The following is a 54,160-nucleotide window of genomic DNA, read 5'->3' on the forward strand; positions in this document are numbered from 1 at the left end:
CCCCCCCCCCCCCCCCCCCCCCCCCCCCCCCCCCCCCCCCCCCCCCCCCCCCCCCCCCCCCCCCCCCCCCCCCCCTCTCCTCATGTCCGGCCGCGCCCGCGCAGCGGCCGTCACGCGGGCTCGGGCGCTCCGGACGACGCGATGATCCGCTGCACGAGCTGCGCGTCGAGCAGCGCGACCTCGTCCCCGTCGCCCTCCGCGTGCGCTCGGACGACGACCGAGGTGACCCCGCCCTCCGGATGCACGTCGACTACGAGGAAGCCGGACCCGCGCACGATGCGCTCGGTGCCCGGCTCCGCCGCCACGTCGGTCTCGTTCGCGACGCCCGGGGCCACCAGCACGGGCACGCCCGCCAGCGCGCCGACGACGTGGTGGTGGTAGTGGCCCGAGAGGATGACCCGCACGTCGCTCCCCCGCACGATGTCCGCGAGGACGTCCGGCCGCTGCAGCGCGAGCGACTCGTGCAGCGCGGTCGGCGCGGGCAGCGGCGGGTGGTGCAGCACGAGGACCGTGCCGTGCTCGGACGGGGTCGCGAGCAGCTCCCGCAGCGCGTCGAGCTGCTGCGCGCGGAGGGCGCCGTAGCCCTTGCCGGGCACCGAGGTGTCGAGGGTCGCGACGCGCCAGCCGTCCACGACGGTGACGCCGTCGACGGGCGGGATCGCGGCCGGGTCGCGGCCGTCGTCCGTGCCGGGGCCGCCGTGCCCGTCGCCGAGCACCAGGCGGAACCCGGACCGCACGTCGTGGTTGCCGGGGGCGAGCACGACGGCGGCGCCGCGGCGCGCGGCCCACGGGTCCAGCCGCTCGCGCAGCAGCGCGTACGACTCCGACGTGCCGTCCTCGGAGAGGTCGCCGGAGCCGACCAGGAGCCGCACGTGGGGGATGCGGTCGGCCTCGACGAGCACGCGGTCGAGGGCGGCGACCGTGTCGACGAGGCCCTGGTGGAGCCCGCCGTCGCGGAGCAGGTGGGTGTCGCTGAGGTGGACGAGGCGCAGGGATCCGGTCGGCAGTGCGTGCATGCGCCGACCCTACGGCGGCGCGCCGACACCGGGGAGCGCCGTCCGATCGGGCGCGCGCCTCGGCCCGTCGCGACCCGGCGGGCGTCCACCCGGCGGCAGTAGCCTCGTCAGCACGACGAGAGGGAACCCCATGGCGACGCGCGACGAGATGGACTGCTGGCTCACCGACATGGACGGCGTCCTGGTGCACGAGAACCAGGCGCTCCCGGGCGCGGCGGCGCTGATCCAGCAGTGGCAGGACCAGGGGAAGCCCTTCCTCGTGCTCACCAACAACAGCATCTTCACGCCGCGGGACCTCTCGGCGCGGCTCCGCGCATCCGGCCTGCACGTGCCCGAGTCGGCGATCTGGACGAGCGCGCTCGCGACCGCCGCGTTCCTCGAGCAGCAGATGCCCGGCGGTTCCGCGTTCGTCATCGGCGAGGCCGGGCTCACGACGGCGCTGCACGAGGCGGGCTTCATCATGACCGACACGCAGCCCGACTTCGTGGTCATCGGCGAGACCCGCAACTACTCGTTCGAGGCGATCACGCGCGCGATCCGCCTCATCAACGGCGGTGCGCGCTACATCGCGACCAACCCCGACGCGACGGGCCCGAGCGCCGAGGGCGTGCTGCCGGCCACCGGCGCGGTGCTCGCCCTCATCAGCAAGGCCACCGGCAAGGAGCCCTACATCGTCGGCAAGCCGAACCCGATGATGTTCCGCTCCGCCCTCAACAAGATCGGGGCGCACTCCGAGAGCACCGGCATGATCGGCGACCGCATGGACACCGACATCATCGCGGGCATCGAGGCGGGCCTCCACACCGTGCTCGTGCTCACGGGCATCAGCGACCGCGCCGAGATCGAGCGCTACCCGTTCCGTCCCGACGAGGTGCTGTCGGGCGTCACGGAGCTGCTGGATCCGGAGCCGGTCGAGTCCGAGCTCTGACGCGCTGCGTCCTCGCGGCGCCGGTGCGCGACGCGCGGACGGTGCGCGGCACGCCGCCCGCGCTCCGCTAGGGGACGACGGGCGGCTGCGGGACGCCGATGGTGCCGGTGAACGTGCCGCCGCCGGCACGCGAGACGAAGCAGTAGACGTCGCGGTCGCCCGCCGTCCACTCGTCCTGGCTGATCGGGTACGCCGACTGGTACTGCACGTCGTCGTAGGCGCGCGCCGCGGCGTAGTCGATCACCGTGTCGGCGATGCAGAGCTCGTCGGCGGAGTCGCGCACGGCGTCCTCGCCGGGGAACTCGTCGCCCTCCTGCGGCAGGGCGACGCGGGCGACCATCTGCGCGTGGTGCTCGGATCCGCAGTCGACGACCGTGAACTCCTCCTCCCACGGCGTCGCGTACGGCTCGATGCACTCCCCGCCGAGCAGCGCGTCCCACGCCTGGACGCCCGCCGCCGCAGGCCCCTGGACGGGATCCGTCGGCGTCGGGGTGGGAGTCGGCGTCGCCTCGGCGGTCTCGGTCGCGACGGGCTCCGCGTCCGGGGCGGCGGCGGATCCGAGGCGCTGGCCCAGGTAGAACAGGCCGATGAGGAGGAGCACGAGCAGGATGGCGCCGCCGACCCAGAGGGCCGTCCGGCGGGGACCCCGCGGCGGGGATGCGGGAGGCGGGGTGGGTGCGGCCGACGCGGCCGGTGCGGCCGGGCGGATCGGGCCGCCGGCGGGCGGGTAGGGCAGGGGCGGCACCGCAGGGGGCGGCGGGACCGGCGCAGGGCGCGCAGCGGCGTACGGGTGGGGTGCGGCGGCGGGGACGGCGGTCGTGGGGGCGTCGCGGTCGGGGCCAGGGGCGGCGGCGGCGGGCGTCGACGCCGCGGCGGCACCGGCCGCCGTGGCTGCCGCGCCCGGCAGCACGCGCGTGCGGTCGTCCTCATCCGCGTCGGCGTCGGCGTCGGCGGGATGCCCAGCGTCAGCGTCGCGGCTGGGATCCGACTCGACGGCGGCGTCGCCGAAGAGGAGGGCCAGCGCGTCCACCGGCTCGCCGCGGTCGTCGCGGTCGCCGCGGTCATCGCCCTCGGCGTCGGCGTCGGGAGACCGGTGCCCGGCGTCCTCGGGAGCCGGCGACCGGTCCCCCGCGTCGGCGGGTGCGGACTCCCGGTCCTCGGAGGTGGCGCGGTCGGCGGCGTCCGGGCCGTCGTGCGCGTCCGCGGCGAGCGGATGCGTCGTGGCAGCGTCGGGGACCTCGTCCCGGCGAGCCTCGCGGTCGGGCGCCGGCGCGGCAGGCGCCTCCGGGCGCGCCTCACCGGGCTCGTCCGGGGAGGACGCGGGTTCGTCGGCGCCACGGCCCGTGACCACCGGAGCGGCAGGAGCGGCGGCCGGGGCCGGGCTGGCGGCGAGCGGAGCGGATCCGGATGCCCAGGCCATGGCCGCGGCGCGCGCCGCGGCGGCCGCCGGCGCGAGCGGGGCGGGAGCCGGCTCGTCCGCGTCGTCCTCGTCCGCGTCGCCCTCGTCCGCGTCAGCGGCCGCGGCACCATCGGCGGCGGGCCCGTCGGAGAGGTCGCCATCGCCGTCGGCGGCGGCGGCGGGGGCGGCGTCGACGCCGAGGAGCGGCACCGCGGCGTCGTGGTGCCGGACCGCCTGGTCGGCGGGATCGTCGACCACGTCGGCGTCCTCGTCGGCGGGAGCGTCGCGGAGCGGCGTCAGCTCGACCGTCCCGTCGGCGTCCTCGTCCGGGACGGCGGCCGGGGCGGGCTCGTCCACGATCTCCGCGTCGACCACGAGCGCGTCGTCGGACTCGCCTGCCGGGACCGCGTCGCGGTCCTCGTCGTCGAGCGGTCGCAGCACGAGCTCGGCCGGCTCCTCGACCGAGGGCTCGGCGGGTGCGGCATCCGCGTCGACCTCTCCGGTCAGCACCTCGGCCGGCTCGCCGTGCTCGATCGGCCGGCCGTGCTCGACGGACCCGCCGTCCTCGGACGCCGGGGCGCGCCCGGATCCGGGCTCGTCGGGGAGGTCGAGGCCGCCCGCGTCGAACGGGGCGTCCGCGATGTCGGGCTCGGGTGCGGGCGCGTCGACGGGAGCGTCGGCGTCGTGGGTGCCGGAGGACGGATCCACCTGGTCGAGCGGGGCGATGCGGCCGTCGTCCTCGGCCGGGTCGAGCGGCACGATGCCGGCGAGGATGTCCCCGTCGGCGGTCGGCGGCAGGTCCGCGGGGGCGGGATCCACGCCCGCGTCGCGCAGGTCGGGCTCGCGGGCGTCGGCGCCCGGAGCGTCCGCATCGTCAGCGTCAGCGTCAGCGTCAGCGTCGACGGCGTCGTCACCGGCGCCGTCGCGTCCCGCGGGCACCGGCTCGCGGTCCGCGGTGCGGCCCCAGCCGATCGGCGCCAGCGGCTGGACCGGGCGCTCCCGGTCGGCGTCGGTCGCGGGACGGACCGCGAACGGGTCGTCGTCGTCGCGGCCGTTCCCCGACCCGCCGCCGGGAGGCGCCTGCCCGGCCACTACGCGAGCCCCAGGTCCTCGAGGCCGATCGCGTACAGGTACCGGTGGCCGGCGGCCTCGATCACCTCGCGGGCGTCGGTGGAGCGGTCGACGACCACGGCCACCGCGGCGATCTCCGCGCCCACCCTCTCGAGCGCCTCGATGGCCTTCAGCGGGGAGCCGCCGGTGGTCGAGGTGTCCTCGACGACGATGACGCGCTTGCCGGCGAGGTCCGGTCCCTCGACCTGGCGGCCGCGGCCGTGGTCCTTCGGCTCCTTGCGCACGACGAACGCGTCGTACCCGCGGCCGACCGCGGCGCCCTGGTGCAGGATCGCGGCGGCGATGGGATCCGCGCCCATGGTGAGCCCGCCGACGGCGGCGACGTCGGGCACGTCGGCGATGAGGTCGAGCATGACCCGGCCGATGAGCGGCGCGACGCGGTGGTCGAGGCTCACACGACGGAGGTCGACGTAGTAGGTGGCCTTCTTGCCGCTCGTCAGGGTGAAGTCGCCGTGGAACACGGCGTCCCTCGTGATGTGGTCGATGAGCTGCTGGCGCGCGTCGGTGGTCGTCACGGAGCCGATCCTACGGGCGGGGACCCGCCCGGCCCGGCGCGACGGGCGGGCGGGGCGCCGACCCGGTCAGCGGTCGGCGGACGTCGGCAGGCCGAAGACGGTGCCGACGGCGGCCACGTCGTCGCCGCCGTGCCCGGCCGCGGACGCCTCCGCGTACGTCTCGCGGAGCGCCTCGAGCATGGCGGTGTCGAAGTCGTGCGCGTCGGCGCCGTCGAGCGCGGCGAGCATCAGCGTCACGTCCTTCAGGAGGCCGTCGAGCGCGAAGGAGGGCGCCAGCTCGCCGGCGAGCATCGCGCCGCCCTTGAGGTGCGCGTACGGGGTGTCGGACGCGCCGCCCGCGATCGCGTCGAGGAAGAGGCGCGGCTCGACGCCCAGCAGGCGGGCGAGGCCGAGCGACTGGCCGGTGGCGGCGGTGATGGAGGCGATCCAGGCGTTGCACGCGAGCTTGAGCGCGGATCCGGCGCCCGGCTCGGACCCGGCGACCACCGTGCGCGAGCCGGTCGCCTCGAGGACGGGCCGGGCGACGGCGAGGTCGTCCTCGGATCCGGACACGAGGTGCACGAGGAGGCCCTGCTCGGCGGGGCCGCGCGTGCCGAGGACGGGGGCGTCCACGAGGCGGACGCCGTGCTCGGCGGCGAGCGCGGCGATCCGCCGGGTGCCCTCGACGCCGACGGTGCTGGACTGGAGGACGACGGCGCCGGCGGGGAGGGCCGGCGCGATCCCGGCGAGGACCTCGAGCACGGCGTCCGCGTCGAAGAGCATCACCACCACCACGTCCGCCTCGCGCACGGCGTCGGCCGCCCCGTCGGCGACGGTCGCGCCGTCCTCCGCGAGGGGCGCGGCCTTCTCGGCGCTGCGGTTCCACACGGTGAGCGGCAGCCCGGCGCGGAGGATCGAGCGGCTCATGCCGGAGCCCATGACGCCGGTGCCGAGGAGCGCCACGCGGGGCGACCCGCCGGTCGAGGGGGCGGATGCGGGCACGGCAGCGGTGTCGTCGGTCATCCCCCGACGGTACGCCCGCGGGATGGGAGCTCCACGGACGCGACACGGCGCGACGGGCCGCCGGTCGCGCGACCGGCGGCCCGTCGTCACGAGGTGGAGCGGATCAGACGGCGGGCACCGCGGCCTCGTCGTCGGAGTCCTCGCCCGGCAGCACGATGTCGGCGACCGTGACGTCGACGCGCGCGACAGGACGTCCGACGAGCTCGCGGACGGCCTCGGAGATGGCGGCGCGCACCTCGGCGGCGACGTCCTGGAGGGGCACGCCGTACTCGGCGACGAGGGTCACCTGGAAGGCCACGCCCGCATCCTGCACGTCGACGGCGATGCCCTGCGTGAGGTCGGTCTGGCCGATGCGGTCGCGGAGCTGGCCGATGACGCGGGCCGCGCCGCCGCCGAGCGCGTGGACGCCGGGGATGTCGCGGACGGCGAGCCCGGCGACCTTGGCGATGACGCCGTCGGTGACCGTGGTGTCGCCCTCGGCGAGGACGGTGCCGGTCGCGATCCCCGTGGTCGCGGGGGCGACGCGGGTGACGTCGGCGGGAGTGCTGGTGTTCGTGTCGCTCATGCGGTTCCTCCTCGTGGGTGCCCGTCGGACGGGCGCTGCTGTGGTAATCATGGATGCGACGCAGGGCCGCGGCCGTTCGTCACGGACCGGTCCCGGATCCCCCGGTTCTCCCAGCGCACACGGAGGTACGGCATGGCCCTCTCCTCCTCGCTGCAGGACGCGGGCGACGGCATCCTCGCCGAGCGCGCCGCCGACGGGGACGCGCGGGCGTTCGAGGTGCTGGTGCGCCGGCACGTCCCCTACATGCGCGCGTTCGCGATCCGCTTGACGGGCTCCCGGGCCGACGCGGACGACGCCGTGCAGGAGGCGCTCATCACCGCGTGGGACCGCCTGCCGACCCTGGAGAAGCCCGACCGCGTGAAGAGCTGGCTGCTGCAGATCGTGAGCCGCAAGTCCATCGACCGGATCCGCGCCCGCCGACCCGTGGACGACATCGACGACCACGAGATCGCCGACCGGCTCACGTCGCCGGAGCGCGACGCGGAGACGTCGTCCCAGATGCGCGCGCTGGCGGGTGTCCTGGATGCGCTGCCGGGCGAGCAGCGGGAGGTGTGGATGCTGCGCGAGGTGGGAGGCTTCTCGTACGAGGAGATCGCGGAGCGCCTGGGCACGACGCCCTCGACCGTGCGCGGCCGGCTCTCCCGGGCGCGCACCGCGGTGATGACGAGCATGGAGGCGTGGCGATGACAGGCACCGGACCGGGCGATCCCGGGGAGCGCCTGCCCGCGGGCCCCGCCGAGCCGGTGCAGCCCGGCGTGCCCCGCACGCCGCCCGCCGACCCGACGCCGTCGGCGGCTCCCGCTCCCACCGCCTCCGCCGAGCCGGTGCTGCCGGCCCCCGACGCGGATCCCGCGCACGACCCCGAGGGCGCGCCCCTCGACATGGCCGCGCTCGCCGACTACCTCGACGGCGGCCGCTCCCCGCGCATCGCCGCCTACGAGGACGACCCCGAGGCCCGCAACGCGCTCCGCGCCCTCGAGCACATGCGCGACCTCGGCCGCGAGCTCGTGCAGGTCGAGGCCGACGAGGCGGAGGCGCCCGGCGACGACTTCTTCCGCGGCGTGCTCTCCCACATCAGCCGGGAGTCCCGCGCCGGCCGCGACATCCCCCTCTCCCACCCGGACCCCTCGGTGAGCCTCGCGCTGACGGAGGGCGCCGTCCGCACCCTCGTCCGCCAGGCCGGCGACGAGGTCCCCGGCGTCCTCATCGGGCGCTGCACCCTCGACGGCGACGTCACCGTGCCCGGGGCGCCCGTGCGGGTCGCGCTCACCATGAGCGTCGTGTGGGGGGATCCGCTCCCCGAGCTGGCGCAGCGCGTGCGCGAGCGGGTGAACGCGGCGCTGCTGCGGCACACCGAGCTGCGCGTCGAGGGCATCGACGTGACCGTGGTCGACGTGCAGGCGCGACCGGCGCCGGGCGGGGAGGCGGGACGATGAGCCTCGACGACGTGACGGCGACCCCGGCCGACGTGCCCGCCGCAGGGCCCGCGCCCGTGCCGGTCGTCGCCGCGACGCCCGCGCCCGCGCCGGTCCCGCTCCCCGCGCCGGGCGACCTGTCCCGCGACCTCACGGCCGCGCTCCGCGGCGTCGCGGGCGTCTCCGACGTGTACGCCCCGCGCTCGCCCGTGCTGCTCGTGGCGCAGCACGTGGTGGAGGGCGCGATGGGCGGCGGATCCGACGTCGCCGAGCGTCTCGTCACCGTGGAGACGGGTGAGGGCACCGTGCTCGTGCAGGCCTCCATCGCGGTGGACGCAGACGCCCGGGCCAGCGACACCGCCCGCGCCGCCGTCGACGCGATCCGCGCCCGCCTGGTCGAGTCCGTCGGCGCGGAGGCCGCGGCGGTCGCGACCGTGACGATCCGCGTCGGCAGCATCGGCTGACGGCCCGCACCGCCTGCGGGACGCCCGCCCGCGGACGGCCCCGCCGCCGGCTCCCGGTACCGTGGACGCATGCGCGTCGCCACCTGGAACGTCAACTCCATCCGCACCCGCGTGGGCCGCGTCGTCGACTGGCTCGGCCGCGAGGACGTCGACGTGCTCGCCATGCAGGAGATCAAGTGCAAGCCGGAGCAGTTCCCGACGGCGGCGTTCGAGGAGGCGGGCTACGAGGTCGCCGTCCACGGGCTCAGCCAGTGGAACGGCGTCGCGATCGCGAGCCGCCTGCCGCTGGAGGACGTGACCACGACGTTCGAGGGGATGCCGCGCTTCGGCAAGCCCGACGCGTCCGGCCTCCCGCCGCTCGAGGCGCGCGCCATGGGCGCGACCGTCGAGGGGGTGCGGCTCTGGAGCCTCTACGTTCCCAACGGCCGCTCGCTCGAGGACCCGCACTACTCGTACAAGCTGGAGTGGCTCGCCGCGCTCGCCGCCGACACGCGCGCCTGGCTCGCCGCGGATCCCGACACCCCGCTCGCGCTCATGGGCGACTGGAACGTGGCCCCGCTCGACACCGACGTCTGGGACCCGCGGCTGTTCGAGGGCAAGACGCACACCTCGGAGCCGGAGCGGGCCGCCTTCGCCGCGTTCCTGGAGGCCGGCCTCGCCGACGTCGTGCGGCCCTCCATCCCCGAGGGCTACACCTACTGGGACTACCAGCAGCTGCGCTTCCCGCGGGACGAGGGCATGCGGATCGACTTCATCCTCGGGTCCGACCGGTTCCAGGAGCTCGTGAGCGCGCCGCGGATCCACCGCGACGAGCGCAAGGGCGACGGCCCGAGCGACCACGTGCCCGTGGCCGTGGACCTCGACGTCGAGACCGAGCTCGACGACGACCGCCCCATGATCTTCTGATCCCCGCGGTCGATGACGGCCGCACAGGGCACGCCCCGTAGTCTCGAGCCGTGACCCCCGACGACGACGCGACCCCGCAGCGCGGCCGCCGCGCCGCCCGGGGACGCCGCTCCGCCGCCCCGGCGGCCCGCACCCGGCGCCTGCTGGAGCTGCCCCGGGTCGCGCTGCCGTCCCTCCCCCGGCGTCCCGCACGCGACCGGTCCGGCGACGGGGTCGACGGCCCGGACGACGACGGCCGCCGCGCGGACCGGGGCGACCGTGCCCGCGACGGTGCCGACCGCGCCCGGGACCGCGCCGACCACGAGGAGGACCCGGCCGGACCCGACTGGGTGCCCCGCTGGGTCCGACGGCTCGATCGCCGGGTCCTCGTCACCACGCTCGTCGCGATGCTCGTCGCCGCCGTCGTCGGCGGGTCCATCGCCGCGCTCGGCCTCGGGCTGATCTTCGTCACCGACGCGTGCGACGTGGACGCCTACGTCTGCGACGACTCCCTCTTCACCGTCGGCTACGCGCTCTCCGTCGCGGGACCGCTGATGCTCACGGGCATCGCCCTGATCGTGGCCCTCGTCGGGCTGCTGCGCGGGCGCACCCGGCCGTGGCTGGTGCTCGCCATCGGCCTGGGCGCGTCGCTGGCGGCCTACGTCCTCGGCGCCGTGATCGTGCTCGTCGCCGTGCCCGGCTCCTCGCCCCTGACCTGATCCCGGGCGTCCGCCCCGCCCCCGTCCGTCGCGGCGGCGCGACCCCGTCGTTCCGCTAGCGTGGGATCTCCGGCGCGCCTGTCGCGGATCCGGGGGGACGGCCGCGCGTGCGGCATGCGAGGGGGCGGTAGTGGACAGCGGACGTGTGGCTCTGGTCATCGAGGACGACGGCGACATCCGCCAGCTGCTCGAGGTGGTCCTGCGCCAGGGCGGCTTCGCCGTGCACTCCGCGGGCACCGCGACGGAGGGCGTGCGGCTGGCCGAGGAGGTCGCGCCGGACGTCATCACGCTCGACGTGGGCCTGCCGGACTTCGACGGCTTCGAGGCCGCCCGCCGCATCCGGCTGGTGAGCGACGCCTACATCGTGATGCTCACCGCGCAGGGCGAGGAGGTCGACACCCTGCTCGGCCTCGAGGCCGGCGCCGACGACTACATCGTGAAGCCCTTCCGCCCGCGCGAGCTCCGCGCCCGCATCTCGGCCATGATGCGGCGGCCGCGCGGCGGCGGCGAGGCCCCGGCAGGCGCACCCGCCGGCGGCACCGCGGCACCGGCGCCTGCGCATCCGTCGACGCCGGCGTCGGCGCCGGACGCCTCGGAGAGCGCATCCGCGCCCGAGGCCGAGGAGCCCGTGCAGCCGGCCGCGTTCGCCACGACGACCATGGTGTCGCCGGCCCTGCCCACGGAGACCGCGCCCGAGGACGACGCGGACGTCCTGCGCCACAACGGCCTGGAGCTCGACGAGGGGACCCGCCAGGTCACGGTCGACGGCGAGCCCGTCGACCTCACGCGCACCGAGTTCGACCTGCTCGCGTCGATCCTCGCGAGCGGCGGGCGCGTGCGCACCAAGGGCGACCTCGTGCGCGACATCCGCAGCGGCTCGTACGCCGTCGCCTCGTCGACCGAGCCCGAGGAGCGCGCCGTCGAGGTGCACCTCGGCAACCTGCGGCGGAAGCTGCACGACGACCCGCGCCAGGCGCGGTGGATCCAGACGGTCCGCGGCGTGGGCTACCGGCTCGCGCCGGCGCGCGACTAGCGCGTCACCCGAGCGCGGGCTGCCGCGGGGCCGGGCGGTCCCGCGGCAGCTGCGCCGTGGATCGGGGTCCCTTCGGGTGGGATCCCGCTCCCGTGATCCGTCCGGCCTGTCGTGGGGGCCGGGCGGGCGTGCGCGTCGCCCGTCGGGTCGGCCGCGCGCACGGGTCTAGTCGGGTGGGTTCCCCGCCTCCGCGCGGAGCCAGGAGCGCATCGCATCCATGCTGCGCTCGCCCACCTCGGCGAGCTCGGGGAGGAGCGCGCGGGATCCGGCCTGGTCGGCCGCGCGGATGGCGCGCTCGAGCTGGCCGGCCAGTCCGCTGAGGCGGAGGGCGCCCACCATCGCGGCGGAGCTCTTGACGCTCAGGCACGCGTCGAGCGCGGCCTGGCGGTCGCCGGAGCGCACCGCGCCGTCCAGGCGCTCCCACCGGGTCGGCCAGAGGTCGACGAAGAAGCGGAGGAAGTCGACGCAGGCGTGCTGCCCGTCGGTGAGCCCGGCCGGGCGGGCGGCCTCGGCGCGGGGAGCGGGTGGGGCGCCGACCGGACGGGGGGATCCGGCCGGCGCCTGCCCACGACCGGGTGCGGGGGCACCACGGGTCGCGAGGCGGTCGTCCGGACGGGGGGATCCGGACGACGGGTTCCCGCGGCGCGGCTCGGGGTGGCCGCGCGGCGGGGTCACGCCCTCCGGTGCGGGAACACCGGGAGGCGGAGCGGGGGCGTCCGTCGCGGGGACGACGGACAGGCGGACGGGGGCGGGCTCGTCCGACAGCTCGACCAGCAGCTGCTCCAGGACGCGGACGTCGAGGAGCGGGGGGATCTGCGGGGCGCGCGCGACCTGGGCGTTCATGCCCGGCCGCCGACGAGACGATCGGAAGGACCGGGGAGGCTGCCGTCGGGTACCGGCCGCGCATCCGTGGACCCGGTACGGCACCCGGTGCGCGCGGCTCGGGTGCCGCTCGCGGGGTGGTCGTGGGAGGTCATCCGGTCCTTCGATCGCTCGTGTCGGACGGGGATCTCCCCGTCATCGAGTGAGCCTGGCAGCGACGCATGCGGGATCCGATCAAGGTGGTCACAAGATCGGCTCAAGTCCTCCGCGGCATGGGGGCGCGGCGGCGCGGGGCCTGTGCCTTCGGAGCTACCGGGCGTCCGGGACGACCCGCAGCGGCAGCCGCACGCGCATGGTGGTGCCGACGCCGACGGCGCTCTCCACCTCGATCGTGCCGTCGTGCGCGTCCACGATCGAGCGCGTGATGCTGAGGCCGAGCCCCACGCCCGCGACCGTGCTCGCGCGCGCCGAGCTGGTGCGGAAGAAGCGCGTGAACAGCTGCGCCGTGTCCTCCGCCGACATGCCGACGCCGTCGTCGGAGACGCAGAGCCGGAGGTGCTCCCCGTCCACGTCGAGCTCGGTGGTGACGGTGCCGCCCTCGGGCGTGTACTTCACGGCGTTGCTGAGCAGGTTGTCGAGGACCTGGCCGATCCGCACGGCGTCGACCTCGGCGACGAGCTCCTGGTAGTCCGGCTCGACCAGCGCGACGCCGTTCGCCTGGGCGTGCGGGCGGATCACGTCGAGGGCGTTCTCGACGATCTCGCCCACGTCGACGAGGTTGCGGTTGACGGCGAGGCGGTGCTGCGCCGCCGTGAGCAGGTCGCCGATGAGGCCGAGGAGGCGCTGGGCGTTCCGCTCCACGATCGCGAGGCGGGCGGCGGTGATGCGGTCGTCGACGTCGTCCTCGACGAGGTCGTCGGCGATGAGCTCCACGTACCCGAGGATCGACGTGAGCGGCGTCTTCAGCTCGTGCGAGACGCTCGCCACGAAGTCCTCCCGCTCGGAGACCGCGAGCGCGAGCGCCGTCACGTCGGTGCTGACCATGACGGTGCCGAACGGGCGGCCGTCGGGGTCCACGAGCGGGGACAGGGAGGCGAGCACGGCCTTCTGGGCCCCGCCGTCGCCGACCCAGTAGACCTCTCGGGCAACGACCTCGCCGGCGCGGGCGCGGGCCACGAGCTGGCGCTCGGGCGGGACGACCGTGGTGCGGTCCTCCTCGTAGACGAACCGGCCGAGGCTCGGGTCCTCCCGGTCCACCGGGTCGGCGAGCGCCATGAGCTCGCGGGCGGCGCGGTTGCGCTGCGTGATGCGCCCCTCGGCGTCGAGGACGACCACCGTGTCGTCGATCGCCTCGAGCACGCCGTCGATTACGGAGTTGCGCTCCCGCAGGTCGACGAGCGTGTCCGTGAGCGCCGCCTGCATCTCCCCGAGGCGGGCGTGCTGCCGGAACAGCTGCTGGGCGAGGAGGTTCACCGCCACGGCGACGAGGAGCATCACGACGGGCAGCACCACGATGTGCGACCAGCCGGTCGTGCCCTCCGGGAGCTCCCCCGAGCGGACGATGGGCAGCGCGAGCACCGCGGCCGTGCCGATGGCGCCCAGCCACAGCACGTGCAGTGCGAAGGCGTAGGCGAGCCAGATGACGGGGAAGACGATGAGGAACGCGGTCGAGGGCACCTGGACGCCGATCGCGTCGTTGCAGAGCGCGAGCGCCGCGAAGTCGAGCATGGGGAGGACGGCCACCCACTCGGACGCGATGCGCTCCCAGGGCAGGACGGCCGCGACGATGGTCACGAGCGCCGCGACGATCGTGCCCGCCACGAAGCCGGGGTCCGCGACGGCGGCGAGGTCGCCCGCGCCCGCGACGACGCCGACCACGGCGAGGCTCAGGATGAAGGGCAGCTGCGCGTGCAGCGGCTTGGAGAAGGTCATGCTGCGCAACGCCGACTGCGCGCGCGCCAGAGGGCCGCGCCGCACGACGGTGGGAGCCTGCTCGCCCACGTGACCCCCTGATGCGGCGTCCCCGTGCCGCTCGTCGATACTAACCGCGCGTGGACGATCCGCCCGGGGCCGGCGTACCCCGTGATATGGGGATCCGCGTACGATTCCCTGATGAGCGACCTCCCGCACGAGCACCGGGTGGAGATCGCGCATCTCGTCGCGTCCCCCGTGCACCGCCTGGAGGGGCGCCCGGCCGACGGGCCCCGGGACGAGCCGGGCGAGCCGCCCTCCCGCAGGTCCGTGCGGATCCGCGCCGGGCTCGGCATCGTCGGCGACCGCTACTTCGGCCAGCGGGCGCACCGCACGGCGGCCGTCACGGTGATGGCGGTCGAGTCGGTGGAGCGCGTCGCCCGCGAGCTCGGCGTCGAGGCGGGCCTGGATCCCGTCGACACCCGCCGCAACGTCCTCCTCCGCGGAGTGGACGCCGACCGGCTGCGGGGCATGCGCTTCAGCCTCGACTCGGGCGACGGGCCCGTGGAGTTCCAGGGCCACCGGCCGGCGAACCCGTGCGCGTGGATGGACGTGATGCTCGCGCCCGGGGCGTTCCGCGCGCTGCGGGGGCGCGGCGGGGTGCGCTGCGAGCCGCTCGGCGACGGGATCCTCACGGTCGGCCCCGCCGTGCTGCGCACCGAGCGCCCGCTCGAGGACCCGCGTCCGGACGCCGACGCGGGCGCGACGCGCCTGTTCTGACGCACCCGCCCGCGCCGTCCCCTGCACGACCGCGGCCGGCGACCGCGGCACACGCGACCGGTCAGTGGACGGGCGTGCCGCCCGTGACCGCGATGGTCTCGCCGCTCGTGAAGCTCGACTCCTGGCTGGCGAGGAACACGTACGTCGCCGCGATCTCCGCCGGCTGGCCGGGACGTCCGTAGACCGACTGGGACCCGAACTCCTCCACGTCCTCCGCGGACTGGCCGACGGGCTGCAGCACGGTCCAGAACGGGCCGGGCGCGACCGAGTTGACGCGGATCCCCTTCGGCGCGAGCTGCTGCGCGAGCCCCTGCGTGAAGTTGCGGATGGCGCCCTTGGAGACCGCGTAGTCGATCTTGTCCGCACTCGGCTGGTACGCCTGGGACGAGCTGGTCGTGATGATGCTCCCGCCCTTCGGCAGGTGCGGCAGCACGGCCTTGCTCAGCCAGAACAGCGAGTACACGTTGGTCTTCAGCGTGCGGTCGAGCTGCGCGGTCTCGAGGTCGAGGATGTCGTCCTCGTTGCGCTGGTAGCCCGCCACCATCACGAGGCAGTCGAGGCCGCCGAGGCCCTCGACGGCGGCCTGGACGAGGTCCTGGCAGGTGGTCTCGTCGGAGATGTCGCCGGGCACGAGCACGGCCTTCCGGCCGTCCGCCTCGATCGTGGACGCGGTGTCGCGCGCGTCCTCGAGCTCCTCGTCGAGGAAGTTGAGGGCGATGTCGGCGCCCTCGCGCGCGAACGCGATGGCGACGGCCTTGCCGATGCCGGAGTCGGCGCCCGTGATGAGCACCTTGCGGCCCGTCAGCCGGCCGAAGCCGACGTAGCTGTCCTGGCCGTGGTCGGGCGTCGGCTCGAAGCGCTTCTCGTCGCCCGCGCCGGTCTGCTCCTGCTGGGGGAACGGCGGGGAGGGGTACTGCGCGATCGGGTCCTGGATCTCGTACTGGTTGCCGCCGTTGCGGATCTCGCTCATGCGCTGCGCCTTCCTGGAGGGGATCGGGGGTCGCCTTCCACCCTGGCCCGGACGGCCGCGAGCGTCCCGAGGCTCGGAGGGGGTTGACGGGTCGCGGCCCGCGCGGCAGTCGGGCGCCGAGGATCCGGAGGCGCCCCCCGCCGTGGCCGGTGCGTGTCCGATGCCGCCGTGACGGCGCCGGGATCGGCCGGGTGCGCGGCCCGCGCGTGCGTCGCGACCACGGGATCCGCACGGTCCGTGGCCATCGGGTGAACGGCCGGTGGCATCGGCGGACCCGGCCGTAGCCTCGGGGCATGGCAGGCTTCCCCGCCGGCAGGCGCCCGGCCCCCGGCCCCCGGAGGGACCTCGTCGGCGGCGTCGCGCTCCCCCTGGTGACCGCGCTCGCGACCGCCGCCCTGCTCGCCCCGCTGACCGAGGCGCCCGCGGCGCCGGCGGGGGCGGTGGCGTTCCCCGAGCGGATCGCGTCGTACTCGTGGTGGACGCCGCATCTCGCGCCGGCGCAGATCGAGGCCGCGACGATGCTGTACCAGAACGGCTTCGGCGTCGAGCTCGGCGACCTCCCGCAGTCGGTCGTGCTGGGCGCCGACGCGGCGACCTACCGGCGCCTGGCCGCGGCCGAGGACCGCGGCATCCCCGCCGACCAGGGCGACCCCGCGCAGTCCCTCCTCTCCGCGGACGGCACGTTCGTCGTCGTCGGCGGGCAGGGCCGGGACGGCAGCGTCGACGTCGTCGACCTCGGCAGCCTCGACACCACGAGCGTGGCGGTGGGCGCCGGGCGCAGCGCCGTCCCCCTCAGCATCGACGCGTCCGGACGGCGGGTGCTGCTGCTGACGAGCGGCGAGGAGCTCAGCCGGTACGCGGATCCCGCATTCGAGCTGCGCGGGGAGCTCGCCCTCCTCGACCTCACGACCTCCCGCCTCACCCCGTACGAGCTGCCCGGACCCGTCACCTCGGCCGCCATCTCGCCCGACGGGGCGCTCGTCGCGGTCGACACCGAGGACGCCATGGTGGTCCTCGACGCCGAGGACGGCCGCATCCGCCACGAGCGGGAGCGGCTGGCCGGCCCGCTCGGGGACGACGCCTGGTCGCCGTCGGGGACGTCGATCGCCGTGGTCGGGCAGGAGCGCGCGCTGCAGGTCGTCTCCGTGTCCGACGGCGCGGTCGGCGCGCGCGAGGTCGCGCTCGACGGCCCCTCCTCGTCCGTGATCGGCTGGCGCGACGACGAGCACGTCCTCGTGCACTCGACCCAGGAGGATGAGGACGACGGCTCCCGCATCGACGTCGTCGACGTGCGTCCCGGCGCCGAGGAGCCGGTCGCGCGGACCGTCGCCGCCTACGCGCAGGACCCGCTGACCGGGGCGGCCCTGGGCTCCGTGGACCTCGCCCGCGACCTCGCGGGCCGGTGGGCGACGAGCGGCCCGGCGGGCGCGGCGCCGCTCGCGCCGCTCCAGGTGGCGCTGCTGGCGGGGATCGCGGCGCTCGTGGTCCGCCTCCTGGCCCGGCGCCCCCGGCCCGCGGGTCGCGGCGCTCCTACGATCGGTCCATGACGACGACGCCCGACCCCGCGCTCCCCCTCGTGGAGTACGCCTTCCCCGGGCCGCTGCGCGACCGCCTCGTGGCGGCGATCGCGTCGGGCGCGAAGACCTCGACCAGCTCGCTGCTGGTGCAGTACGCGGCCGACGACGAGGAGCTGCCCGTCGTCGGATCCCGCGGCACGGTGATCGACTCCGACGGGCTCCCCGTGCTCGTGGTCGAGACGACGGACGTGGCGATCGCGCGACTCGCCGACGTGCCGCTCGCCCACGCCGTCGACGAGGGCGAGGGCTTCACGACCGTGGCCGAGTGGCGCGCCGGGCACGAGGCGTTCTGGACCTCGGCCGAGTTCGTGGCGGGGCTCCCCGACGGGTTCGCGCTCGACGACGGCATCGAGGTGGTGCTGGAGCGCTTCCGCGTGGTCGGCCGAGCGGGGACCGGCGCCTAGGGTCGCATCATGCGCCGCCGTCCGACCGTCCTCCTGACGGCTGCGGCCCTGGCCGTCGCCCTCGCGGGCTGCTCGTCGGCGGGCACGGCCGCCGACGTCGCCCCGTCGCACGTCGACGCCCGCCCGTCCGACGTCGCCCGCCCATCCGGCGTCGCCCTGCCGCCCGTCGACGCCGCGTTCGACTACCAGCTCGGCGGCTCCTCCCCCGTCCCCGACGGCGCGGGGATCGTGGTCCGCGACAGCACCGAGGGACCCGCCGCCGGGACGTACGGCATCTGCTACGTCAACGCCTTCCAGACCCAGCCGGGCGCGAGCTGGCCCGACGACCTCCTGCTGCAGGGCGACGACGGGCCGCTCGTCGATCCCGGCTGGCCCGACGAGCACCTCCTCGACGCCTCGACCCCCGCGAAGCGCGCCGCCGTCGCGGCCCGGCAGGCGACGACGATCGACCGGTGCGCCGCCGCCGGCCACCGGGCGGTGGAGCTGGACAACCTCGACTCGTGGACGCGCTCCGCGGGCGCCCTCGACGCGGACGACGCGCTGGCGCTCGCCGCCCTCCTCGTGGACCACGCGCACGGCCGGGGCCTCGCGGTCGCGCAGAAGAACGCCGCGGACCTCGGGACGCGGGGCCGCGACGAGGCCGGCTTCGACCTCGCCATCGCCGAGGAGTGCGACCGCTGGGACGAGTGCACCGCGTTCACGGACGTCTACGGCCCGCACGTGCTCGACGTCGAGTACGTGGACGACCTGCGCGACACCGCCGAGGGGGCGTGCGCGCGGACCCGGGCGCTGGATCCCGCGCCCCGGGCCGTCGTGCGCGACCGCGACCTCGTGCCCGCGGGCGAGGACGGGTACGACCGCGCCGCCTGCTGATCGGAGCGGGCCGTCCACGGCCGGCGGCGTCGCGGAGCCCGGCCCGGCGTGACACCATGCGGCATGGACGACGACCGGCGCGCCGAGATCGCCGAGCTGCGGCGCCGCGTGTTCGGGCCGGGCCGCGACACCGTGGACGCGGCCGCGCTCGAGCGCCTGCGCGAGCTCGAGGGGCGGGACGCGAGCGAAGCGCCCAGGCGCGGCGCGCATGAGCCGTCCCACGCGCCCGATGCGACTCCCGTGCCCGACACGCCCATCCGCTCGGACGAGCCCCGCGCACGCACCCGCCCGCGGACCCGCACCCGCACCTCCACGCGCTGGGGCATCGCGCTCCCGTGGGCCGCGTCCGTGGTCGTGGCCGCCGTGCTCGCCACGGGGATCACGGCGTGGGCCCTCGACGACGACCGCGCCACGGTCGCCGTCCTCGACCTCGAGCTGCTCCCGGAGCCCGACGGCGCGACCTACCTCTCCGTCGACACCGGCTCGGTGATCCCCGGCACGGCCGTCGCGGGCTTCCACGGGCTGACGGTGGCCCGCGTGCCGGTGGATCCCGGCGACGCCGCCGATCCGGCCGCGTGGACGGTCCCCGCGCCGGCCGAGCCCGACGCCGCGTGCCTCACGGTCGGCGCGTCGGCCCCGGACGGCTCGGTCGAGGGTCCGTCGGCGTGCGGGACCGGATCCGTCGCCGCGCGCGTCGCGGTCGTGGTCGCGGACGACGCGTCCGCGGAGCTGCGGGCCGCGTACCCGGTGGGCACCACGCTCCTGTTCGAGGACGAGGGCGGCCCCGTCCGCGTCCGGGTCGCCGCACGCTGACGCCTCCCCTCCCCGGTGGCGCCGGAGCAGGCGATCCCCGGACCTGCGATCCCGGCGCCGACGCCCAGCCGGATCCGCTACGGTGATGCCCGTTCGGGGAGCGCGCCTATCGGGGCGCCTCGTCTGGTTCGATTTCCGGAGCTCTCCACCACCGCCGCCCCCGCGGCCTCATGCCCGCCTGCCGGGAGCCCGCCGCCGCCGCGGGTGGGCCCCCGCCTGCCGCCAGCGCGTCCCCGTCAGCCGGCTGCCGCGCCCCTCACTTGTCCCACACGCGGACGGGCGGGAGGCCGCGGTCGGCGCGCTCGGCGTTCACGATCTCCTCCACGAGCGCCTGCTTCCCGGCGGTGTAGGCGCGACCGTCGGCCGCCGTCGCCGCGAGCTCCGCCTTGCGCGCGTCGTAGCGGCGCCGGGCGTCCGCGTCGCGCAGAAGCCGGTCGCGGAACAGGCGCTGCGGGCAGGTCTCCCAGGACTCGGCGTCGAACACGTGGAGGATGTGCGTCCGCACGCCGTCCGCCGACCGGACGTGCACGTCGTGGTTCCTCGGGCCGGTACGGTGCCGCGCGTACCCGAGCAGGCGCAACGGCGCGTCGAGCACCCGCGGGTCGAGGCCGGGTGCCGCCCGCGCGGCGAGGTCGAGGACCGGCTTGGCGCGGAGTCCCGGCACGGCGGTGCTGCCGATGTGCTCGACGGCGGTGAGGGATGCTCCTGCCGCCGGGAGGACCCGGGCCGCCTCGGCGCGGAACGCCGCCGCCCACTCCGGGCGGTGCTCCTCGAGGCGGATCATCGGCGCCACCCTACCGAGCGCGCCGCAGCTGCGCCCGCGCCTAGGCTCGACGACCATGTCCTCCTCCGCGCGGCGCGCCCTCGTCCTCGGCGGCACCGGGGCCATGGGCGGGGCCACCGCCGCGCACCTGGCTCGCGCCGGCTGGTCCGTCGACGTCACCGGCCGGGATCCGCGCGGCATGCCCGCCGAGCTCGCGGACCTCGGCGTGCGGTTCCACGCGATCGACCGCCACGACGTCCGCGGCGTCGAGCGCGTGGTCGGCGACGGCGTGGACCTGCTCGTCGACCTCGTGGCCTTCACCGCAGCCGACGTGCAGGCGCTCCTCCCGGCGATGCGGGCGGCCGGATCCGTGGTGGTCGCGTCGTCCCGCGCGGTCTACGTCGACGCGGAGGGCCGGCACGTCAACGGCGACGCCCCGCCGCGCCTGCCCGTCCCGGTGCCCGAGTCGAACCCCACCCTGCCGCCCGCGGATCCGGGGGTCGACCCCGCGACCCGCGAGGGCTACGCGCCCGCCAAGGCGGCCGTGGAGCGTGCCGCGCTCGACAGCGGCCTGCCGGTCACCGTGATCCGCCCGTCGAAGGTGCACGGCCGGTGGGCGCGCGACGCCCGCACGCGCGGCATCGTCGAGCGGATGACGGCGGGTGCGGCGACCCTCGACCTCGCCGACCGCGGCGCGTCCGTCGACCACCTCACCGCGGCGGCGAACGCGGCGGCCCTCATCGCCCGGGTGGCCGACGTGCCCGGCGCGCGGATCCTCAACGCGGCCGACCCGGATCCGCTCACCGCCCGGGAGATCGTCGCGGTCATCGCCGACGAGCTCGGCTGGCGGGGCCGCGTGCGCCTGCTCGAGCCCGGCGCGGAGGGCGGCGGGCACCCGTGGCGGGCCAGCCACCCGTTCGTCCTCGACATGCGCGCCGCGCTCGCCCTCGGATACGCCCCCGCGGGCACGGGCGCCCGGCTGCTGCGGGACGAGGTCGCCTGGATCCGCGACGGATCGCGCCGCGCGTCCGGCACCATCGGATCATGACCGGCCCGCTCCGCATCGTCGCCCTCGTCTTCCCGCACGTGACCCAGCTCGACCTCACCGGTCCGCTGCAGGTGCTCTCCCGGCTGCCCGGGGCCGTGGTGGACGTCGCGTGGCACCGGATCGAGCCCGTGCCGACGGACAGCGGGTTCTCCCTCCTGCCCACGACGACGCTCGCGGACGCCCCGCCGGCCGACGTGCTGCTCGTGCCGGGCGGACGCGGCGCGTTCGAGGCGATGGAGGATCCCGAGGTCGTGGCGTTCGTCGCGCGGCAGGCGGCCGCGGCGCGCCACGTGCTCGGCGTGTGCACGGGGGCGTTCGTCCTCGGGGCCGCCGGGCTCCTCCGCGGTCGCCGCGCGACGACCCACTGGGCCTCGCATCCGCTGCTGGAGCTGCTGGGCGCGACGCCCGTGGCGGAGCGCGTCGTGCGCGACGGGACCCTGATCACGGGCGGCGGCGTGACGAGCGGCATCGACGCGGCGCTCGTGCTGGCCGCGGAGATCGCGGGCGACGCCGAGGCACGGTCCATCCAGCTGACGCTCGAGTACGACCCGCAGCCGCCCTTCGACGCGGGCCACCCGTCCCGGCCCGGCGCCGACCCGGCGCAGGTGGAGCGCGCCTCGGCCGACGCGCGGCGCGACCGCGGCCCGGCCGTGGAGCGCGCGGCCGGGCGGCGGGGCGACGTCGGCTGAGCGCCCGCCGGCGAGCCGGGCGACGGGGGAGGCGGGCGACGGGGGACGACCGCCTGGCCGTTCCCCGCCGGATCCCGCCCCGGCCCGGTCGTCCGGGCGCGGACCTGGCAGGGTCGAGGAGCGGGGATCCACCGGTCCGCGCAGATCCCCCGAGGAGCACCATGCCGCTGATCCGCTTCCTGTTCGTCGCCGTCCCCGTCATCCGCCGCTTCCTGCGCAGCCGGCAGGGCAAGGCCGCCATGGCCAAGGGCAAGGCGCAGCTCGCCAAGCGCTCGCAGAAGCGCGCCGCCCAGCGCGCCGCGGCGACCCGCCGCCGCTAGCGCACGCGGCTCCCGTCCGGTCCCGGAGGTCGCGCGCGCCCGCACTGCCTCAGGTGCCGGGCGCGAGCAGCGCCGCGATCACCAGCAGCACCGGGATCGACGCGACCGTGGTGATGAGCACGGTGTCGCGGGCGAGCACCACGCCGCGGTCGTAGCGCGACGCGAAGTTGAAGATGTTCTGCGCCGTCGGCAGGCCCGCGATCACGGTCGCCGCGAACGTCTGCTCCGCGTCGAGGTGGAAGGCGAACCGCGCGAGCAGGAACGCCGCCAGCGGCATGACGACCGTCTTGATCGCCGAGGCGACCACGATCTCGCGGCGCCCCGATCCGGGCGCGAGCGGCTTCCGCCCGACGAGCGACATGCCGAACGCCATCAGCACGATGGGGATCGCGGCGCCGCCGATGAGGCGGAACGGCTCGTAGACCGCGTCCGGGATCTCGAGCCCGGTGATCGCGATGAGGATGCCGAGCATCGACGCGATGATCATGGGGTTCCGCAGCGGCTGGGTGAGGATCCCGACCACCGAGGCGGATCCGCGGCTGGAGATGTCGAGGATGGTGAGCGTCGTCGGCGCCAGCACCAGCAGCTGCAGGAGCAGCACGGGCGCGACGAGCTGGGCGTCGCCGAGCACGTAGATCGCGACCGGCAGGCCGATGTTGTTCGCGTTGACGTAGCTCGCGGACGCCGCGCCGATGGTGGTCTCCGCGACCGGCCGGTGGAACAGGATCCGCGCGATCACGAGGTACAGGAGCGCCGAGACCGCGACCGCGCTGGCCGACGCGAGCAGGAACGCGGAGAACACGACGTGCAGGTCGGCCTCGGCGAGGACGGTGAACAGCAGCGCGGGCGTCGCGACGAAGAACGCGACCCGGTTGAGCGAGTGCTGGGCACCCGGCCCAGCGATGCCGGAGCGGCCGACGGCGTAGCCCACGGCGATGATGAAGCCGATGATGGCGAACCCGGTCAGCACCCCGATCATCCGGTCTCCCCTCGCCCGCGTCCTGCCAGCCTACGGGCGGGCGGCCCGCTGCCGACGCCGGGCGGGACCCCTGCCGTTCGACGCGGGGACGGCACCCGGTCACCGTCGCGTCATCCCGCCCGCCTAGCGTCGGCCGCGTCGCGCCCGCGACCCACCGTCCCCGCCGGGTCCCACCGGCGCCCTCCCGCCAGGACCACATGCGACTCCCCACCCGCCGCCGCCCGCACTCGCGCATCGTCCTCGCGCTCGCCCTCGCGAGCGCCGTCGGCGGATCCGTCCTGCCGGCGGTCCCCGCGTTCGGCGCGACGGCGTCCGCGGCCACCGCGTCCGCCGCGTCCGCCGCCGAGGCTCCCGCACCGGGCGCGGATGCCGCGGCCGGCACCGCGCTCGGCATGTCCGCCGAGGAGCTGCCCTTCCCGACCCTGCTCGCGATCGCGCTGGCGGCGGCGGGCATCACCGCGGTCGGGATGGTGCGGCGCCCGCGCCGCGACTGACCCGGCCGGACGGGCCGCGACGGACGGCACGCGCCCGCCGCGGCGCTCGTCAGCCCCGGGTCACCACGGTGAAGCCGCCGGGCCGCACGTTCGCGGTGGTGCCGCCCGCCTGCGTGGTCGACGCGACGAGCCGGCCGTCGGACCCGAACACGTCGACGCGCACGCGCTCGCCCGCCGTGCCGACCACGGCGGTCTCGCGGATCCGGGATCCGGAGACGAGCAGCTCGCTCGCGCCGGCGGTGCCGTCGAGCGCCAGCCGCGACACCACCGGCCGGACGAGCACGCCGTCCAGTCGGGTGACGCCCGCGGAGCCCGTCACGCGCACGGTCGTCGCTCCCGCGGGCGCGGACGCGGCGAGCTGCTGCGGCAGCAGGGTGCCCGTCCCGGCGCTCACGCCCTCGGGTGCGGCGCGACCGGTCAGGGCACCGAGGGGCGAGGATCCGGCCTTCCACACCGAGATCGGCGCCTCTCCGGCGTCCCGCAGGGTCACCGGCTCGACGATGCGCGCCCGGTCGGAGGAGCCGATGTCGAGCACGGCCGCCTGGCCCTTGGCGAGCGCGAGCAGGGATCCGCTGATCGAGGCCTCCCCCGTCCACGACGACTCCGGCGTGATGACCGTGCCCGTGGTCGACGCGGCCGTCTCGGCCTCGACCATCCGGAGCCCGTCGCGGGCGACGACCTCCGCGGAGCCGAGCGCCTGCGCGCGCACCTCCGGGTGGGCGTCGAGGGCGAGCATCGCGAGGAGGCCGTGGATGGTGCTCTCGGCGCCGCTGTTGCGGTTGACGGTCCCGTCCGGCTGGACGCCGTCGTAGGTCACGCCCGTCGCCGGGTCGTAGACGGGCTCGCCGGACGCGTTGGCGCCGAAGAACCACGCGGCCGTCATGCCCGCGAGCGGGAGGAGCCCGGGTCGGTCGCCGACGTCCGCGACGGCGAGCAGCGACTGGAGCCGGCTGTCGGCGCCGTAGGCGATCTGCACGCGGTCCGTGGGCGTGGGGATCCAGCCGTTGTCGGGGCCGTTCGAGGTGAGCAGCACCGGGGTGAACCCGGCGGTGTCGGCGACCGCCGGTGCCAGGAGGTCGGCGCGGCCGAGCGCGTCGGAGGCGCGGGCGAGCGACGCGGGCATCTGCGACGCCCACGCGTGCCAGTTCGAGCGGCTGAGCGACCACGGCAGCACGGCGCCGTACGGCCAGGCCGTCGCGGAGCCAGCGCCCATGACGGCCACGCCCTCGGCGAGCTTCCCGAGGGCGTCCTCCACGCCGGTGTCGTCCGGGGCGGCCTCGAGGTAGGCGGAGAGGCCGAGCACGGCCTCGCTCGTGGCGTCGGCGCCGTCGGCGATGAGCCACAGCGGGACGCGCTTCCCGTCCGCGGTGCCGTATCGCGGGTACTCCGCGAGCGACTGCCGGTCGACCGCGGCGACGCCCAGCTGCAGGCGGTCCTGGAGGAACGCGGCGAACGCCGGGTCCTCGTCCGCGAAGGCGGCGTAGCCCTCCCCGAACGCCCACAGGCTGCGTGCCAGCCAGTAGCTGTCGCCGGAGTCCGACGGGTCGGGCAGCTCCACCGGCTCGGGGCTCTCGTTGAAGTCGCCGTCGGGCTGCATCCAGAGGATCACGTTGCCGGCGTCGTCGCCGGTGGTGGTCTGGAAGTAGGCGAGGGCGCGGAGGAGCTCGTAGGCGCGCTCCCGGCTCGCGGTGTCGCCCGTCTGCTGCCAGTGGCGCACGTAGACCACCGCGGCGCGGGAGATGTCGTCCGTGTTGTACGCGCCCTGGCCCCAGTCGCCCGTGACGGGATCCAGCGGCCCGCCGCCCACGCGCGCGAAGGCGCCGCCGGGCCGGGCGTCGGCGTAGGTCCACGGCATGGTGAGCGCGGGCTCCTCGGCCAGACGGTAGGTCGTGTGGCCGGCGACGGGGCTCGGCGTGGCCTGGTCGAGCAGGAAGTCGAGGTGCGCCGTGCTCGTGAGCGGTGCGCCGTCGGCGGGGGCCGCGTGCGCTCGGGGCGCCGCGGCGGCGCCGGCGGCCGTGAGGCCCCCGGCGGCGAGGGCGACGGCCGCGAGCGCGGCCGCCGTCCGGGTGATGGTGATGCGCGTCATCGGGCTCTCCATGGGTCGGTCGTGCGGGTCGTGCGTGGTGATCCGAGTGGATCAGGCGGTGCGGTCCAGGCGGGCCACCCCGATGGCGCTGTCGGCCATCCCGTAGAACACGTAGTCGACGCCGTCGATCCGCTCGATGGTCGTCGGGAAGACCACGTTGGCGACGATGCCGTCGGTCTCGTCCGCGGTCTCCGGGGAGAGCAGCGGCTCGCTGGTGCGCCGGAGGACCCGCGAGGGGTCGTCGGCGTCGAGGATCATCGCGCCCGCCGAGTAGAAGACGTCCTTCTGCTGCGCCACCCGGAACTCGAGCGTGCCGACGACGCCGTGGTGGATGAGGAGCCACCCCTCGGGCACGCGCAGGGGCACCGGTCCGCCGCCGATCTTCAGCTCCTCGAAGGCGTGCTCGCTGAGGGCCACCTGCCGGTGCCACCTCCACCGCACGAGGTTCGCGACGTCGCGCTCCACCTCCTCGACGGGCACGTAGCTGATCCAGATGCCCGCGCGCCGGTCGGTGACCTGCGCCGGGGGCTCCGCCTCGATGCCCTCGGCGATGCCGAGCTCCCAGGTCGGCCGGTGCAGGGCGGCGTAGCAGGGCGTCCCGTCGGGGCCGGGGACGGCCTCGGGGAAGAACAGCGTGTCCTTGTTCGGGAACAGCGACAGGTCCACGCCGAGGTCGTCGTCGTAGGCGAAGTGCACGGGGCCGAGCCGCCGCCACTCGCGCAGGTCGGAGGAGACGGCGATCGCGCTGCGGGGGCCGACCGGCCCGTAGGCCACGTAGGTCATCACGTGGAGCCCGAGCGCGTCGATGAAGGTGATCCGCGGATCCTCCACCCCCGCGTTCTCGAGCCCCCGCTCGAAGGGCCGGTCGGGCGCGAGCACCACGCCCTGCCGCTCGACGCCGACGGGCACGCCGTCCTCCACGAGGATGCGCGCGATGCCGATGCGGCTCACGTTGCCGGCGGCGACGAGCCGCGGGAGGAGGTACAGCTCGCCGTCGGGGCCGCGCCCGCTGGCCGGGTTCAGCACCCCCTCGGCCTCGAAGGGGTCGTCCGGGTCGGGCGTCATCACGACGCCCACGCGGGTGAGCGCGTAGGGGAACGCGGTCGTGGGGGAGGTGGTCGAGGTCATGGTCAGCCTTTCACGCCGGAGCCGATGTCGGTGGAGATGAAGTACCGCTGGAACACGATGAACAGCAGCACGGCCGGGGCGGCCAGCACGCACGCGCCCGCGAGGACCGCGCCGAACGGGTTGGCCGCGGTCGCCGCCACGTTGCTGATGTAGTTGGCGAGCGAGACCGCCAGCGGCTGCAGCGTCGCGTCCTTGGTGATGAGGAAGGGCCACAGGAACTCGTTCCAGGGTCCGATGAAGGTGAGCAGCATCACGGTCACGAGCGCCGGTCGCACGAGCGGCAGCGCGATCCGGCGGAGCACGGCGAGCTCGCCGGCGCCGTCGATGCGCGCCGCGTCGAACAGCTCGCGCGGCACCTGCAGGAAGTACTGCCGGAAGATGATGACCGCCGTCGAGTTGATGGCGAACGGCAGGATCATGCCGAGGTGCGAGTCCGCGAGGCCGTAGTCCCGCGCGATGAGCACGTACAGCGGGATCATCAGCAGCTGGAACGGCACCACCTGGACGAGCAGCGCCAGCGCGAAGGTGATGCCGCGCCCCCGCCACTCGAGCTGCGCGAGCGCGTAGCCCACGAGCACCCCGAACACGACCGTGCAGAGGATCACCCCTCCGGTGAAGATGCCGGAGTTGACGAGCCCCGACACGAGGTCGATGCGTCCGTCGATGTCCGTGTAGTTCGCCCCGGTGATGTTGCCGAGGGAGGGGAACGCGCCCGCGGGCGACGGGTCGGGCGACTCCTGGAGGGAGCCGACGACCATGTAGTAGAACGGGAACAGGAACACGAGCGCGCCGATGGCGAGGACGACCGCGCGCAGGGCCTTCTGCCCCCGCGTCATGCGGTCGCTCACCGGTCCCGCTCCCCGGCGAAGCGGTTCTGCAGGAGCGCGATGACGAGCACCAGCACCACGAGGACCACGCCGATGGCGGCGGCCACCCCGGGCTTCCCCTGCTGGATCCCCTCCTGGTACATCAGCAGCACCGGGGAGGTCGACGCGCCGTTCGGCCCGCCGCCCCCGGTGAGCAGGTACGGCTCGGTGAAGAGGTTCGCGCCGGTCACCGTCGCGAGCAGCAGGACGAGGACCGTCGCGGGGCGGACCCCGGGGATCGTCACGGAGAAGAAGGTCCGGACGCGCCCGGCGCCGTCCGTGGCCGCCGACTCGTACAGCTCCCTCGGCACGTTCTGCAGCGCCGCGAGGTACAGCAGGATGTAGAACCCGAGCTGCTTCCACGTCACGAACAGCGCGATGGTCGGCATCGCCCACGCCGAGTTGATGAGCCAGGAGGGCGTCGGTGCGAGCGGCCCGAGGACGGAGTTCACCAGCCCGTCGCCGGAGAACAGGAACAGCCACACCCCGACGACCGCGACGCTCGCGGTCACGTAGGGCACGTAGTAGGCGACCCGCAGGAACGTGCGGAACCGCACCACCTTGTCGAGGGCGGTGGCCAGCACGAGCGAGAGCACCACGGTGAGCGGCACGTTGATGAGGAGGAACACGCCCACGTTGCCGAACGAGCGGATCACGGCGGGGTCGCCGAGCACGGTCCGGAAGTTGTCGAGGCCCACGAAGGGACGGTCGACGACCGCGCCGGGGGCGGCGAAGAAGTAGTCGTGGAACGCCATGTAGATGGCGAAGCCCAGCGGATACGCGAACACCGCGAGGACGAACACCAGGTACGGCGCGCTGAACAGGAGCCCCAGCGGGTGGCGCCCGAGGATCCGGTGCAGCGGCCCCCGGCGCTCCGCGGCGGAGGGCGAGGGCCGCGGGGCGCCGGGCGGGCGCCCGGCGCGCCGGGGCGCGGAGGTGACGGACACGGCGGTGCCTAGCCCTGCGCGGCGAGCTCGTCGATCTGCGCGGCGGCCTCGTCGAGCGCGTCGTGGACGTCGCCCTCGCCGAAGATCACGGCCTTGGACCACGCGTCGCGGAACGCCTGCAGCATCTCCACCGTGGTGGGCCCGCCGGGCACCTCGACCGTGCGCGCCGCCTGGTCGCCGAACTGCGTGTAGGCGGGGTTGGCGGTGAAGTAGTCGGCGTAGGTGCCCTGCAGGTCGGTGCGCAGCGGCATCTGGCCGGTCAGCTCGAGGAGCTGCCCGTCCTGCTCCTCGCTGGTCGCGAACTTGAGGACCTCCCAGGCGGTCGCCTGGTTCTCGCACGCCGAGTACAGGCCGACGTTCTTCGCGTCGCTGAACGTGTAGACCTCGTCCGCGGGCTTCCCGTCGGCGGTGGGGACGGGGACGGATCCCCAGTCGACCTTGTCCTGGTAGACGGACACGGCCCACGGGCCGACGATGGACATGGCCGCCTGCCCGTCGGCGAACGAGTCGCCCGTGTAGGCCTCCTGGCCGGCGAGGCCCTCGGAGTAGAGGCTCGCCCAGAAGTCGGCGGCCGCGTATCCGGCCTCGTCCGCGAAGGTCGCCTTCCCGTCCTCGACGAGCTGCGCGCCGTCGGACTGCGCCGCGTAGAGCGGGTAGAAGTCGAACTGGGTCTGGAAGAACTCGCTCGTCGGAGCCGGGAGGATCGCGTTGGGCGCGACCCCGGCGTCCACGAGGGTCTTCGACGTCGCGAGGAAGTCGTCGTAGGTCGACAGCGCCGGGGCCTCGGGGTCGAGCCCGGCCTGCCGGAACAGGTCCTTGTTGTAGAAGATCATCACGGGGTTCGACTTCCACGGCATCTGGTAGTAGCCGCCGTCCTCGCCCTGGTACTGCTCCGCGGAGTCGCCGCTGCGCTCCTCGATGTAGGAGGCGCCGTCCGGGAACGACGACAGGTCGACGAGGCCGCCCTGCTTCTGGAACTGGCCGACGGCGCTCGGCGCGGTGTTGAAGATGAGGCACGGCGCGTTGCCGGCGGTGATGGCGGCGCCGATGACCTCCTCGCTGCTCTTGCCCGCGGGGATCTCCTGCCCGGTGATCTGCTCGTCGGGGTGGTCGGCGTTCCAGGCCTCCACCATCTGCTTGCCCCACGCCACCTCCTGCTCGTTGTTCGAGTACCAGATGGTGATGTCGCCGGTGGCCTCGAGCTTGGCGGAGGCGTCGCCCCCGCCTGCCGAGCTGCAGGCGGTGAGGGCCGCGAGGGCGATCGCGGAGGATGCGGCCACCGCGAGGCGGCGGCGGGATCGTGACGGCGTGCGGGACATCGGTGTCTCCTGTCTCTCCCGGCTCCATCGCCGGGTGCGGTGCTGCGGATCGTGCGGTGCTGCGGTCGTGCGGTCGTGCGGTGGTCCGGTGCGGCGGCGCGGTGCCGTCGCGGCGGGGTCAGGGGCGGACGGGGGTCCGGTCGTCGGCGGGTGCCGGGCCGGTGGATCCGCGCACCACGAGGCGCGCGGGGTCGAGCTCGACGCTCGGGACGGATTCCGCGTCGACGCGGGCGAGGAGCGTGCGGGCCGCGGCGGCCCCCCACGCGAAGGGGTCGCTCGCCACGGTGGTGAGCGGCGGGTAGACGTGCTGGGCGATGTCCGTGCCGTCGAACCCGGTGATCGAGAGGTCGTCGGGGACCCGGAGGCCGGACCGCTGCGCGACGCCGAGCCCGGCGATCGCCATGGGGTCGTTCGCGTAGACGATCGCGGTCGGCCGGTCGGGCCGGTCGAGGAGCGCGCGGGTCGCACGCGCCCCGTCGGAGGCGGAGAAGTCCGTCTCGACCACGGTCGCGTCCGCCGCCCCGAGCTCCGTCGCCGCCGCGAGGAAGGCGTCGCGTCGCCGGCTGCCGTGCAGCATCCCCGACGGCCCGGCCACGTGCGCGATGCGCCGGTGCCCGAGGTCGACCAGATGGGCGACGGTCGCGCGCACGCCCGCGGCGTCGTCGAGCACGACCGCCGGCAGGTCGCTGGGGCACGCGGGGCGCCCGAGGGTCACGGCGGGCAGCCCGAGCGACGCCACGAGGGCGATCCGCGCGTCGTCGTGCCGCAGGTCGGTGAGCAGCACGCCGTCGACGCGCCGGTCCCGGGCGAAGGAGCGGTAGGCGTCGAGCTCCGCGTCCTCCCCCTCGACGACGCTCAGCACGAGCGCCCGGCGGAGGGGCGCGAGGACGCTCTCGACGCCCGCGATCAGACCCGGGAAGAACGGGTCGACGCCGATGACCTTCGGGTCGCGCGCGATGACGAGGCCGACCGCGTAGGACGTGCGGGTCGACAGCGAGCGGGCCGGGAGGCTGGGGCGCCACCCCAGGTCGTCGGCCGCGCGCAGGATGCGGGCGCGGGAGTCGGAGCTGACGCCCGGCCGGTCGTTGAGGGCCGCGGACACGAGCGCCTTGCTGACGCCGGCGCGCTGGGCGACGTCGAGGATCGTGGGTGCGCCCGCGGCCATGGCCCCTCCTCGTCGAGTGCCGGCGGGCCCCGTGGATGCGCGACCTGAACCGGTTCAGATGACGCTACGCCCCGACCGCCGTCGAGCGCAAGGGCCGGATCGAGACCGGGTGCGAGGGCCTGGTCGCCCAGGTCCGGCGGGCTTACGCCTCCGGCGCGACCAGCCCCTCCATCACGTCGAAGAACGAGCTCCAGCCCTGGATGGTCATGGCGCGCTGCTCGGGCGTGAAGTCGCCCGCGACCTGCGTGAACGTCATGCGCGTGGCCCCGCCCGCGACCTCCTCGAGCTCGATCCGCAGCGGCTCGCCCGCGGGCTCGTCCGGCCGGTCGGTCATCGTCATGCGGAGGCGTCCCGGGCGGTCGAGCTCGACGTACCCGCCGGCCCAGTCGATCGCGTTCCCGTCGGGGAGGCGCATCACGGCGGTCCAGGCGCCGCCCTCGCGCACGTCCATCCGCAGGGTGTCGTGCGGGACCTCGATGTCCGCGCCGCCGAACCAGGCGGAGAAGTCGGCCGGGGTGGTCCACGCGTCGTAGACGCGCTCCCGCGGGGCGGCGAACGTGCGGGTGATGACGATGGGCTCGCTCATGGCGACCTCCGATGCTGCAGGACGGACGGGCCCCGGGCCGGACGCCGGCATGGGGAGGGCCGCCGCCCCTGAGGAGGCGGCGGCCCTGCCGCGAGTCGACCAGCCGAGGACGGCCGTGTCAACGGGGTGCACCCGGGGAGCGCTCAGTCCCCGTCCCGGCCGTCGCGCGCGTCGCTCGACGGGACCGCGACGCGCGACGCCGCGTCGGCCGCGTCGGGTCCGGTCGCCGCCGACCGCCCACCCCGCCCGCCGGTGCGCGCCGCGGCGCGCTGCTCCGCCTCGAGCCGCTCGGCCTCCTCGCCGCCCACCGCCTCGCCGCGGGCGACGAGCCCGGCGACGTCCGACAGCGGGATCTGCTTCAGCAGCAGCGAGAGCACGAACGCGATCGCGATGAACGGCACGAGGTACCAGAACACGGGTGCCAGCGCGTCGGCGTACGCGTCGACGATGCCGTCGCGCACCGGGCCCGGCAGGGTGCTCAGCGTCTGCGGGTCGATGCTGCTGGCCGACGCCGCCGCATCCCCCGGGGCCGCGCCCGCGCCGGCGAACACGCTCGTGAGGTTCTCGGTGAGGCGCGTGGTGAACAGCGTGCCGAACACGGCCGTGCCGAGCGCGGCGCCCACCTCGCGGAAGTAGTTGTTCGTGCTGGTCGCGGTGCCGATCTGCGCGGCGGGCACCGCGTTCTGCACCACGAGCACGACCACCTGCATGATGAGCCCCAGGCCCAGGCCGAAGACGAAGAGGAACACGCAGATGAGCCACACGGGCGTCTGGGCCGTGAGCGAGGTCATCAGCACGAGCGCCAGCATGGTGAGGAGCGTGCCGACGATGGGGAAGATCCGGTAGCGCCCGGTGCGCGTGATGAGGATGCCCGAGAGGATCGACATCCCGATGAGGCCCACCATCATGGGCAGGAGCAGGAGCCCCGACACCGCCGCCGAGGTGCCCGTGGACATCTGCAGGAACGTGGGCACGAAGCCGATCGCGGCGAACATGCCGATGCCGAGCGCGAGGCCGATGGCGGTGGCGTTCACGAACACGGGGTTCCGGAACAGGCTCAGCGGGATGATCGGGTCCTCGGCGCGCGACTCGGTGAACACGAACAGCGACGCCGCGACCACGAGTCCGAGGCCGAAGGCCCACGTGACGAGCGATCCCCAGCCGTACGCCGTGTCGCCGCCGAAGTCGGTGAAGAAGATGAGGCACGTCGTGGCGATGGACAGGAGCAGCACCCCGGCCACGTCGATCCGCTTCGTGGCCTTCTTGCTGGGCAGCGTCAGCGTGATGAAGGCGACGACGAACGCCGCGATCCCGATGGGGATGTTGATGTAGAACGCCCACTGCCAGGTGAGGTGGTCGACGAAGAAGCCGCCGAGGAGCGGGCCGCCGACCGCCGAGAGGCCGAAGATGCCGCCGAGCGGGCCGAGGTACTTGCCGCGCTGGTTGGCCGGCACGATGTCGGCGATGATCGACTGCGACAGGATCATGAGCCCGCCGCCGCCGAGGCCCTGGGCCGCGCGGAAGACGACGAACGACCAGAAGTCGCCCGCGAACGCGCAGCCGACCGAGGCGAGCGTGAAGATCGCGATGGCCGCGAGGAACAGGTTCCGGCGTCCGAGCACGTCGCCGAACTTGCCGTAGACGGGCATGACGATGGTGGTGGCGAGCAGGTAGGCCGTGGTGATCCAGACCTGGTGGTCGACGCCACCGAGCTCGCCGACGATGGTCGGCATCGCGGTGGAGACGATGGTCTGGTCGAGGCTCGACAGGAGCATGCCGGCGATGAGCGCCGAGAAGATGATCCAGATGCGCCGCTGCGTGAGCAGCAGGGGCGCGGGGGCGGTGGCGGTCATGGGGTCCGTTCGGGCTGGCGGGTGGATGCGGGTGCGGGGTGGACGACCTCCCGCGCGGCGGCGAGGCGCCGGCGGAGGATCAGGTCGATGGGGTCGGCGTTGCCGGGCGCGAGGTACTCGCGTCCGCTCGCGCGGCCGAGGGACGTGACGATCTGCACCACGACGGCCGCGCGCAGGTCGCCGCGCTCCAGGCCCTCGCGGCGCTCGACGAGGAGCGTGTCGCTGTCCTCGTCCTCCACGGACGCCTCGATCGCCCGGATGAGGAGCCCGGGCTCGCGGCGCATGGCGGCGTGCATGTCCTGCATGGACGTGCCGTCGATGTCGAGCCGCGACCATCGGGCGAGGCACAGGTCGGCGAGGTCGTCGAGCAGCGTGGGCGACAGCTCCGGTTCCCGGGGATCGCCCGCGGCGACGAACGCGTCCTCGAGGTCGGCGGTGTCGAGGCGCGTGGAGCGCCCGAACAGGGCGTCCTCCTTGGAGGCGAAGTAGTTGAAGAAGGTGCGGCGCGAGACGCCCGCCCGGTCGCACACCTCCTCGACCGTGAAGCCGGCGAGGCCGTGCTCCGCGGTGAGCCGGCGGGTGAGGGTGGTCAGGCGCGCCGACGTCTCCACCCGCCGTCGCTCGCGGAGCCCGGTTGCACCATCTGTCATGGAGTGCATGTTTGCACTTCGCGGCCGTGAGTGCAAGCGAGCGCGCACGATCGGAGGCGGCGCTACTCCCCCGGCTTCGCGCGCAGGCCGAGGTCGACCATGTCGATGAGCCAGTCGAAGCTCGCGTCCGTCGCCGTCCCCCACTGGAAGCCGCCGTCGGCCTCGATGGTGGCGAAGCCGTGGAATACGCTGCGGAGCGCGCGCAGCGCGTGAGTGGCATCGGCCTGCGGGAGGTCGTACCCGCGGAGCACCGCGACGAAGGGCTCGAGCCCGCGCGCCGACGCGACGGCGATGGGATCGTCCGGGCCCGTGACCTCGACGCCGACGGTAGCGGCGTACCGGCCGGGGTGGGCCAGGATGAACCCGCGGAGCGCGTGGGCGGCGGCCCGCAGGGCGTCGCGTCCCGCGCGCCCCTGGATGGCGGCGCCGATCGCGTCCGCCGCCTCGTCGAGGGCGCGCGCGGCGATGCGGCGGGTCAGGTCGTCCTGGCCGGCGACGTGCTTGTAGAGCGAGGGCGTGCGCACTCCGACGCGTTCCGCCAGCCGGCCCATGGTCAGCTCGGCGAAGCCGATCTCGTCGGCGAGGTCGGCGCCGGCGGCGACGACCGCAGCGGTGTCGAGGCCGGCCCTAGGCATGCGCGCTCGCCAGGAAGGCCGTCATCGCGGTCGCCACCTCGGCGGGGTGCTGCGCGTGCGGGTAGTGCCCGGCGCCGTCGATCACGACGAGGCGACCGAGGCCCGCGGGCCGAGGGCGGCGACGATCGCCTCGCCCTCGGCCCGGGGGTCGGCCCAGTCGCAGTCGGCCCCGCCCTGCACCACGAGGACCGGGCATCGCACGCTCCCGAGCTGCGCGCCGGCGTCCGCCGGGGTGCCGGAGCCCATGGCCCGGAGCGCCTGCATCCGGCCGGGCTCGGCGAGCATCGCGTGGATCCGCTCCAGGCGGGCGGCGTGGTCGGCGGGCCGGATGCCGGGGTACGCGACGTCGAGGTAGCGCAGCCACTCCCGCGAGCTGCGCAGCAGGGTCGTGCCCAGGAGGTGGCGCATGCCCCGGCGGAAGGCGGGGTTCCGGAGGTCGGAGAGGGAGAGCGACTGCTTCCGGGTGAACGGCGCCAGCTCGACCACGGCGGTGACGAGGTGCGGGGCCGTCGCCGCGGCGATGGTGACGGCACCGCCGGAGATGGAGTGGCCGACGAGGACCGCGGGGCCGCCCAGGTGCTCGACGAGCCGGATGAGGTCGCCGGCGATGTCGGTGCGGGAGTGCCCGGCCCATCCGACGCTCGACTCCCCGTGCCCGCGGAGGTCCACTGCGGCGACCCGGTAGCCGGCCTCGACCAGGAGGGGAGCGAGGAAGCGGTACGCCTCCCGGCTGTCGCCCATGCCGTGGGCGAGCACGAGGAGCGGACCGGTGCTGCCGCTCAGCTCGTAGGCGAGCGTGCCGCCGTCGATGGTCAGGTGCTCGGTCATGCCCGCCTCCGGATGGGATCCACACGATGGCTTACCGCGTTAGCCAAAAGCTAGCACTATTAGCCACGCGTGGTCCACCCCCTCCCGGGATGATGGGACGGCGGGCGACGAGGCCCGCACGACCCGAGGAGCGACGTGATCACCGAGCTGCACCCCTCCGCCGACCTGAGCCCCGAGGACCGCGCCGCGACCGGCGCCCTCACCGACGCGGCGTTCACCCTGCCGCCGGACGACCCGGCGAGCCTCATGCGCTGGGCCGACCCCGACGAGACCGCCATCGCCCGGGATCCCGACGGCGGCGTCGCCGCGATGGTCGTGGTCGTGCACCGCGACGGCCTCCTGGACGGGGAGCCCGTGCGCCTCGCCGGGATCGGCGGCGTCGCCACATTGCCCGCCCTCCGCCGCCGCGGCTACGCCCGCGCGGCCCTCGAGCGGGCGCTCGCCGCGATCGACGCGCAGGGCCCCGACATGACGATGCTCATCTGCGCCCCGGCGCGCGTGCCGTTCTACGCGAGCGTCGGCTTCGTGCCGTTCTCCGGCACCACCTGGATGGAGCAGGACGGCGAGCGCGTCGTGCTCGACTACGAGCCGACCATGATCCGCCCGGGCCGGCTGCCCGCCCCCGCCGACGGCGACCTCGACCTGTGCGGACCGCCGTGGTGACGGCCGCGCCGCGGATCGCGCTCGTCCGGGTGGACGCGGAGGCGGAGGCGGACGCCCTCCGCGCGTTCCTCACCACCAACGCGTTCCCGTTCCACATGACGCCCGAGCCGAGCGCCCGGGACGTCGACCGGCGCATCGCCGAGGGCGCGTTCCGCGCCCCGGACCACGAGGCGCTGTGGGTGGAGGTCGCGGGGTCCGGGCGCGTGGGCCTCGCGGTGCTCGACGACCTCGAGGATCCCGGCGTCATGCTCGACCTCCGCCTCGCGGAGCGGTGGCGGGGCCGGGGGCTCGGCGCGCCCATCGTGCGGGCGCTCACCGACCACGTGTTCCGCACGTACCCGCACGTGCTCCGGTTCGAGGCGCAGACGCGCGACGACAACCGGGCGATGCGCCGCGTGCTCGTACGCGCCGGCTTCGCGAAGGAGGCGCACTACCGCGACGGCTGGCCGGTCGCGGGAGGCGCCGCCCGGGCCTCGGTGGCCTACGGCGTGATCCGCCGCGACCACGAGGCGGGCACCACGACGCCCGTCCCGTGGGACGACGAGGCGTAGCCGCGCCCTACCACGCACGGATGCTGCGCGGCCGCGCGGAACCACGCGCGGAACCGGCTCGACGGACACGATCTGGCGCCGAACCCGCCGTTACGGTGGAGTCACCGCACGCCACCCGCACGATCGGAGGTCGAACCATGTCCCACGCCGCCCCCACCGCCGCAGCCGTCATCGGCGAGCCCGAGGTCGTCGAGGACGTGGCCGCCGTCGCCTCCTTCCCCGCCTGGCTCGACCTCAAGGCCGCCGCCGTCGCCCTCCAGCCGCTGCAGGCGAAGGACGGCTCCGTGCCGGACGCGGCGCACCACGCGGAGGCCGCGCGCCTCGTCGGCGCCATCCGCGAGTCCGTCCGGGCGCTCGCCCCGCTGTTCCCGCACGACGCCGCCTACCTCGCCGCCCTCGACGTCGACTTCGCGCGCTGGGTCGACGACGGGCTCGGCGTCCCCGACTTCCTCGACTCGCTCACCGCGTTCCAGCCGCAGCGGGACCGGATCGACGGGATCCGCCACCTCGTCGTCTTCCCGATGACGACGCAGAACGGCAGCGCCAGCCGCCTCGTCGAGGCCGTGCTGATCGAGGTCGTCTGGCCGGAGTTCGTGGCGGAGCTGGAGGCGGGCGACTACGGCAACGCCCTGTTCGTCCCCATCCGGTTCCTCGACTTCACGCCCGGCTACGACACGAACTCGGCGGTGCTGTTCCCCGAGACCGTCGCCATGCGCGAGATCCCGACGTTCACCTGGGGCGCGATCTTCGCCGACCGCGAGGCCGCCCGCTTCCGCCGCGTCGTGCGCCACGCCGCCGAGGTCACGAAGCTCGAGCTGCCGGAGGACGCGCGCCGCCTGCTGGAGGACCAGCGCCTCGCGGAGGAGACCTTCGTGATGTGGGACCTCATCCACGACCGCACGCACATGCGCGGCGACCTGCCGTTCGACCCGTTCATGATCAAGCAGCGGATGCCGTTCTTCCTCTACTCGATCGAGGAGCTGCGCTGCGACCTCACCGCGTTCCGCGAGGCCGTCGCCATCCAGCGCCGCCTCGCCGCGGTGGACCCCGTCGAGCGCAGCGCCGCCGACGACGCCCTCCTGGAGCGCGCCGGCATGGTGCAGCACGCGGTCATCTTCGATCGGATCTTCCGCTTCGCCATCACCGGGTCGCGCGTGCGCAACTACGACGGCCTCGGCGGCCAGCTCCTGTTCGCGTGGCTGCACCAGCACCACGTGCTGCACTGGACCGACACGCGCCTCACGATCGACTGGGACGAGGTCGCCGACGTGGTCGTCGCGCTCGCCGACCGGGTCAACGACCTCTACTGGCGCTCCATCGACCGGCCGAAGACCGCGCACTGGCTGGCCGCCTACGCGATGGTCACCGAGACGGTCACGCCGCACCCGGCGTCGGTCTGGGCGAAGGGCCCCGACGCCCTGCCTCTCGACGGCCCGCCGAAGGGGCTGACGGACCTCGTGCTCGACGACGAGTTCCCGCTCAGCATGTTCTTCGAGGCGCTGGAGAGGAAGATGCGCGACGTCATCGGATCCACCGCCGGGATCACGGGGCAGGCGGCATGAGCGTCGACGGCCGCGTGGTGGTGGTGGCGGGCGCGTCGAGCGCCGCGGGTCGCGCGGTCTCCGCCGCCCTGACGGCGGCCGGTGCGCGCGTCGTCGCGGTGGGCACGGACGCGGGTCGCCTCGCGGGCGTCGACGCGGCCCGCCGTGAGGTGTGCGACCTCGCCGACCACGCGGCCGTCGTGGAGCTGGCCGACCGGATCCGCGACGGCCTCGGCGGCGTCGACGGGCTGATCCACCTGGTCGGCGGCTGGCGCGGCGGCAACGGCCTCGAGGGCCAGACCGACGACGACTGGGACTTCCTGCACGAGCGGCTCGTCACCACGCTGCGCAACACCACGCGCGCGTTCGACGCCGACCTGCAGGCGTCGGACGCGGGCCGCCTCGCCATCGTGTCCTCCACCGCGGTGCAGCGCCCGTATCCCGGCGGCGCCAACTACTCGACCGCCAAGATCGCCGCGGAGACGTGGGTGCGCGCCGTGGACCGCGGCTTCTCGAAGGCCGGATCCCCGGCGCGCACCACGATCTTCGTGGTCAAGGCGCTCGGCGGCCTCGAGCAGGCGCTCGCCCGCCGGGTCGTGGCGCTCTGGACCGCCGTGCCGCCCGAGCGGGAGCTGATCGAGGGCTGACCCGGAGGCGCGGCGTCACCTCGGCGGCGCATGACGTGCCGCCGCGAGGAGCGGCGCACCCCGGGGTTCCGCGCGACGCGCGGTATACGGTCGCGAGGTGACCCCGCACACCAGGACAGCCGAGCACGACGCCTTCGGCCCGTGGATCGACACGGTCCGCACGACCGAGGAGATCCCCCGCCTCTTCCGCCCGCACGGGGTGGACCCGTTCGCCGCGCGACTGGTGCTCAAGGTCCCGCGCGACATCCCCCGGCGCGACACCGACCCCTCCATGGACCTGTACGAGCACCTCCTCGTCCTGGGCGACGACGCGCTGGAGGTGCTGTCGCGCGACGGGTCCGGGTACGCGGTGCGCCGCATCCCCTTCGCGGAGGTCGTGGCCATCCGCGACAGCGTGGACCTGCTCGACGGCCTGCTCACGGTGCACGCGGCCGACGGCGGCGCGCTGCGGATCCCGTTCAACGGCGCGTCCGTCGACGTCGTCCTCGAGCTCACCGAGCTGCTGGTCGCGCTCGCGAGCGGGGCCGCCGGCGTCGGCGTCGCCTCTCCCGCGCGTCCGTCGCGGGCGACGCCGCGCGTCGACGTGGGCCAGGACGAGGCCGGCGTCGCGTCGGCCTACGGCGACCTGGCGGCGCGGGACCCGGAGCTGCGCCGGCTGTCGTCCCGCCCGCGCACCCCGCTGATCCCCACGGCGACCGGGCTCCGGGGCGTCCTGCAGCGCCTCCGCCCGATGAGCGCCGCCGGCGCCGTGGCCGCGTGCACCCCGCGCGAGCTGCTCCTCGTCACCCGCCGCGAGCCCGTGCTGCGCCGGCGCACCGCCACGCTGTCGCTCGACCGCCTGCGGATCCTCCGGCACGCCATCACGTCGACCGCGACGGCGCCGCACCCCCGGTGGGCCGGCACGTCGACCGTCACCATCCGCGCCGGCGCGGCCGCCTTCGAGCTCGTCGCGGCCACCGGGAGCGACATCGAGCGCGACCTGCTCGCCGGCGGCGGCTGAGCGCACCCGGCTCGGACGGGGGGCGCGGCGCTCGGCATCAGGCGGAGCGCACGTCCGTAGCGTGGTGCGCATGGAACCGCCCCTCGTCATCCTGGTCGTCCTCGTCGTCGTGGCGCTCACCGTCGCCCGGACCCTCGTGCGCCGCCGGGCCCGTGAGAAGGCGGACCGCGAGCCGCAGGTGCCCACCATGACGAGGGTCGTCGCCGCGGCCGTGCTGGGCGCGGTCCTCCTCGCCGTCGTCGTCGACGATGACGCGCCCCGCCAGGGCCGGCCGTGACCGACGCGGTCCTCCTCACCGGCACCGTCGGCGCGGGCAAGACCACCACGATGCACGCGCTCGGCGACCTCCTCGGCGAGCGCGGCGTGCCCCACGCCCTCGTCGACTCCGACGCCGTGCGCCTGCTCCGTCCGGCGCCGGACGACGACCCATTCCAGCAGCGGGTCGAGCTCCTCAACCTGCGCGACCTCGCCCGCAACTACCGCGCGGCGGGCGCGCGCGTCGTGGTCGCCGCCGCGGTGGTCGAGCGCGCCGACGGCCTCCCGGCCTACGCGGAGGCGCTCGGCGCGCGCGACCTGCTGGTCGTCCGGCTCACGGTCGACGCCGACGCCGTGCAGGCCCGCCTCGGCGCCCGCCACCTCGACGACGCGGACGCCCTCGCCTGGCACCGCGCCCGCGCCCCCGAGCTCGCCGCGATCATCGACGCGGCCGGGCTCGGCGGGCTGATCGTCGAGACGACGCACCGGGATCCCGCCACGGTGGCGGCGCTCGTCGCCGAGCGCGCCGGCTGGTGACTGCGCCCTAGGGTCGAGGGATGAGCGACGACCTCCCCCTCGACTTCACGGCCCCGCTCGAGGTGTGGGAGGCGCGGCGCGAGTTCATGACCAGCGTGACCGTGCCCGTCGAGCTCGGCGGGATGCTGCAGGAGCTGGGCGAGGCGGGACGCCGCGGGTTCGGGTCGGTGCCGGTGCGCGTCCAGGTGGGGCTGACGACCTGGCGCACCTCCGTGTTCCCGAAGGGCGACGGCACGTGGATGCTGCCGGTCAAGCGCGCCGTCCGTGACGCCCAGGGGCTCGAGGTCGGCGCGCCCGTGCACGTCCACCTCGAGCCGCTCGGCTGAGCGCCTAGCCCGCGACGGGCGGGGAGTACAGCTGCAGGTCGTTGCCCTCGCTGTCCTGGAAGGGGAGGATGCGGCCCCACGCGTGCTCGCTCACCTCGCCCGTGATCTCGGCGCCTCGGCCGCGGAGGCGCTCGAGCTCGTCCTCGAGGGAGCCCTCCGGCATGAACGAGACGACCGCGCCGCCGCTCGACGACCCGCCCGCCTCCTCGCGCGCGTTGAGCCCGATCGTGAGCCCGCCCGCGTCCACCTCGCTCCAGTCCTCGTCCTCGCTCGTGACCGTGAGCCCGAGCGTGTCGCGGTAGAACGCCACCGCGCGCGTCATGTCCTGCACGGGCAGCCAGACCGTCGCCACCGAATCGACCATGGGAGTCCTCCTCGTCTCGAGGCCGGTCGGTCGACCGGCACTCCCCTCCGGTCTACTCCGACCGCGGCGGCGCTCTGCGGGAGCGCAGCGGATCCTCGGCAGGAGATAGTTGACAGGTGTCCACCACCGGCATATGGTTGCTGGTAGTCAACTACCCGGAGGAACATGTCCCAGCACCACCCGGCCACCGCCTCACCCGCGAAGGCCCCTCGCCGCACCGTCTCGGCCGACGGATCCATGTCGAAGCGCCAGGTCCTCGAGTCCCTCTCGGGCCTCCTCCTCGGCATGTTCGTGTCGATCCTCGCCGGCACCGTCGTCTCGACCTCGCTGCCGATCATCATCAGCGACCTGAAGGGCGACCAGTCCGGGTACACCTGGGTCGTCACCGCCACGCTGCTCGCCACCACCGTGAGCACGCCGCTCTGGGGCAAGTTCGCGGACCTGTTCAACCGCAAGCTGCTCATCCAGCTCGCGCTCGCGACCTTCGTGCTCGGCTCCGCCCTCGCCGGCTTCTCGCAGAACACCGAGACGCTCATCGCCTTCCGGGTGCTCCAGGGCCTCGGCGCCGGCGGCCTCGCGGCGCTCAGCCAGATCATCATGGCCGACATCATCAGCCCGCGTGACCGCGGCCGCTACGCCGGCCTCTTCGGCGCCGTCATGGCCGTCGGCACCGTCGGCGGCCCGCTCCTCGGCGGCGTCGTGACGGACGCGTTCGGCTGGCGCTGGAACTTCTTCATCGCGCTGCCCATCGCGATCATCGCGATCATCCTGCTGCAGGTCACCCTCCACCTGCCCGCCCACCCGAAGCGCAAGGTGCACGTCGACTACCTCGGCGCGGTCTTCATCGCGAGCGGCGTCTCGCTGCTGCTCATCTGGGTCTCGCAGGCCGGCAAGCAGTTCGAGTGGGCCTCGGGCACCTCGTACCTCATGGCCGCCGGCGCGGTCGTGCTGCTGATCGCCGCGGTGGTCACGGAGCTCAAGGTCGCCGAGCCGATCATCCCGCTCACCATGTTCCGCAACCGCACCTTCACCCTGTCGGTGCTCGCGAGCCTCGCGGTCGGCATCTCGCTGTTCGGCACCTCGGTGTTCCTCGCGCAGTACATGCAGCTCTCCCGGGGCGCCACGCCCACCCAGTCGGGCCTGCTGACCATCCCGCTCATGGCGGGCCTGCTCATCTCCTCCACCGTGTTCGGCAACCTGATCAGCCGCCGCGGCAAGTGGAAGGCGATCATGATCACGGGCGCCGTCCTCATCGTCGCCGGCACGGGGCTGCTCTCCACGCTCCGCTACGACACCGACTTCGTGCTCGTCGGCATCTACATGTTCGTGCTCGGCGCGGGCCTCGGCATGCTGATGCAGAACCTCGTCCTCGTCGTGCAGAACGCCATCGAGGTCAAGAACCTCGGCGTCGCCACCAGCGCGGTCACGTTCTTCCGCAGCCTCGGCGGCACGGTAGGCGTCTCGGTGCTCGGCTCGATCCTCGGCACGATCATCGCGTCGGAGATCACCGCGGGCATCACCAGGCTCGCTCCCGCGGACCAGGCCGCGGCCGCGCAGGCCCTCGGGTCCGGCGTCATCCCCCAGGTCTCGCAGCTCAGCCCCGCGGTCCGCGTGGTGGTCGAGAGCGCGTACGGCGTCGGCATCGGCGACGTGTTCCTCTACAGCGTGCCGCTCGCGATCGTCTCGCTCCTCGCGGTCATCTTCCTGCCCAACGCCCAGCTCGGCAGCAAGAACGCCGTGCAGCTGAAGAGCGCCGGGACCCCCGCGACCGACGGCCGGGACGTGCACCGTGAGGACGCCGAGGACGCGCTCATCGGCGCCTCCGCCGGAGCCGTCGCGCTCACGCCGGCCGGCGAGGCCAACCCCACCGGGTCGATCCGCCTCCCCGAGTCCGAGGACGCCGGGGCCGACTCCCGCCGATGACCGACGAGGACCGCTCCGCCGGGGGCGACGCCGCGGGGGACTCCCGCGGCGTCGCCGACGGCGTCGCCGCGGGCATTGCCGAGGTGGAGGAGCAGATGACCGCCCTCGCCGCGCGGATCCGGGCGACGACCCGGGAGGCCGCCGCGGCGATCCACCCGGACCTCCCGCCCATCGGCTACAAGATGCTCCGCGTGATCCGCCGCTGCGGCAGCGCCCACGCGAGCGCCGTAGCCGACCAGCTCGGCGTCGACCGCAGCGTGGTCAGCCGCCAGCTCCGCCAGCTCCAGGACCTGGGGCTCGTGGAGGTCGGCGCCGACGCGCAGGACGGCCGGGTGCGGGTGCTCGCGCTCACCGAGGTGGGCCGCGCGGGCATCGAGGCCGACGACGTCCAGGGCGGCAGCCGCCTCATCCGCGGCCTCGGCGGCTGGACGCGCGCCGACCTCGACGCGTTCGCCGGCTACCTGGCCCGCCTCAACGCGGGCGGGGAAGCGGTGGCCCGCACGCCGGCGGAGCTCATCCGCTAGACCTTCGCGAACGCCCTCAGGGCGTCTCTCCTGCGAGCGGCGTCGGCGTAGACGCCCCAGGACAGGAGCAGGGCATGCTCGTGGATCGTCCGGGCGGTCGGCTCCGAGACGGGCAGCACGATGATGACCCGGAGACCTCGCGACTCAGCGTCGACCGATGCACGATGCGCAGCTTCATCGCCACGCTCGACCGCCTCCGTGGCATGCGAGGGGATGCCTGCGTACCAGCGGCCGAAGGCATCGAGGTCCAAAAGCTCCATGGGCTCCAGGACCTGCGGAGGCGGCAGCACCTCTCGCAGCCGCTCCCGGTCCTGCGCGGTCAGCACCGCGTGCGTCGCACCGGCTCGCCCTCTCGCTCCCACCAGCCAGTCGAGCATCATGGCCCATCGACGCGATATCTCCTCTGCCGCCTGGATGCCCTCCTCCGGTCGCACCGGCGGACAGGGCTCGACCGGCGCGAGGGACGCGGGGACGTCCGCCGCTTCGACACCGAGCCTGTCCCGGAGGAAGAGGAGCTTGAGGAGGAACTCGTCGTTGTCGATCACCGCGACGCCCGCGGCGTCCGACGAGGAGGAGCCGCTCTCGGGCGATCCCCACATCTCAGAGCCCCCGTCCGGTCGCCTGCCGGACGACGCTCAGCACGTCGACGGCGCCTGCGGGGCGCATCATCCGAATGCCGCCGTCGGCAGACCCGAGTAGCACACGCGCCCGTTCGTGCCGACCACGTGCGATCCCGCCGTCACTCCGGCGACTCCAGGGCCAGGGACCGTCGCGGCCGCCTGACTGGACCAGGCGCCGCCGCTCGGACCGTCCCACGGGAAGACGTGCGACGAGAGGAGTGACTGCGCGAGGACGCGCCATGTCTTCTCCGCGACCGGGAACGGGACCTGATATCCGGTGGTCACGGCCAGCGTGTCGTTGCTCAGCTTCGCGGCGTTGACGAAGGAGGTCCCGCAGTCTCCCGCGGCAGTGCCCGCGGACTGGGCCTCCTTCCTCGCGGCATCCGTGACGGGCACGCTGAACTGCATGCCGCCCAGGGCGGTGATGATCTCGTATCCGTGAGCGGCGGCCACCCCTGAGTCGTACCCACCGAAGGTCATGGGTGTCGACTGGGTCGCATGAGCGGGCGCCAGCTCAGCGGCTTGAGCCGAGGTGGCGCCGAATGCGGGAATGAGTGCAGCCGATGCGACGATTCCCGCCGCTATGCGTCGAGACATGGACGAGTGGACCATCTGAACTCCCTTGTTCTCCGAGGGGCGGCCATCGCCAGCCTCGAGTGATCGGATGACTCGCAGTGTCCACCTCCTGCGGAGTGATGATCAGGCCCCATCCACAGGTCCACGGGCGCTGATGCGCGGCGGTTCGATGTCGCGTCTTCCCGCAGCGCGCCGCGTGCACGGCATCGAGGGTGCGCGCCGCGCGGGCGATGGCCCGGCGGGTGGCACGATCGACCCATGAGCACCCCCAGCACCCGCGTCGCCCCACTCGAGCTCGACCACGGCGGGCGGATCCTCCGCGGCTGGGAGCACGGCACCGTACGGCCCGGCTCCCCCGCCGCGCTCCTGGTGCACGGGTTCAGCGACACCGGATCCGGCGGGCACGGCCTCTGGGTGCCGACGGCCCGCGCGCTCGTCGCCGCGGGCATCGCGGTGCGCTCCTACGACCGGCTCGGCCACGGGGTGAGCGACGGGGACTTCGCCGACGTGCGGCTGCTCGACGAGGTCGACCAGGTGTCCGCGATGATCCGCGCGCTCGCCCGCGACGCCGGCGGGCCCGTGCACGTCGTCGGCCACAGCCTCGGCGGGGTCGAGGCGGCGCTGGCCGCCGCCCGCGCCCCCGAGGTCGTGGCGAGCCTCACGCTGTGGTCGCCCGCGGGCGCCGTCGTCGACGACATCACCGTGCACGACCGGGTCCTCGGGAAGCCGCTCCCCGCGGCGCGCGCCCGTGGCATCGTCGACGTCGACGGCATGGGCCTCGGCCTGGGCTTCGCGGACGAGGTGCTCGCCGGGGTCGACGTCTACGGCCCGGCCGCCGCGTACCCGGGCCCGGTGGACGTGCTGCACGGCACCGCCGACGACGTCGTGCCCCTCGAGTACGGCGAGCGGTACGCCCGGATCATGCCCGGTGCCGCCTTCACGGCCGCCGAGGGCGCGGACCACGGCTGGTCGTCCCTCGAGCTGCGCCGGATGCTCGTCGAGCGGCTGCTCGCGCACGTCGCGCGGGCGTCCGCGGACTAGCGGGCCATCGCGCCCGGCGGCATCCTCGGGAGTGCCGGGGTCCGCCCCGCGGCGGGCGTCGCGGTCAGTCCTCGACGCGCACCCGGAAGTGCCGCGCGAAGACCGGGCCGAGCGCCATGAGCTGGTTCGAGTCGAGGACCGCGCCGCGGAGGCCGTCCGGGGTGTCGAGGTCGAGGATCTCGGCGCCGCGGAGGTCGAGGTGGGTGAGGCTCGAGTCGCCGAGGTCGAGCGTGCCGATGGTGGTGCGGGCGAACGCGATGCGCATGCCGGCGGTGCCGCGGAGGTCCAGCTCCTCGATGGCGCAGTCCGTGATGAGCAGGTCGGTGATCTTCGACCCGCGCAGGTTCACGAAGCCGAGGCGGCAGTCGACGATGTGCACCGACGAGAGCGTGGAGTCGTAGAGCTCGGCGGATCCGACCCGCGAGCCCTCCAGGCGCACGTCGCGCATGCGCATGCGCGGGGCCTTCAGCACGGGGGCGTCGAGGCGCGAGGCGAGCACGTCCACGAGGCTCGCGGCCGTGAGGTCGGCCTCGTGCAGGCGGAGGCGCTCCAGCACGCACTCCTCGAAGCCGACGTCGACGAGGTCGGCGTCCGTGAGGTCGGCGTCGGCGAAGCGGAGCCGTTCGAACGACGCGTGCGCGTCGAGGTCGGACGGGTCGCCGTCGGCAAGGCCGTCGAGCCGCGGGTCGCTGATGCGCGGCGGCAGGAGGCGGGTGGATGCGGCCATGCGGTCCTCCGGAGGGGTGTCGGATCCCGTCGGGCGGACGGTCGTCCCACCGTACGGGAGACCCCCTCGCCCTCCGCCCGCGCGCCCCTCGCCCTCCGCCCGCGCGCGCTGCCCGCGCGCCGCGCGCTACTTCGGCTGCTCGATGCCGAGCGAGTTGCCGTCGGGGTCGGTGATCCACGCGGACCACACGCCCGCGTGGTCCGCGATGCCGTCCACGGTCCTCAGCTCGTCGGTGTCGTACTCCTCGGGGTGCACGCCGCGCTCGGCCAGCTGGTCGAGCTCGGCGCGGAGGTCCCGCACCTTCCACGACGCCTTCGTCTGCTCGTCCTGCGAGCCGACCGTGCTGGACGTGACCGTGAGGTCGGTGCCGCCGGAGCGGTAGGTGATGGCCGACTCCGACTCCTCCGCCACCTCGAGCCCGAGGGCCTCGGCGTAGAAGCGGCGTGACGCGGCCATGTCCTGCGTGAGCAGGACGACGCCGACGGGGTGCTCTCCGAGCATGGTGACCTCGCGTTCCCGCCGCCCGGGTGGCGGCTCCCCTCGACCGTACGCGCGGGGGCGGGCGGTGACCCGGCCGTGCCGGGGCTCGGGTCAGCGCGCGGTCTGCCGGAGGTACGCGGCGTAGAAGCCGGCGCCCATCATCCGCGCGCCGACCGCGTCGTAGTGGATGAAGTCCTCGCCCTCGTTCGCGTGCCCGGACACCCCGGGCACGTACGCGACCTCCGGCCGCAGCCGCTCCAGGTCCCGGTGCACCGCGTCGATGTCCTGCCGCGGCCCGTTCGTCCCGATCCACTCGGGGACCATGCCGCCGACGAGGAACGGCACGGAGCCGTACCGGGTGACGAGGCCGGTCTCGAGCTCGAGGAGGCGGTCGGCGTACTTCGCCTTCGCCGCCACGCGCCCCTCGGCGGTGGGGGCGCTGGCGATGGCGTTCGCGTCCGACTCTCCCTGCGCCCAGATGATCGCGACGAGGCGGTTGTCCGGATCCAGCGCCAGCGCGTTGTCGATCTGCGTCGTCGCGTTGGCGTAGAGGTTCGTCAGCCCCGCCTCGACCGAGCCGGGCTCGGGGGTCGGATCCCACGTGAACCGCTGCACCGCGTCCACCCGGGTGAGGGCGGTGCTGCCCTGCGCCGCGGGGACCAGCAGCACCCGGCGGCCGGGCTCGGAGTCCGCGAGGAGCGCCCGCCCGAAGGTCATGCCCGGGCCGACGAGCTTCGGCCGGTCCGTCATCTTCCAGGTGGTGACGTGCTTGAGGCTGTCGTCGGCGGGGACGACGCGTCCCCAGTCCGCGTCCTGCCAGTCGCCGACCAGCTGGTCGACGCCCTCCCGAGGGACGTCGACGGCGGGGTCGTAGCCGAAGCCGCCGCCCTGCGCGTTGGACTGCCCGAGGATCGCCACCACGTCGTGGCCCAGGCCGTCCGCAGCACCGGCGACGGCCGTGACGGGGGCGGTCGCCCTCGTCGTGGAGCGGTGGACGTCCGGGATCCCGGCCCAGCTGCCCGAGACGGTGACGGTGATGCGCGCGCCGAGGGCCGCCGGGCCGAGCCGCAGGGTGGGTCCGGTCTCGGCGACCTGGGTGACGCCGTCGAGGTACCAGCGGTAGCGCAGCGGCGAGGACGTGGGCGTCCAGGTGCCGGGCAGCGCGCGCACCGCGCTGCCGACGGTCAGCTGCCCGACGACGACGGGCGCGGTGGTCGTGGGGGCGACCGGCGGCGTGGGGACGGGCGGAGCGGTCGGCTGCACGGTCGGGGCGGGGGTGGGCGCGGTCGTCGGCGCCACGGTCGGCGTCGGCGTCGGTGTGGGTGTCGGCGCGACCGTCGGCTTCGCGGTCGGCACCGGCGTCGGCGCGACCGTCGGCTTCGCGGTCGGCACCGGCGTCGGCTTGGGTGCCGGGGTCGGCTTCGGCGCGGGCGCGGGCGCCACGGCCTTGGTCGGGACGCTGTCCCGCATGCGGGTCTGCACGCCCGGCCGCGAGGCCGTCACCGAGGCGACGATCCGCGCGCCCGCGTCCGCCGCGGTCAGCCGGTAGGTGGCGGCGTGCGCGCCGGCGATGGCGACGCCGTCGCGGGTCCACCCGTAGGACAGCGTCGGCGCCGGGCTCCAGCCGCCGGGACGGGCCGTGAGGACGGATCCGACGACGGCCGACCCGGCGATCGTCGGCACCGGGGAGGTGGTGAACGCCGGGAGCGTGACGGGAGCGGTGGAGGCGCTGCGGCGCTCGGCGGCGATGCTGCCCGTCCGGGTGGCGACCACCCGGACGCTGAGCGCACGGCCCGCGTCCTTCGCGGCGACCGTGTACGTCTTGCGGGTGGCCGCGGGGATCGCGATGTCGTCAGCGGACCACTGGTACGAGAAGACCGCGCCGACGGGCTTCCAGGCGCCGGGCACCGCGGTGAGCACCCGGCCGACCACGGGCGTGCCGGTGATGGTCGGCGTCGGGGCGACGGTGAAGGGCACCGCGGGCTTCGCCGCGGACGGCCGGAGGACGGGGGCGACGGATGCGGCCGACGCGGCACCGGCTGCGGCACCGGCCGCGTCGGCGGGCAGCGCGACGGCGGACAGGACGAGGGCCGCGGCGAGCGCGCGTCCGGCGCGCAGCAGCCGTGAGCGGTGCCGGGTCGCGGCGGGGCGGGGGGCGTGTTCGTGCACGAGCGACTCCTGGGGACGGCCGCGTCGGGTACGCCGGCGATCCCCTTTTTACCCCACTGAGGAATTAAGTGCCGCCCCCCGAACGGCCGGTCGGAGGCGCATTGCCGGGGTCGGGCCCGAACTGGGCATGCGACATCACCTGCGAGAAGGCGATGATGGCGGCGTCGAGGCCGAGGAGTCCGAGCCCATCGTGTGCGCCGGAGGCCCGGCCTCCGTCACCGCGACCATGGTCGCCCCTTGACGCCGATTCCCCAGCCGCTGGAACATGACGCATGGCTGCCGTGGAGCACTTCGAGATCCCCGCCGACGACATGGCGCGCGCGAGCGCGTTCTACACCGCCGTCTTCGGCTTCCGCTACGAGGCGTGGGGGGAGGACGCGGGCATGGTCATCACCGGATCCGACGACGGGATCAACGGGGACCTGCATCAGCGCGCCGACGTGCCGCACCCCACCATCGTGATCACGGTCGACTCCATCGAGGAGACGGTGGCGCAGGTGGAGGCGCACGGCGGATCCGCGATGGGCGGCATCCAGATGCTCAACGAGACCGACCGCTGGGCGTACGTGCGCGACAGCGAGGGCAACGCGATCGGGCTGTTCGACCACGGGCCCGCGGGTGCGGCCGACTCCCCCGCCGAGACGACGACCGGCTAGTCGCGCCCGGCCGCGCGCCTCCGGGCCGCGCACCGCCGAGCCGCGCGCCTCCGGGCGGCGCACCCGCTACGCGTTGTCGTCCCCCGTGTCGATCGCGGTCTGCCGCGACGGGTCCGCGAAGGGCAGCCCCTCGGCGCCGGAGACGTCGGGCATGTCGTCGCCGTGCTGGCGCGTGTAGACGCGGTGGGCGATGCGCTCGTCGTCCATCCGCTGCGACAGCGCGGCGTAGGTGGTCTCGAGGTGCGGCACGCGGCGGATCACGTCCATCACGAGCCGGAACCGGTCGAGGTCGTTGAGCATCAGCATGTCGAACGGGGTGGTGGTGCCGCCCTGCTCCACGAATCCGCGCACGTGCATGTTCTCGTGGTTGTGGCGCTTGTACGTGAGGCGGTGGATGAGCGACGGGTAGCCGTGGAACGCGAACACCACCGGCTTGTCGCGCGTGAAGAGCGCGTCGAAGGAGCCGTCGTCGAGGCCGTGCGGGTGCTGCGTCGTGTCCTGCAGCCGCATCAGGTCGACGACGTTGATGAAGCGCACGCGCAGCTGCGGGATCTCCCGCTTGAGGATCTGCACCGCCGCCATCGCCTCCACGGTCGGGATGTCGCCCGCGCACGCGACGACCACGTCCGGCTCGAGCCCCGGCACCTCGGTGCCCGCCCACTCCCAGACGCCCACGCCGCGCGCCCCGTGCGCCCGCGCCTCCTCGAGCCCGAGCAGGCTCGCGGTCGGCTGCTTTCCGGCGACGACCACGTTGATGAGGTCGGTGCCGCGCAGGCAGTGGTCCATGGTGACGAGCAGCGAGTTCGCGTCGAACGGCAGGTACACGCGCACGATCTCGGCCCGCTTGTTGACGACGTGGTCGAGGAACCCGGGGTCCTGGTGCGAGAAGCCGTTGTGGTCCTGCCGCCACACGTGCGACGACAGGAGGTACGTGAACGACGCGACCGGGCGCCGCCACTCCACCCGCGAGCTCGACTCGAGCCACTTCGCGTACTGGTTGAACATGGAGTCGACCACGTGGATGAACGCCTCGTACGAGGTGAAGAGCCCGTGCCGACCGGTGAGCAGGTACGCCTCGAGGAGCCCCTGCGTGATGTTCTCGTTCAGGATCTCGATGACGCGCCCCTGGTGCGCCAGGTGCTCGTCCGCGGCCACGACCTCGCCCTGCCACGCCTTCGCGGTGACCTCGTACACGTCGTCGAGCCGGTTGCTGGCGGTCTCGTCGGGGCCGAAGATCCGGAAGTCGAGCGGGTTGCGCGCGATCACGTCGCGCAGCCAGCCGCCGAGCACGCGGGTCGGCTCTGCGATGACGCCGCGGCCGTCGCTCAGGTCGATCGCGTTGACCTCCAGCGGCGGCAGGCTGAGGTCGCGGCGGAGGAGGCCGCCGTTCGCGTGCGGGTTGGCGCTCATGCGCCGGTCGCCCTCGGGGCGGTTCGGCTGCAGCGCGGGCGTCAGGCGCCCGTCGCGGTCGAAGAGCTCGTGCGGCCGGTAGCTCTCGAGCCACTCCTGGAGCTGGCGCAGGTGGTCCTCGTCGTCGCGGACCCCGGAGAGCGGCACCTGGTGCGCCCGCCACGTGCCCTCCACCTGCTTGCCGTCGACCTCCTTCGGACCCGTCCAGCCCTTGGGCGTGCGGAGGATCAGCATCGGCCACGCCGGGCGCTCCTCGCTGCCGCCCGTGCGGGCCGCCAGCTGGATCCGCGTGATGTCGTCGAGGGCCTCGCCGAGCGCGATCGCGAACCGCTCGTGGACGGCGCGGTGGTCCTCGTCGTCGAAGCCGCCCGAGACGATGCGCGGCGCGTAGCCGTACCCGGTGAACAGGGCGAGCAGCTCCTCCTCGGGGATGCGCGCGAGCACCGTGGGGTTCGCGATCTTCCAGCCGTTGAGGTTCAGGATCGGCAGCACGGCGCCGTCCGACTCCGGGTCGAGGAACTTGTTGAGGTGCCAGCTGGCGGCGAGGGTCGCCGTCTCGGCCTCGCCGTCGCCGATGACGCACGACACGATGAGGTCGGGGTTGTCGAGCGCGGCCCCGTACGCGTGCACCAGCGAGTACCCGAGCTCGCCGCCCTCGTTGATGGACCCGGGCGTCTCGGGGGCCGCGTGCGACGGGACGCCGCCGGGGAACGAGAACTGGCGGAACAGGTGACGGAGCCCCGCGCGGTCGGGCGTCGCGGCGGAGAAGAGCTCCGAGTAGGTGCCGTCGAGGTACGCGTTCGCGACCATGCCGGGGCCGCCGTGGCCGGGGCCGGCGATGTAGATCATGTCGAGGTCCCGCTCGACGATCACGCGGTTGAGGTGCGCGTAGACGAAGTTCAGCAACGGGGTGGTGCCCCAGTGCCCGAGAAGGCGCGGCTTGATGTCGTCGCGCGTCAGCGGACGCTCCAGCAGCGGGTCGTCGAGCAGGTAGATCTGGCCGACGGAGAGGTAGTTGGCGGCGCGCCACCACCCGTCGACGACGTCGAGGTAGAGGGGCGCGGCGGGGTCGCGGGGTGCGGTGTCGGAGGCCATGCATCAGCCTACGGCGGGGGTCGGCGCGCGACCAGGGCGGGCTGCCCGCCGGATCGCCGCCTGCCGGCGCGTCCGGCCGACGCGTCCGCCCGACGCATCCGCCCGGCGCGTCCGGCCGGCGCGTCCGCCCGTAGCCGCTGGCACGCCGCGCGGCAACCCCCGGGGCGCATCCCCCGGACCGGCCTAGCGTGACCCGCATCGGGCCCCGCCCGTGGCGCCTCCCGGCGCTCCGCCGCACGCAGGAAGGAACCCCATGAGCGCGACGCTGGATCTGCTCCGCACCTCGCCCGCCGACCGCGGCGACCTCGACCTGGAGGTGCTCGCCGCCTGCATCGACGCGTGCGGGGCGTGCGCCGCGGCCTGCTCGGCCTGCGCCGCCGCGTGCCTGTCCGAGGAGGGCGTCGCCGAGCTCACCGCGTGCGTGAGCGCCGACCTCGACTGCTCCGAGATCTGCGCCGCGACCCTCGACACCCTCACCCGCCACAGCAGCGACCGCGTCGACATCACGCGCCTCGCGCTCGAGCTCTGCATCGCCGCCTGCGGGGCGTGCGCCGACGAGTGCGCCCGGCACGGCGAGATGCACGAGCACTGCCGGATCTGCTCCGAGGAGTGCCGGCGCTGCGAGATCGCGTGCGCCGCGCTCCTCGACGCGCTGTGACGACCGTCGAGCGTCCGGGGATGCCGTGCGCGGCGCGCTGACGGCGCGCGAGCGGCACCTCGCCGCCGAGATCCGCGCCCACGACTGGTCCGAGGCGCCGTACCGCGCCACGGGCACCGCGCACGCGCCCACCGGCGACGGCTCCGGCTCCCCCGGACCCGCCGCTCCCCGCCTCTCCCCGGAGGAGGCCGAGCGCGTGCGCGTCAACGTGATGTGGGTGGTGGCGCAGTGCCTCGGCTACGAGGATCCGGAGTTCAACCCGGACGCGTTCGCGGAGGCCGCCGGGGTCACGCGCGACTACCGGTGCACGCCCTTCGGCGGCCCGAGCGCCATCGTGCGCGAGGGCCTCCGCGTCGGCACCGACGGCTCCTACGACACCCCCGGCTCGGGTCCCGGAGGCCACGGGAGCACCGGAGGCCCCGCGTGATCCCCCGCCTCCCCGGCCCGGACAGCTCGCTCCGCCTCCTCCGCGACGGCTACCGGTTCGTGTCCCGCGGCGCCGACGCCGTGGGGGCCGACGCGTTCCGCACGCGGCTCGCCGGCCGCCCGGTCACCTGCATCCGCGGCCGCGAGGCCGCCCGCCTCTTCTACGAGGGCGACCGCTTCGGCCGCGCGGGCGCGATGCCCGTGTCCGTCATGCACCTCCTGCAGGACGAGGGCAGCGTGCAGGCGATGAGCGGGCACGGCCACCACATCCGGAAGGCGATGTTCCTCGGGATGATGCTGCCCGAGGGCATCGAGCGCGTCCGCCGGGCCTTCGACGACGAGTGGCGGCAGGGCGTCGCGCGCTGGTCGCAGGTGCCCGAGGTGCGACTGCAC

General features: G+C 74.9%; 59 protein-coding genes (1 of these 59 cut by a window edge). 31 read left to right on the forward strand and 28 right to left on the reverse strand.

Going from position 1 to position 54,160, the window contains the following annotated elements:
* Positions 1-110: 110 nt before the first annotated feature.
* Positions 111-1,016 carry a metallophosphoesterase gene (locus AC07VC_RS12890; protein WP_494675012.1) on the reverse strand — a complete coding sequence of 302 codons (906 nt, stop codon included), beginning with the start codon at positions 1,014-1,016 and terminating at the stop codon, positions 111-113.
* 130 nt (positions 1,017-1,146) lie between these two features.
* On the opposite strand from AC07VC_RS12890, the gene AC07VC_RS12895 reads away from it, so the two are divergent.
* A complete protein-coding gene (locus tag AC07VC_RS12895) occupies positions 1,147-1,944 on the forward strand; it encodes an HAD-IIA family hydrolase (protein ID WP_063072793.1) in 798 nt (265 codons plus the stop codon).
* 67 nt (positions 1,945-2,011) lie between these two features.
* On the opposite strand, the gene AC07VC_RS12900 is transcribed toward AC07VC_RS12895, so the two are convergent.
* The 4 genes from AC07VC_RS12900 to AC07VC_RS12915 all read right to left on the reverse strand — a co-directional run bounded on the left by AC07VC_RS12900 (position 2,012) and on the right by AC07VC_RS12915 (position 6,556).
* The gene (locus AC07VC_RS12900) at positions 2,012-4,435 is read right to left on the reverse strand and encodes a septum formation family protein (protein ID WP_494675011.1); all 2,424 of its coding nucleotides are present in this window, start codon (positions 4,433-4,435) and stop codon (positions 2,012-2,014) included.
* Positions 4,435-4,989 (reverse strand): orotate phosphoribosyltransferase, encoded by a 555-nt coding sequence (pyrE, locus tag AC07VC_RS12905; protein WP_317231101.1) that lies wholly within the window; start codon positions 4,987-4,989, stop codon positions 4,435-4,437. Before pyrE ends, AC07VC_RS12900 begins: the two co-directional genes overlap by 1 nt.
* Positions 4,990-5,055: 66 nt before the next feature.
* Positions 5,056-5,991 carry an NAD(P)-dependent oxidoreductase gene (locus tag AC07VC_RS12910; RefSeq protein WP_317231102.1) on the reverse strand — a complete coding sequence of 312 codons (936 nt, stop codon included), beginning with the start codon at positions 5,989-5,991 and terminating at the stop codon, positions 5,056-5,058.
* Positions 5,992-6,094: 103 nt separating this feature from the next.
* A complete protein-coding gene (locus AC07VC_RS12915; RefSeq protein WP_494675010.1) occupies positions 6,095-6,556 on the reverse strand; it encodes an Asp23/Gls24 family envelope stress response protein in 462 nt (153 codons plus the stop codon).
* 132 nt (positions 6,557-6,688) lie between these two features.
* On the opposite strand from AC07VC_RS12915, the gene AC07VC_RS12920 reads away from it, so the two are divergent.
* From AC07VC_RS12920 to AC07VC_RS12945, 6 genes are all read left to right on the forward strand, one after another.
* Positions 6,689-7,243, forward strand: coding sequence for an RNA polymerase sigma factor (locus AC07VC_RS12920; RefSeq protein WP_494675009.1), 555 nt, complete (start codon positions 6,689-6,691; stop codon positions 7,241-7,243).
* A complete protein-coding gene (locus AC07VC_RS12925) occupies positions 7,240-7,992 on the forward strand; it encodes an Asp23/Gls24 family envelope stress response protein (RefSeq protein ID WP_494675008.1) in 753 nt (250 codons plus the stop codon). Before AC07VC_RS12920 ends, AC07VC_RS12925 begins: the two co-directional genes overlap by 4 nt.
* Positions 7,989-8,435: a hypothetical protein gene (locus AC07VC_RS12930; protein ID WP_494675007.1), complete on the forward strand. Its 447-nt coding sequence runs from the start codon at positions 7,989-7,991 to the stop codon at positions 8,433-8,435. The genes AC07VC_RS12925 and AC07VC_RS12930 overlap by 4 nt, the downstream gene beginning before the upstream one ends.
* Positions 8,436-8,504: 69 nt before the next feature.
* The gene (locus AC07VC_RS12935; RefSeq protein WP_104344009.1) at positions 8,505-9,341 is read left to right on the forward strand and encodes an exodeoxyribonuclease III; all 837 of its coding nucleotides are present in this window, start codon (positions 8,505-8,507) and stop codon (positions 9,339-9,341) included.
* 50 nt (positions 9,342-9,391) lie between these two features.
* Complete coding sequence (locus tag AC07VC_RS12940; protein ID WP_494675006.1) at positions 9,392-10,039, forward strand: hypothetical protein; 648 nt, start codon at positions 9,392-9,394, stop codon at positions 10,037-10,039.
* 130 nt (positions 10,040-10,169) lie between these two features.
* Positions 10,170-11,072 (forward strand): response regulator transcription factor, encoded by a 903-nt coding sequence (locus tag AC07VC_RS12945; protein WP_494675005.1) that lies wholly within the window; start codon positions 10,170-10,172, stop codon positions 11,070-11,072.
* Between the two features lie 165 nt (positions 11,073-11,237).
* Here AC07VC_RS12945 and AC07VC_RS12950 read toward each other — a convergent pair whose 3' ends face one another.
* Positions 11,238-11,915 carry an Hpt domain-containing protein gene (locus AC07VC_RS12950; protein WP_494675004.1) on the reverse strand — a complete coding sequence of 226 codons (678 nt, stop codon included), beginning with the start codon at positions 11,913-11,915 and terminating at the stop codon, positions 11,238-11,240.
* A gap of 288 nt (positions 11,916-12,203) precedes the next feature.
* Positions 12,204-13,895 carry a sensor histidine kinase gene (locus tag AC07VC_RS12955; protein ID WP_494675003.1) on the reverse strand — a complete coding sequence of 564 codons (1,692 nt, stop codon included), beginning with the start codon at positions 13,893-13,895 and terminating at the stop codon, positions 12,204-12,206.
* 111 nt (positions 13,896-14,006) lie between these two features.
* Here AC07VC_RS12955 and AC07VC_RS12960 point away from each other — a divergent pair, with 111 nt between their 5' ends.
* Positions 14,007-14,585: an MOSC domain-containing protein gene (locus AC07VC_RS12960; RefSeq protein WP_494675002.1), complete on the forward strand. Its 579-nt coding sequence runs from the start codon at positions 14,007-14,009 to the stop codon at positions 14,583-14,585.
* 61 nt (positions 14,586-14,646) lie between these two features.
* Here the strand turns inward: AC07VC_RS12960 and AC07VC_RS12965 are convergent, their stop codons facing one another.
* Entirely contained in the window at positions 14,647-15,555 is a 909-nt protein-coding gene (locus tag AC07VC_RS12965; RefSeq protein ID WP_317231152.1) for an SDR family oxidoreductase, read from the reverse strand.
* A gap of 293 nt (positions 15,556-15,848) precedes the next feature.
* Here AC07VC_RS12965 and AC07VC_RS12970 point away from each other — a divergent pair, with 293 nt between their 5' ends.
* The 4 genes from AC07VC_RS12970 (at position 15,849) to AC07VC_RS12985 (ending at position 19,222) form a co-directional block, all read left to right on the forward strand.
* Positions 15,849-17,102 (forward strand): WD40 repeat domain-containing protein, encoded by a 1,254-nt coding sequence (locus AC07VC_RS12970; protein WP_494675001.1) that lies wholly within the window; start codon positions 15,849-15,851, stop codon positions 17,100-17,102.
* Entirely contained in the window at positions 17,099-17,536 is a 438-nt protein-coding gene (locus AC07VC_RS12975) for an ASCH domain-containing protein (RefSeq protein WP_494675000.1), read from the forward strand. Before AC07VC_RS12970 ends, AC07VC_RS12975 begins: the two co-directional genes overlap by 4 nt.
* A gap of 9 nt (positions 17,537-17,545) precedes the next feature.
* Entirely contained in the window at positions 17,546-18,409 is an 864-nt protein-coding gene (locus AC07VC_RS12980) for an endo alpha-1,4 polygalactosaminidase (RefSeq protein WP_494674999.1), read from the forward strand.
* Between the two features lie 63 nt (positions 18,410-18,472).
* A complete protein-coding gene (locus AC07VC_RS12985) occupies positions 18,473-19,222 on the forward strand; it encodes a hypothetical protein (protein ID WP_494674998.1) in 750 nt (249 codons plus the stop codon).
* A 256-nt stretch (positions 19,223-19,478) separates the two neighbouring features.
* On the opposite strand, the gene AC07VC_RS12990 is transcribed toward AC07VC_RS12985, so the two are convergent.
* Complete coding sequence (locus tag AC07VC_RS12990; RefSeq protein ID WP_494674997.1) at positions 19,479-20,006, reverse strand: GrpB family protein; 528 nt, start codon at positions 20,004-20,006, stop codon at positions 19,479-19,481.
* Between the two features lie 55 nt (positions 20,007-20,061).
* On the opposite strand from AC07VC_RS12990, the gene AC07VC_RS12995 reads away from it, so the two are divergent.
* The 3 genes from AC07VC_RS12995 to AC07VC_RS13005 all read left to right on the forward strand — a co-directional run bounded on the left by AC07VC_RS12995 (position 20,062) and on the right by AC07VC_RS13005 (position 22,042).
* Positions 20,062-21,033, forward strand: coding sequence for an NAD-dependent epimerase/dehydratase family protein (locus AC07VC_RS12995; RefSeq protein ID WP_494674996.1), 972 nt, complete (start codon positions 20,062-20,064; stop codon positions 21,031-21,033).
* Complete coding sequence (locus AC07VC_RS13000) at positions 21,030-21,722, forward strand: DJ-1/PfpI family protein (RefSeq protein ID WP_494674995.1); 693 nt, start codon at positions 21,030-21,032, stop codon at positions 21,720-21,722. The genes AC07VC_RS12995 and AC07VC_RS13000 overlap by 4 nt, the downstream gene beginning before the upstream one ends.
* Positions 21,723-21,883: 161 nt before the next feature.
* Positions 21,884-22,042 carry a hypothetical protein gene (locus AC07VC_RS13005; protein WP_172407153.1) on the forward strand — a complete coding sequence of 53 codons (159 nt, stop codon included), beginning with the start codon at positions 21,884-21,886 and terminating at the stop codon, positions 22,040-22,042.
* 49 nt (positions 22,043-22,091) lie between these two features.
* Here AC07VC_RS13005 and AC07VC_RS13010 read toward each other — a convergent pair whose 3' ends face one another.
* Positions 22,092-23,021, reverse strand: coding sequence for an AEC family transporter (locus AC07VC_RS13010; RefSeq protein ID WP_094114950.1), 930 nt, complete (start codon positions 23,019-23,021; stop codon positions 22,092-22,094).
* 197 nt (positions 23,022-23,218) lie between these two features.
* Here AC07VC_RS13010 and AC07VC_RS13015 point away from each other — a divergent pair, with 197 nt between their 5' ends.
* Positions 23,219-23,515 (forward strand): hypothetical protein, encoded by a 297-nt coding sequence (locus AC07VC_RS13015; RefSeq protein WP_494674994.1) that lies wholly within the window; start codon positions 23,219-23,221, stop codon positions 23,513-23,515.
* Between the two features lie 49 nt (positions 23,516-23,564).
* On the opposite strand, the gene AC07VC_RS13020 is transcribed toward AC07VC_RS13015, so the two are convergent.
* From AC07VC_RS13020 to AC07VC_RS13070, 11 genes are all read right to left on the reverse strand, one after another.
* Positions 23,565-25,601, reverse strand: coding sequence for a hypothetical protein (locus tag AC07VC_RS13020; protein WP_494674993.1), 2,037 nt, complete (start codon positions 25,599-25,601; stop codon positions 23,565-23,567).
* A gap of 51 nt (positions 25,602-25,652) precedes the next feature.
* Complete coding sequence (locus AC07VC_RS13025) at positions 25,653-26,729, reverse strand: glycoside hydrolase family 130 protein (protein WP_317230623.1); 1,077 nt, start codon at positions 26,727-26,729, stop codon at positions 25,653-25,655.
* A gap of 2 nt (positions 26,730-26,731) precedes the next feature.
* Positions 26,732-27,565 (reverse strand): carbohydrate ABC transporter permease, encoded by an 834-nt coding sequence (locus tag AC07VC_RS13030; protein WP_317230627.1) that lies wholly within the window; start codon positions 27,563-27,565, stop codon positions 26,732-26,734.
* 8 nt (positions 27,566-27,573) lie between these two features.
* Positions 27,574-28,455 (reverse strand): carbohydrate ABC transporter permease, encoded by an 882-nt coding sequence (locus AC07VC_RS13035; RefSeq protein WP_494676543.1) that lies wholly within the window; start codon positions 28,453-28,455, stop codon positions 27,574-27,576.
* 95 nt (positions 28,456-28,550) lie between these two features.
* Positions 28,551-29,861: an extracellular solute-binding protein gene (locus AC07VC_RS13040; RefSeq protein ID WP_317230624.1), complete on the reverse strand. Its 1,311-nt coding sequence runs from the start codon at positions 29,859-29,861 to the stop codon at positions 28,551-28,553.
* 118 nt (positions 29,862-29,979) lie between these two features.
* The gene (locus AC07VC_RS13045) at positions 29,980-31,026 is read right to left on the reverse strand and encodes a LacI family DNA-binding transcriptional regulator (RefSeq protein WP_494674992.1); all 1,047 of its coding nucleotides are present in this window, start codon (positions 31,024-31,026) and stop codon (positions 29,980-29,982) included.
* Positions 31,027-31,168: 142 nt separating this feature from the next.
* Positions 31,169-31,612 (reverse strand): SRPBCC family protein, encoded by a 444-nt coding sequence (locus tag AC07VC_RS13050; protein WP_494674991.1) that lies wholly within the window; start codon positions 31,610-31,612, stop codon positions 31,169-31,171.
* Between the two features lie 143 nt (positions 31,613-31,755).
* A complete protein-coding gene (locus AC07VC_RS13055) occupies positions 31,756-33,465 on the reverse strand; it encodes a DHA2 family efflux MFS transporter permease subunit (protein WP_494674990.1) in 1,710 nt (569 codons plus the stop codon).
* The gene (locus tag AC07VC_RS13060) at positions 33,462-34,115 is read right to left on the reverse strand and encodes a helix-turn-helix domain-containing protein (RefSeq protein WP_494674989.1); all 654 of its coding nucleotides are present in this window, start codon (positions 34,113-34,115) and stop codon (positions 33,462-33,464) included. Before AC07VC_RS13060 ends, AC07VC_RS13055 begins: the two co-directional genes overlap by 4 nt.
* Positions 34,116-34,177: 62 nt before the next feature.
* Positions 34,178-34,750, reverse strand: a complete 573-nt coding sequence (locus AC07VC_RS13065; protein WP_317229555.1) for a TetR/AcrR family transcriptional regulator — start codon at positions 34,748-34,750, stop codon at positions 34,178-34,180.
* Between the two features lie 81 nt (positions 34,751-34,831).
* Positions 34,832-35,578 carry an alpha/beta fold hydrolase gene (locus AC07VC_RS13070; RefSeq protein ID WP_494674988.1) on the reverse strand — a complete coding sequence of 249 codons (747 nt, stop codon included), beginning with the start codon at positions 35,576-35,578 and terminating at the stop codon, positions 34,832-34,834.
* 135 nt (positions 35,579-35,713) lie between these two features.
* Here AC07VC_RS13070 and AC07VC_RS13075 point away from each other — a divergent pair, with 135 nt between their 5' ends.
* From AC07VC_RS13075 to AC07VC_RS13110, 8 genes are all read left to right on the forward strand, one after another.
* Complete coding sequence (locus AC07VC_RS13075) at positions 35,714-36,241, forward strand: GNAT family N-acetyltransferase (protein WP_494674987.1); 528 nt, start codon at positions 35,714-35,716, stop codon at positions 36,239-36,241.
* The gene (locus AC07VC_RS13080) at positions 36,238-36,792 is read left to right on the forward strand and encodes a GNAT family N-acetyltransferase (protein WP_494674986.1); all 555 of its coding nucleotides are present in this window, start codon (positions 36,238-36,240) and stop codon (positions 36,790-36,792) included. The genes AC07VC_RS13075 and AC07VC_RS13080 overlap by 4 nt, the downstream gene beginning before the upstream one ends.
* A gap of 137 nt (positions 36,793-36,929) precedes the next feature.
* Positions 36,930-38,354: a DUF6421 family protein gene (locus AC07VC_RS13085; RefSeq protein WP_494674985.1), complete on the forward strand. Its 1,425-nt coding sequence runs from the start codon at positions 36,930-36,932 to the stop codon at positions 38,352-38,354.
* Complete coding sequence (locus tag AC07VC_RS13090; RefSeq protein WP_494674984.1) at positions 38,351-38,980, forward strand: SDR family oxidoreductase; 630 nt, start codon at positions 38,351-38,353, stop codon at positions 38,978-38,980. Before AC07VC_RS13085 ends, AC07VC_RS13090 begins: the two co-directional genes overlap by 4 nt.
* A 97-nt stretch (positions 38,981-39,077) precedes the next feature.
* A complete protein-coding gene (locus tag AC07VC_RS13095; RefSeq protein ID WP_494674983.1) occupies positions 39,078-39,980 on the forward strand; it encodes a hypothetical protein in 903 nt (300 codons plus the stop codon).
* Between the two features lie 70 nt (positions 39,981-40,050).
* A complete protein-coding gene (locus AC07VC_RS13100) occupies positions 40,051-40,257 on the forward strand; it encodes a hypothetical protein (protein ID WP_494674982.1) in 207 nt (68 codons plus the stop codon).
* A complete protein-coding gene (locus AC07VC_RS13105) occupies positions 40,254-40,772 on the forward strand; it encodes an AAA family ATPase (RefSeq protein ID WP_494674981.1) in 519 nt (172 codons plus the stop codon). The genes AC07VC_RS13100 and AC07VC_RS13105 overlap by 4 nt, the downstream gene beginning before the upstream one ends.
* Positions 40,773-40,792: 20 nt before the next feature.
* Positions 40,793-41,098 (forward strand): DUF1905 domain-containing protein, encoded by a 306-nt coding sequence (locus AC07VC_RS13110; protein ID WP_494674980.1) that lies wholly within the window; start codon positions 40,793-40,795, stop codon positions 41,096-41,098.
* 4 nt (positions 41,099-41,102) lie between these two features.
* Here AC07VC_RS13110 and AC07VC_RS13115 read toward each other — a convergent pair whose 3' ends face one another.
* Positions 41,103-41,462, reverse strand: a complete 360-nt coding sequence (locus AC07VC_RS13115; RefSeq protein ID WP_317229565.1) for a VOC family protein — start codon at positions 41,460-41,462, stop codon at positions 41,103-41,105.
* 165 nt (positions 41,463-41,627) lie between these two features.
* Between AC07VC_RS13115 and AC07VC_RS13120 the strand changes: the two genes are divergently transcribed.
* Together AC07VC_RS13120 and AC07VC_RS13125 are read left to right on the forward strand one after the other, a co-directional pair.
* The gene (locus tag AC07VC_RS13120; protein ID WP_396335519.1) at positions 41,628-43,385 is read left to right on the forward strand and encodes an MDR family MFS transporter; all 1,758 of its coding nucleotides are present in this window, start codon (positions 41,628-41,630) and stop codon (positions 43,383-43,385) included.
* Positions 43,382-43,909, forward strand: a complete 528-nt coding sequence (locus AC07VC_RS13125) for a MarR family winged helix-turn-helix transcriptional regulator (RefSeq protein WP_494674979.1) — start codon at positions 43,382-43,384, stop codon at positions 43,907-43,909. The genes AC07VC_RS13120 and AC07VC_RS13125 overlap by 4 nt, the downstream gene beginning before the upstream one ends.
* Here AC07VC_RS13125 and AC07VC_RS13130 read toward each other — a convergent pair.
* Entirely contained in the window at positions 43,906-44,454 is a 549-nt protein-coding gene (locus AC07VC_RS13130) for a hypothetical protein (protein ID WP_317229567.1), read from the reverse strand. The two genes, AC07VC_RS13125 and AC07VC_RS13130, sit on opposite strands and share 4 nt — an antisense overlap.
* Positions 44,455-44,574: 120 nt before the next feature.
* On the reverse strand, positions 44,575-44,982 hold the full coding sequence (locus tag AC07VC_RS13135; protein ID WP_317229568.1) for a hypothetical protein: 408 nt from the start codon (positions 44,980-44,982) through the stop codon (positions 44,575-44,577).
* Between the two features lie 381 nt (positions 44,983-45,363).
* On the opposite strand from AC07VC_RS13135, the gene AC07VC_RS13140 reads away from it, so the two are divergent.
* Positions 45,364-46,146, forward strand: a complete 783-nt coding sequence (locus tag AC07VC_RS13140) for an alpha/beta hydrolase (RefSeq protein ID WP_494674978.1) — start codon at positions 45,364-45,366, stop codon at positions 46,144-46,146.
* Positions 46,147-46,210: 64 nt separating this feature from the next.
* On the opposite strand, the gene AC07VC_RS13145 is transcribed toward AC07VC_RS13140, so the two are convergent.
* The 3 genes from AC07VC_RS13145 to AC07VC_RS13155 form a co-directional block, all read right to left on the reverse strand.
* A complete protein-coding gene (locus AC07VC_RS13145; protein WP_494674977.1) occupies positions 46,211-46,873 on the reverse strand; it encodes a pentapeptide repeat-containing protein in 663 nt (220 codons plus the stop codon).
* A gap of 126 nt (positions 46,874-46,999) precedes the next feature.
* A complete protein-coding gene (locus AC07VC_RS13150; RefSeq protein WP_317229571.1) occupies positions 47,000-47,374 on the reverse strand; it encodes a VOC family protein in 375 nt (124 codons plus the stop codon).
* Between the two features lie 90 nt (positions 47,375-47,464).
* Complete coding sequence (locus AC07VC_RS13155) at positions 47,465-49,522, reverse strand: sialate O-acetylesterase (protein ID WP_494674976.1); 2,058 nt, start codon at positions 49,520-49,522, stop codon at positions 47,465-47,467.
* 272 nt (positions 49,523-49,794) lie between these two features.
* Between AC07VC_RS13155 and AC07VC_RS13160 the strand changes: the two genes are divergently transcribed.
* Positions 49,795-50,178: a VOC family protein gene (locus AC07VC_RS13160; protein WP_494674975.1), complete on the forward strand. Its 384-nt coding sequence runs from the start codon at positions 49,795-49,797 to the stop codon at positions 50,176-50,178.
* 66 nt (positions 50,179-50,244) lie between these two features.
* Here the strand turns inward: AC07VC_RS13160 and AC07VC_RS13165 are convergent, their stop codons facing one another.
* Positions 50,245-52,683, reverse strand: coding sequence for a phosphoketolase family protein (locus tag AC07VC_RS13165; RefSeq protein WP_494674974.1), 2,439 nt, complete (start codon positions 52,681-52,683; stop codon positions 50,245-50,247).
* Positions 52,684-52,936: 253 nt separating this feature from the next.
* On the opposite strand from AC07VC_RS13165, the gene AC07VC_RS13170 reads away from it, so the two are divergent.
* The 3 genes in view from AC07VC_RS13170 to AC07VC_RS13180 are tightly spaced (at most 25 nt apart) and all read left to right on the forward strand, a layout consistent with a single transcriptional unit that may run on beyond the window.
* Positions 52,937-53,341 carry a four-helix bundle copper-binding protein gene (locus AC07VC_RS13170; protein ID WP_494674973.1) on the forward strand — a complete coding sequence of 135 codons (405 nt, stop codon included), beginning with the start codon at positions 52,937-52,939 and terminating at the stop codon, positions 53,339-53,341.
* Positions 53,342-53,366: 25 nt separating this feature from the next.
* Entirely contained in the window at positions 53,367-53,768 is a 402-nt protein-coding gene (locus tag AC07VC_RS13175; RefSeq protein ID WP_494674972.1) for a hypothetical protein, read from the forward strand.
* On the forward strand, positions 53,765-54,160 hold the 5' portion of the coding sequence (locus AC07VC_RS13180) for a cytochrome P450 (RefSeq protein WP_494674971.1). Its footprint extends 852 nt past the window's final position; the window shows 396 of its 1,248 coding nt (coding positions 1-396); its start codon is at positions 53,765-53,767; its stop codon lies off the right edge, out of view. The genes AC07VC_RS13175 and AC07VC_RS13180 overlap by 4 nt, the downstream gene beginning before the upstream one ends.

The sequence above is a fragment of the Clavibacter sp. GW821-FHT01D01 genome (assembly GCF_059422605.1).

Excerpts from the sequence above, each read along its gene's own strand:
- AC07VC_RS12920 (WP_494675009.1), top strand. The coding sequence starts at position 6,689 with ATGGCCCTCTCCTCCTCGCTGCAGGACGCGGGCGACGGCATCCTCGCC.
- AC07VC_RS13020 (WP_494674993.1), bottom strand. The coding sequence starts at position 25,601 with ATGACGCGCATCACCATCACCCGGACGGCGGCCGCGCTCGCGGCCGTC.
- AC07VC_RS12990 (WP_494674997.1), bottom strand. The coding sequence starts at position 20,006 with ATGATCCGCCTCGAGGAGCACCGCCCGGAGTGGGCGGCGGCGTTCCGC.
- AC07VC_RS13030 (WP_317230627.1), bottom strand. The coding sequence starts at position 27,565 with ATGACGCGGGGGCAGAAGGCCCTGCGCGCGGTCGTCCTCGCCATCGGC.
- AC07VC_RS13115 (WP_317229565.1), bottom strand. The coding sequence starts at position 41,462 with ATGGTCGATTCGGTGGCGACGGTCTGGCTGCCCGTGCAGGACATGACG.
- AC07VC_RS12950 (WP_494675004.1), bottom strand. The coding sequence starts at position 11,915 with ATGAACGCCCAGGTCGCGCGCGCCCCGCAGATCCCCCCGCTCCTCGAC.
- AC07VC_RS13145 (WP_494674977.1), bottom strand. The coding sequence starts at position 46,873 with ATGGCCGCATCCACCCGCCTCCTGCCGCCGCGCATCAGCGACCCGCGG.
- AC07VC_RS13125 (WP_494674979.1), top strand. The coding sequence starts at position 43,382 with ATGACCGACGAGGACCGCTCCGCCGGGGGCGACGCCGCGGGGGACTCC.
- AC07VC_RS13165 (WP_494674974.1), bottom strand. The coding sequence starts at position 52,683 with ATGGCCTCCGACACCGCACCCCGCGACCCCGCCGCGCCCCTCTACCTC.
- AC07VC_RS13170 (WP_494674973.1), top strand. The coding sequence starts at position 52,937 with ATGAGCGCGACGCTGGATCTGCTCCGCACCTCGCCCGCCGACCGCGGC.
- AC07VC_RS13085 (WP_494674985.1), top strand. The coding sequence starts at position 36,930 with ATGTCCCACGCCGCCCCCACCGCCGCAGCCGTCATCGGCGAGCCCGAG.
- AC07VC_RS12960 (WP_494675002.1), top strand. The coding sequence starts at position 14,007 with ATGAGCGACCTCCCGCACGAGCACCGGGTGGAGATCGCGCATCTCGTC.
- AC07VC_RS12980 (WP_494674999.1), top strand. The coding sequence starts at position 17,546 with ATGCGCCGCCGTCCGACCGTCCTCCTGACGGCTGCGGCCCTGGCCGTC.
- AC07VC_RS12910 (WP_317231102.1), bottom strand. The coding sequence starts at position 5,991 with ATGACCGACGACACCGCTGCCGTGCCCGCATCCGCCCCCTCGACCGGC.
- AC07VC_RS12975 (WP_494675000.1), top strand. The coding sequence starts at position 17,099 with ATGACGACGACGCCCGACCCCGCGCTCCCCCTCGTGGAGTACGCCTTC.
- AC07VC_RS13005 (WP_172407153.1), top strand. The coding sequence starts at position 21,884 with ATGCCGCTGATCCGCTTCCTGTTCGTCGCCGTCCCCGTCATCCGCCGC.
- AC07VC_RS13045 (WP_494674992.1), bottom strand. The coding sequence starts at position 31,026 with ATGGCCGCGGGCGCACCCACGATCCTCGACGTCGCCCAGCGCGCCGGC.
- AC07VC_RS12995 (WP_494674996.1), top strand. The coding sequence starts at position 20,062 with ATGTCCTCCTCCGCGCGGCGCGCCCTCGTCCTCGGCGGCACCGGGGCC.
- AC07VC_RS13000 (WP_494674995.1), top strand. The coding sequence starts at position 21,030 with ATGACCGGCCCGCTCCGCATCGTCGCCCTCGTCTTCCCGCACGTGACC.
- AC07VC_RS13060 (WP_494674989.1), bottom strand. The coding sequence starts at position 34,115 with ATGACAGATGGTGCAACCGGGCTCCGCGAGCGACGGCGGGTGGAGACG.
- AC07VC_RS13090 (WP_494674984.1), top strand. The coding sequence starts at position 38,351 with ATGAGCGTCGACGGCCGCGTGGTGGTGGTGGCGGGCGCGTCGAGCGCC.
- AC07VC_RS12895 (WP_063072793.1), top strand. The coding sequence starts at position 1,147 with ATGGCGACGCGCGACGAGATGGACTGCTGGCTCACCGACATGGACGGC.
- AC07VC_RS12925 (WP_494675008.1), top strand. The coding sequence starts at position 7,240 with ATGACAGGCACCGGACCGGGCGATCCCGGGGAGCGCCTGCCCGCGGGC.
- AC07VC_RS12985 (WP_494674998.1), top strand. The coding sequence starts at position 18,473 with ATGGACGACGACCGGCGCGCCGAGATCGCCGAGCTGCGGCGCCGCGTG.
- AC07VC_RS12930 (WP_494675007.1), top strand. The coding sequence starts at position 7,989 with ATGAGCCTCGACGACGTGACGGCGACCCCGGCCGACGTGCCCGCCGCA.
- AC07VC_RS13160 (WP_494674975.1), top strand. The coding sequence starts at position 49,795 with ATGGCTGCCGTGGAGCACTTCGAGATCCCCGCCGACGACATGGCGCGC.
- AC07VC_RS13065 (WP_317229555.1), bottom strand. The coding sequence starts at position 34,750 with ATGCCTAGGGCCGGCCTCGACACCGCTGCGGTCGTCGCCGCCGGCGCC.
- AC07VC_RS13100 (WP_494674982.1), top strand. The coding sequence starts at position 40,051 with ATGGAACCGCCCCTCGTCATCCTGGTCGTCCTCGTCGTCGTGGCGCTC.
- AC07VC_RS12965 (WP_317231152.1), bottom strand. The coding sequence starts at position 15,555 with ATGAGCGAGATCCGCAACGGCGGCAACCAGTACGAGATCCAGGACCCG.
- AC07VC_RS12890 (WP_494675012.1), bottom strand. The coding sequence starts at position 1,016 with ATGCACGCACTGCCGACCGGATCCCTGCGCCTCGTCCACCTCAGCGAC.
- AC07VC_RS13040 (WP_317230624.1), bottom strand. The coding sequence starts at position 29,861 with ATGTCCCGCACGCCGTCACGATCCCGCCGCCGCCTCGCGGTGGCCGCA.
- AC07VC_RS13120 (WP_396335519.1), top strand. The coding sequence starts at position 41,628 with ATGTCCCAGCACCACCCGGCCACCGCCTCACCCGCGAAGGCCCCTCGC.
- AC07VC_RS13110 (WP_494674980.1), top strand. The coding sequence starts at position 40,793 with ATGAGCGACGACCTCCCCCTCGACTTCACGGCCCCGCTCGAGGTGTGG.
- AC07VC_RS13070 (WP_494674988.1), bottom strand. The coding sequence starts at position 35,578 with ATGACCGAGCACCTGACCATCGACGGCGGCACGCTCGCCTACGAGCTG.
- AC07VC_RS12970 (WP_494675001.1), top strand. The coding sequence starts at position 15,849 with ATGGCAGGCTTCCCCGCCGGCAGGCGCCCGGCCCCCGGCCCCCGGAGG.
- AC07VC_RS13150 (WP_317229571.1), bottom strand. The coding sequence starts at position 47,374 with ATGCTCGGAGAGCACCCCGTCGGCGTCGTCCTGCTCACGCAGGACATG.
- AC07VC_RS12935 (WP_104344009.1), top strand. The coding sequence starts at position 8,505 with ATGCGCGTCGCCACCTGGAACGTCAACTCCATCCGCACCCGCGTGGGC.
- AC07VC_RS12915 (WP_494675010.1), bottom strand. The coding sequence starts at position 6,556 with ATGAGCGACACGAACACCAGCACTCCCGCCGACGTCACCCGCGTCGCC.
- AC07VC_RS13055 (WP_494674990.1), bottom strand. The coding sequence starts at position 33,465 with ATGACCGCCACCGCCCCCGCGCCCCTGCTGCTCACGCAGCGGCGCATC.
- AC07VC_RS13010 (WP_094114950.1), bottom strand. The coding sequence starts at position 23,021 with ATGATCGGGGTGCTGACCGGGTTCGCCATCATCGGCTTCATCATCGCC.
- AC07VC_RS13025 (WP_317230623.1), bottom strand. The coding sequence starts at position 26,729 with ATGACCTCGACCACCTCCCCCACGACCGCGTTCCCCTACGCGCTCACC.
- AC07VC_RS13050 (WP_494674991.1), bottom strand. The coding sequence starts at position 31,612 with ATGAGCGAGCCCATCGTCATCACCCGCACGTTCGCCGCCCCGCGGGAG.
- AC07VC_RS13015 (WP_494674994.1), top strand. The coding sequence starts at position 23,219 with ATGCGACTCCCCACCCGCCGCCGCCCGCACTCGCGCATCGTCCTCGCG.
- AC07VC_RS13140 (WP_494674978.1), top strand. The coding sequence starts at position 45,364 with ATGAGCACCCCCAGCACCCGCGTCGCCCCACTCGAGCTCGACCACGGC.